Origin of the sequence: Acinetobacter sp. BY419 (assembly GCF_019038395.1) — a bacterium.
GTDB lineage: Bacteria > Pseudomonadota > Gammaproteobacteria > Pseudomonadales > Moraxellaceae > Acinetobacter.
In genome coordinates this window covers 57,672-99,444 of record NZ_JAGFXZ010000008.1, presented here as the reverse complement: position 1 = coordinate 99,444, position 41,773 = coordinate 57,672, and the positions used below count along the sequence as shown (strand labels likewise).

The window sequence follows — 41,773 nt, the reverse complement described above, 5'->3', positions numbered from 1 at the left end:
AGTATTTTGATCTAACATTGCTAACGTCTCCAGAGGAGTAAGTATTTATTTGATACAGCCATGATAAGCCAACCGATTGAATAGTTAAAACAGTTTGTATTTATCTAATCAATCGATTTTTTAGATTGCAGGAAAAATTCACTATCAATTTCAAATTCCTATATCTGGGTGAAAGGGGAATTTTCAAGTAGTTTGCCGTCATATTTGCTATTTTAGGTTAATATCCAGAATGTATTGAAGAGGTTGAAGTGATGGAATTGCAGCGCGGTATTTATCAGCATTATAAGGGGCAGCTTTACCAGGTTTTTCATGTAGCTACCCATAGCGAAACGGAAGAAAAACTTGTCGTTTATCAATGCCTCTATGGTGATTATTCAATCTGGGTGCGCCCTTTAACGATGTTCACTGAAACCATTACTACGAACGACGATCGTGAAGTGGAACGTTTTAAATTAATTCAGGCGCTTTAAGCTAGAAAGGCTCAGGGAGGAGCTATGCTGAATCTAGGTGAATTTGAAAATTCATGCAAAAATTATAGAAAAATTTCATATGCATGATCTCAAGCAGACAGATCGACTGCAACGATATCGCCATATAGAACCAGAATCAGGTCGATTCTTATTCATTTTAATTCGTGCACAGCAAGCGAAGCATATTCTGGAAATTGGAACCTCTACCGGCTATTCCACTTTATGGCTGGCGGAAGCAGCTCGGCATACTCAAGCCATGATTACGACCCTTGAGCTGGATGCAGAACGGGTTACTCAGGCAAAACAAAATGCGATAGAAATAAATCTTGCAGATTTAATCAATTTTAAAGTGATTAATGTTCAAGTTTATCTGCAAGAAACGCAGGAAGTATTTGATTTTATTTTGTTAGATGCGGAACGAGATGCTTAGGTCAATTACTGGCCACATTTGACTCGACTCCTTAAAGCAAAAGGTGGATTACTGGTAGTCGATAATGTCATTTCACACGCATCGGAAGTGGAAAAGTTTATTGCCTTAATTCAGCAAGACCCGCGTTTTATCATGAGTACTGTACCCATAGGCGCAGGTTTGCTGATGGTGGAATTCCGTTAATCTGATTCGCTTTAATCCATGCAAATTTTATTAAAATGTAGATTGTATTCGAGATACTTTTCTACGAATGCGGCTTTATCTTGGCGTCTTAAGAGGTTGTCATAAATAAATTCGGGTACAGGATGATAGAGCGCTGTATAGCCGTTGCTATAAACGATTTTCAGATGGCGGCTCGAAGGATTATATTTCCAAGAAATCACGGTAAGCAGTTTTTGCATATGCGTTCCTCCGCTGAGTATTTATTCTCTTATTATTCGAACTTATGCCATGTGGCTCTGCAGATGTATAGCTGAATTGTAAGAATGATAAGAACGAGAAGCAAAAGATATGCCTGAATTTTTATATAATTGATAAAGAAAAAAATGGGGCTGTGTTTATTAAAGAGATAATAGGACAACTTTAGAATAAAAGTTGGCTATTACACCGACATAAAAGTTTCGACGATAAAAAACCACGCTTTTTAGCGTGGTTTTTTGAGTCAGTTTAATCTAATTAAAATTAGATTTTACCCACTAGGTCGATTGAAGGAGCAAGTGTTGCATCGCCTTCTTTCCATTTAGCTGGGCAAACTTCACCTGGGTGAGCATGTACATATTGAGCTGCTTTAACTTTACGAAGAAGTTCCTGAGCATCACGGCCAATACCACCAGCGTTGAGTTCAACGATTTGGATTTTACCTTCTGGATCGATCACGAAAGTACCACGATCAGCAAGGCCGTCAGCTTCGATTAATACGTCAAAGTTTTTAGCAAGCGTCCAGTTTGCATCACCAACCATTACATATTGGATTTTTTTGATTTCTTCTGAAGAATCGTGCCAAGCTTTGTGAGTGAAATGCGTGTCAGTAGAAACTGAGTAGATTTCAACGCCTAGTTTTTGAAATTCAGCGTAGTTGTCAGCAAGGTCACCAAGTTCAGTTGGGCAAACGAAAGTGAAGTCAGCTGGGTAGAAGAATACAACAGACCATTTGCCTTTAAGGTCAGCTTCAGTAACTTCAATGAATTTGCCGTTTTGGAATGCAGTGGCTTTAAATGGTTTAACTTCAGTATTAATTAAGCTCATCATTGTCTCCATGATTGAGGTAGTCTTTGATTTTGAATAAGAGTATCGAAATTCTGGTTAATGCTAAAATGGTATTTTTACATTATAAACATCGGAAAAACCGAATTAAGTAAAAATGTCCACTTTGGCAAAATCACTTTGTTCATTGAGCAGCATCAAGAAGATGGCCTGATGACAAAATTATCTCTTTCCCCTCGTTCTAGCAAACATGATGTTGAAACCAAAAAATTCAAGGGCTAATCAGCAAAAAAAGCACGATTTACACAAAATAATTTAAATATCAATTCGAAACTTGGACGTATGCTTAATTCTAATCAGGTGGACAGATATGGGTAGTGTAGTGGTTTTGCCAGATTTATTACCCTGAAATAAGGGAAATGAAGCGAGTAAAGCCAATTTGTCCGGCACTTAACAGAACTACGACTATCTGAAATCTAATGAACCAAGTAAAATAAACTTTTCCGGTTTTTTGATGTGGGTGTTTTCTCTGTGCAGAGTCATTTAAATGTAGATCAATGGATAATGGCGCGTGACCGTCACCGTTTAAATCGACTAAAAAAGGGGAAAGACGCGGATGCCAAGCAGTATCAGGAATTATTTGAAAAATCCAATCTGAAAGTACGACAACGGCTTGAGCGTCTTCCGGATATCAAGCTGAATCAGGATTTGCCTGTTACCCGGTATGCTGACAAGCTGATTGCCGCGATTCAAAAACATCAGGTGATTATTGTGGCCGGCGAAACCGGTTCTGGTAAAACTACCCAGTTACCACAAATTGCGATGCTGGCTGGACGTGGCCTGACCGGAATGATCGGGCATACCCAGCCGCGTCGGCTGGCAGCTCGAAGCGTATCACAGCGTATTGCTGAAGAAGTTGGTGAAAAACTCGGTGAATCGATTTCCTTTAAAGTCCGTTTTACTGAACAAGGTTCACAAGATTCAATTGTACGTTTGATGACTGACGGTATTTTACTTGCCGAACTGACGCATGACCGATACCTGACCAAATATGACACGATTATTATTGATGAAGCGCATGAACGTTCGCTGAATATCGACTTCATTATGGGCTATCTGAAGCAGCTGTTGCCGCGTCGTCCTGATCTGAAAGTCATCATTACTTCTGCAACCCTGGATGTAAACCGCTTTAGCAGTTACTTTAATGGTGCGCCAATTTTTGAAGTAGAAGGCCGCAGTTTTCCCGTGGAATTGCGTTATCGCCCGATCTCAGAAATGCGCATTGGCGGTAGTGATGATGACGAGTTTGATGACTTTGAAGAAAACCTGCCGCGCGCTGTAGTCAAAGCAGTTGAAGAATGCTTTCAGGATGCGCAGGAAAAAGGTCATCCCGAACATGCCGACATCCTGATTTTTGCCAGTACAGAACAGGAAATTCGTGAGTTAGAGGAAACCTTGATTAAGCACGGGCCGCGCCATACCGAAGTATTAACTTTATATGCGCGTCTGGCGCTGGCTGAACAGCAAAAAATCTTTAATCCCTCTGGCGGTGGCCGGCGCATTATTATTGCCACCAACGTGGCAGAAACGGCTCTAACCGTACCCAATATCCGTTATGTGATTGACAGTGGTTTTGCGCGTATTTCACGTTATAACTATCGTTCACGGGTGCAACGTCTACCCATTGAAGCCGTTTCTCAGGCAGCAGCCAATCAGCGTAAAGGCCGTTGTGGCCGTATTGCGCCGGGTGTCTGTATCCGTCTGTATTCTGAAGATGATTTCCTGAGCCGTCCTGAATTTACCGAACCGGAAATTAAGCGGACCAACCTGGCATCGGTTATTTTACAGATGCAGAGTCTGGGGCTGGGGTCGCTGGAAGATTTTGATTTTATCGAACCGCCTGATCACCGCTTGATCAATGACGGCCGCAAGCTGCTGATTGAACTGGGGGCGATGAGTGAGAAAAAAGCTTCTCATTCTAAAGATAATTCCCCTGAAGTTGCAGGTGAAAAGCAATCTGCAACTTCTTCCCCCTTTAAAAAAGGGGGGGAGATTAAGGTCGAAGATACCCTGACCAAAATTGGCCAGCAAATGGCAAAAATGCCGATTGATCCGCGTCTGGCCCGTATGATTTTGGGTGGTGCACATTTTGGGGCACTTAATGAAGTGTTGGTGATTGTGGCGGCACTTGCAGTTCAGGATCCGCGTGAGCGTCCTGCGGACAAGCAGATGCAGGCCGACCAGAAACATGCGTTATTCCGTGAAGCCGATTCCGATTTCCTGTTCTATATCAAGCTCTGGGAGACACTCCACGGTAATCGTGAAAGCATGAGTGAGAGTAAGCGCCGCACATTTGCACGAAATCACTTCTTGAGCTGGTTGCGTTTACGTGAATGGAAAAAGACCCATGAACAACTGGTAGATTTGGCTCGAGGTCTGAAATTGTCATTTAATGACAAGCCCGCCAGTTATGAAAACCTGCATCGTGCTTTATTAACCGGTTTATTGTCTTTTATTGCCAACAAGACCGATGAACGTAATGTGTTTATGGCGGTACGTCAGCAGAAAGCCCGGATTTTCCCGGCATCGACTTTGCACAAGACCAATACGCCGTGGGTCATGGCTTTTGAGATGGTGGAAACCTCTCAGGTGTATTTGCGTACTCTTGCAAAGATTGAGCCGGAATGGATTCTGCTGGCCGCGCGTGATCTGCTCAAGCATCATTATTTTGAACCGCACTGGTCGAAAAAAGCCGGCATAGTGAATGCCTATGATCAGATTTCACTCTTTGGTCTGATCATTGAGCCAAAGCGCCCGATCAATTATGAAAAAGTAGATCAGGCGGCTGCACATGAAATTTTCTTGCGAGATGCTTTAACTACTGGTCATCTCGGCATTAATCCACCATTTTTAAAGCATAACTTGCTCAAACTGGAAGAAGTCGAGCGGGTTGAGGATAAATTACGTCGTCGTGACCTGGTGGTGGATGAAGAAACCATTTACCAGTTCTATGCCTCTAAAGTGCCACCTGAGATTGCCAGCCGTCGTACTTTTGAAGATTGGCGTGCCACGGTTGAACCTCAGCAGCCCCGTTATTTATTTGTCGATGACGATGCATTGTGGCTGAATGACCGTCCGACCACGCAGCAATTTCCGGACTATTTAAAAAATGGTGAGCTGCGTCTGGCTGCGACCTATCGCTTTGACCCGAGTCATGATGAAGATGGCGCGACGGTTAAAATTCCACTGCAAGCCTTGGCTCAGGTAGATGAAGCAATCTGGTCATGGGGAATTCCAGGCTGGCGTCTGGACCTGATTGAAGCACTGCTAAAAGGTTTGCCGAAGGACAAGCGCCGTAATCTGGTGCCGATTCCAGACACTGCACGAAAACTCATGGCAAAAGTCGATGCGCAGGATCTACAGAAACATATTTTTAGTTTCTTGGCGTTCCAGTTGCGTGGTGATCAAATTACTGAGAAAGATTTCAGTTTTGACCGGGTAGATCAATATCTGTTGCCTTTTATCAAAGTCACTGATGAAAAAGGCCGTGTCATTGAACAGGGGCGTGATTTGGCGGAGCTGAAAGCACGTTGCCGGGCTGAAACACATAGCCCTGTCAAACAGCTCAAAGGCGAATTTAAAACTTTCCCGGAAAGCTTTGTATTTGAAACCTCGCAAAAAGTAACGGGTGTTGTGGTCAGGCAGTATCAGGCGCTGGTACCGACCAAAGCCTTTGCTGCGCTGGAGCAAAAAGATGAATCTGGGGTAGTGATTCAGACCTTTAACGATCAAGCTGAAGCGATCAAAAAACATCGTGAAGGGGTGATCCGACTGGTATATATGCAACTGGGAGACCTGATTCGCCAGTTAAAGAAACAGATCTCCAAACCTTTGGCACTGGCTTATTCACCACTCGGTGATAAGGCACAACTGGAACAAATGTTAGTTTATGCCACACTACAAATGTCCATTAGTGAGTTGCCTGTCAATGCGAAAGAATTCCAAAAGCTGGTTGAAGATGTAAAAAAATCTTTCTTAAGTCATGGGCAAGCTGCCCTGAAAGAGATCACAGATATTTATATCCAGTGGCAGGAAATCCGCCGGAAATTATTGGTATTAGACCATTCTGTGTTTGAGAAAAATATCAATGATATTGAAGATCAGCTTGATTTAATGAGCCTTTCCGACTTTGTATATCGCAAACCTTCCGATGTATGGCTCGAATTTCCACGTTATTTGAAAGCCTTGATCTTGCGTTTAGACCGCTTGCCCAATAATCTACAAAGGGACAATTCCGCCATTGACCAAATTGATCAATGGATGGAAAAATTATTCAAATTTAAAGATGACCCTCGTCTGAAAGAATTGTATTTCATGGTCGAGGAGTTAAGAATCTCATTGTTTTCACAACCGATGAAAACAAAAGCACCCGTGTCTCCAACTCGCTTGCAAAAAGTATGGGATCGTCTTGGAATCAGTTAAGATATAGGTAATTCAGAGAAGGAGTTTTACATGGGCATCCGCATTACGGGTACTGGCTTATTCCATCCGGAAAATGTCATCACCAATGAAGAATTAGTTGAAAGTTTAAATGCTTATGTGGAACTGTTTAATCACGAAAATGCTGACAAAATCGCTGCAGGCGAAGTTGAAGCGCGTCGTGGTTCTAGCGCAGAGTTTATTGAAAAAGCGTCTGGCGTACAACGCCGGTATGTTGTAGAAAAATCAGGTATTCTTGATCCAAAACGCTTACGTCCAAATTTACGTGAACGTGCAGATGACGAAATTTCACTGCAAGCAGAATGGGGTGTAATCGCAGCCAAGCAGGCGATGGAAAATGCCGGTGTAACTGCCGAAGATATTGATATCGTGATTTTGTCATGTTCGAATTTGCAACGTGCTTATCCGGCTGTGGCTATCGAGATTCAAACCGCTTTAGGGATCAAAGGCTATGCCTATGACATGAACGTAGCCTGCTCAGCAGCAACATTTGGTCTGAAACAGGCCTATGATGCGATCAAGGCTGGTGCGCGTCGTGTGTTGTTGGTCAATGTAGAAATTACCTCTGCACATACCGATTTCCGTTCCCGTGACTGTCACTTTATTTTTGGTGATGTGGCAACAGCTTCAATTATTGAAAACACTGAAACCAAAACCGGTTTTGAAATTCTGGACTCCGCGTTGTTTACCCAGTTCTCGAATAACATCCGCAATAACTTTGGTTTCTTGAACACATCTGAAAATGCCGACATTGATGACAAGCGTTTCCGTCAGGATGGTCGTAAAGTATTTAAAGAAGTCTGTCCGCTGGTTGCGAAAATGATTACTGCGCAATTAGAGAAGAATCATATTGAGCCAACCGCTATTAAACGCTTCTGGTTACATCAGGCCAATGCCAGCATGAATGAGCTGATCCTGAAACTGGTAGTCGGCAAAGAAAATGCCAAACCTGGTCTGGTGCCCATCATTTTGAATGAGTTTGCCAATACTTCTTCTGCAGGCGTGATCATTGCTTTGCACCGCACTGCACACGAAGTAGAAGACGGTGAATACGGCATATTGTGTTCATTCGGTGCCGGTTATTCAGTAGGTTCGATTCTGGTTCAAAAACGTGTGGCATGATCCGGAGTAAATAAATAGGGAGCAGACAGATTGCAGGTCAAACATGACGGAGCATGGATTCGGCGTTTAAGCGCTTTATCCAAACTGTATTTCACGCCTACTTTTCTGGGGGCGGAACATATTGATGCCAGTCGACCTGCAATGTATGTCGGTAATCATTCCATGTATGGCATCTTTGATGCCCCGGTGCTGATTGATTACCTCTACAACGAACATAAGGTGGCGGTGGTCAGTATTGCAGATCATAGCCATTTTTATGTGCCGCTGTGGCGTGAAGCTGTGAAAAGGTTTGGTGCCATTGATGGGACACAACACTATGTGCGTGCTGCGATGCAGCAGGGCTATTCCATTCTGGTCTTTCCGGGTGGTGGTCGTGAAGTATTAAAGCGAGAAGGTGAGCAATATCAGCTGATCTGGAAGCAACGTTATGGCTTTTTAAAGCTCGCTCAGGAATTTAATTATGATATTGTTCCTTTTGCTGCCCTCGGTGCGGATGAAGTCTATGAAATTGGCTTTGATGCCAATAAGATCGTCCAGCATAAATATTTCCAAAAACTACTCAAAGTACCGCAACTCAATAAATTACTACGTCAGGGCGATGTGATTCCTTCTTTGCCCAAGCGCCTGTTTCCCAAACGCCTGCCATTTTATTTTCAGTTTATGCCGCGACAATCGATTGCTCAAGTTCAGACTCAGGAAGAGCTGATTGAATTTCGACACAGCTTGCAGCAACATATTTACACCTGCTTGAACGAGCTTGGTGTGCTACGTGGGCAAGACCAAAAAAACAAAAATTCTTTTGATTAAATCTAGGCTAATGATGACCTATCTGGATGCTTTATTTTGAGCCATGTGAATGCATTGACTGCTTTATGGTGCAAGTGATGCCATAATGTATTTTTAGGTGTTCATTGATTGGCTAACAATGCTTCAATATGATCCACTCTAAAAAATAAGATGACTGGGGTTGCGCGTATGGAACAGGATAGCTTGGTAGCGCCTTTAAAGTTGCTGGCACAACAATGTTTGCGGATTTCTCCGGAGTTGAACCAGCTTTATCTTGACCAGATGGCGATTATTGGTCATCTGAATGCACAAAACCTGTTAAAAATTCAGCAGGACCAGCATCGGATTGAATTGCTGAATGGCCTGTTTTATATCCAGTTTCATACGCCTCAGGCGCTCGATTCAGGGGTTGCACCTGCTTTGGTCGAAAGTCATTTTTCTTTCCAAGAGTTCAAGGCAGAAGCGCTAGAAGAATTCTTTTTTCAGGATCTCTATTTTTTGACTGGAGATTTGAAACCTCAACATTCTCTGTACTTGCGTGACAAAGCCAAGCAGCTGCGTAAGCTTATCCTGCATCAGGTCTATGCATGGGTAAATGGTCCAGAGCGAGTGTCAGCATTTTTACAGCACATGTCGATTGTTCAGGCAGATATTATTGACCATCAGCTCATGAAGGCCGGGTTAAATACAACACCGGTCATGCAACATTTTATCCTGGATAGACAGGACATCCCGCAACAGCTGCTTCATAGTCTGCAACAGGTATTTTCTTTAGAGTTTTTACAGCAGGATGAGTTTCTGTCCATTCAGTCGTTAATGGATAGTCTGGATGAATTCTGCTTTAGTGCTGCGCAATTTTTGCATCCGGCCACCTTCCGGATTATATCGCTGTCTTTTGAAGAGCGGTTTAATCTGCATGAACTAAATGACCATACAGATGATATCCGGCTGCTGTATCGACATGCCGAGGAGCAGAGCAACCTGCTTGGTTTCGTGCGTTTGATGAATCGTGAAGTCTGGCATCGGGATGATTTATTATCCAAGCGTAATTTTCTGGAAAATTATCCGTATTTATGGCAAAAAAAGGTGGCCCGATTGCCACTGTTTGACTGTAATCGCGCAGTGAACTGGCTATTCAAGCAACCGGCCGAAGTGTTGGACTGGATCAGCAATAATATTCAGCATAGCAGTGTGCGGGTCGCGGTAACGGCCTTAAGTTTTGTAGACAGCCATCATATTCATCCGCAGATTATTCTGGCGACCTTGCAATATTTTCAATATGTTTCGGCACGATTGTTTATTCATAGCCTGCATGAATATGCGATCCAGCACGACTGGTTTCAGCACAAGCATAATCAGGCGGTGGTATTGAAAGGTACACGCCAAGCGATTGATGATCAGCGGATTGCCATCACTCCCTCGATTCTGTATCTGGACGAATGGATGGAGTTGCTGCGCAACGTGGTCAAAATGGATGATCAATTAACCAAGAAAGTCTATCTGGGGTTGAGTCGGGTAATGCAGGCCTATATACAGCATTTATATAAAATTACCGTACATCTTCCAGTAGAAGTTTTGGCCTATATTCAGCCTAACAGTCAGCAGGATCGTGACTTTTATAATGTTTTGCAGCGTTACCGGATTCCCTTTACTGAGTTCAGGCAGCTATTTTATTTGCACAGCGGTCATGTGCGTGAGTCTGTATTTGACAGTTATGTACGCGACTATTTAGTGGAGTATTTTTCCAGTCATAACGAGATTCCGAAAAACCTCAGCTGGAGCGGTTTATTTGTTCAGGCGGTAACCTGGCATGATCAGAGTCAAAAACAGGAAATTATAGCCAAACTGAAAAAAGATTTTACGTTGGCGACCTGGTCACCACGTACACGAGTTTCATTTTTACTATATTTTAACTGGCGTTTTGAAGAGCTGAAAACGCTGGATCGAATTCTGGAAGAAACCAAAATTTTCAGGAACTGTCTGGCAGCCAGCTACGCGCAGCAGATTATTGAAGGTGCATATGTGGCTTTTCGCATGTCGCATCCGGATGTGCATTTGCCTTTGATTCTGGGCTGTCAGTGGGTGAATGGTCAGCTAATCTTCGATCAGCTGGAATATCCGAACAATCAAAAGGCCGAAGCTGAATATAGCAATATCGCGAGGCATTTTATCAACTGGTTAAATTTGCAGACTTAGCCGCCAGATCAAACAGTTTTGCATCACTACGCTTAACTTTTCTGCTAAAAATCGTTAGGCTATAGCCGTTCTTTTACGGTATTGCTCTTATGAAACAGGAAACTGCCCTTAAGTTACTCAAAGCAGGAGAAAATGTCTTTTTAACCGGTTCAGCAGGTGCCGGCAAAACCTATACGCTAAATCAATATATCAATTATCTCAAAGCGCGTAAGGTCGCCGTTGCGATTACTGCATCGACCGGTATTGCAGCCACCCATATGAATGGCATGACCATTCACACCTGGGCCGGCATCGGGATTAAGGACTTTTTGTCTGAAGAAGACTTAAAGCGCATGAAAGAGCGTAAATACTTAAAAGAACATCTGGAAAATGCCCAAGTCCTGATTATTGATGAAATTTCCATGCTGCATGCCAAGCAGCTGAATCTGGTCAATCAGGTACTGAAATATTTTAAAGACAGTGATGAAGCTTTTGGCGGTATTCAGGTGATTGTGGCAGGGGACTTTTTCCAGCTGCCGCCAGTCGGTAAAAATGATGAGCGCAACCGCGATAAATTCTGTTTTATGTCAGAGGCTTGGGTAGAAGCCAAGTTTCGGGTCTGTTATCTGACTGAACAGCATCGTCAGGGCAATGATTATCTGAACGATATTCTGAATGCGATTCGTGCGCAGGCGATTAGCGCTGAACACCGCACTGCGTTACAGGCAACGCGCCATCAAGAGATTGGCGATACTTATACGCGTCTATATACCCATAATATGGATGTGGATAGTCTTAACTTTAAACATCTGAATGAAATTGACAATGATCCACGCCAGTTTGATGCCCAGTGTGATGGTAATGAAAAGCTGATCGAGACCTTAAAATCTTCAGTACGCGCGCCAGAAGCACTAACTTTAAAAAAGCATGCCAAAGTCATGTTTGTAAAAAATAACTTTGATATGGGCTATATCAACGGCAGTCTGGGCGAAGTCATCAGTTTTGAAGAAGATGATGAATATGGCGTGCTGCCTAAAGTCAAACTGACTGATGGCACCACGCTGGTGGTGGAGCCTGAAACCTGGTCGGTAGACAATGAAGCCGGTAAAACCATTGCCAGTTTCCAGCAGATTCCATTGCGTCTGGCTTGGGCGATTACCATTCATAAGTCTCAAGGTATGACACTGGAAGCCGCAGAAATTGACCTGAGCCATACTTTCGAAAAAGGTCAGGGTTATGTTGCACTGTCACGTTTGAAAAGCTTAAGTGGATTACGTTTAAAGGGCTTTAATGAGCAAGCGCTAGAACTTGACAGTTTGGCCATTAAAGCTGATCGCCGTTTTCAGGAATTGTCTGCAGAAGCTGAAAATAACTTTGCAGAGATTGATCTTACTCCGCAGCATAAAGCCTTTATCCGACATTGTGGTGGAACTTTGAATGATGTTGAAATCCAGCGCAATGAGAAGAAAATTTCCAAAAATGCGGGCAAGCAGAGCTATGCCACTGCAACATTGGATGAAACGCGTGAACTGTTTGAAGAAGGTTATGAAATTGCCGATATTGCCACTGAACGCGGTTTGACTCCGGCGACCATCATTAACCATTTAGGCCGTTTGCATAAAGAGCAGGGTCTAGATATCTCGCAGGCGCATCCGGGTGAGGACGTGGTGGAGCAGGTACGCAAGATTTATAAACGGCTCACCAAGCGTCAACACTCGGAACATTTTAATGATGATGGTTCAATTAAGCTGCGGCCGATTGTCGAACTTACCACGCCGAAAATGGCTTATGACCAAGTCCGTCTTGCCTTATTGTTTGTGGAATAATCAGCGCTTTCTCCATTTCTATATGTGTCGGTAACTTAATATAGTGAAGTGATAGGAAATATGAATGTTGCTACTGTAGCTAGTCAACCTGCGACATAAGTCGCAGGTTGTGTTAGTTGGTGAAAGATTTATTCTTGCTGATGGCGTATTTTAATTTGATAGGTTGTTATTGAGTAGAAGTATTTGCAAGGCGATTATTGCGTACTAATCAATAACGATAAAATACCTGCTGCAATTAAAGGGCCTACCGGAACACCGCGTAATACTGCCACACCAGCAACTGTACCTAACAAGAGTCCGGCCACCACATCTGGCTGATTTGACATCAGCTTCACTCCACGTCCTCCTAGCCAAGCGACAAAGACACCAATGGCGATTGCCAGTAAGGACTTCCAGCTCAGGAAAGATCTTAAAATACTCTCACCTGAAATTTTGCCACTGGCAATCGGCGTCAGTACTCCAATGGTCAGAATAATAATGCCGATATTTAAACCATGTGTCTGTACATAGGGTAATAAGTTGCTAAGTGGTGTAATTTTTAAAACGATCAGCACCGCTGCAGCAATGGTGACGGCATTATTATGACTGAAAATACCGCAAGTCAGTAAAACCAAAAGAACAATTAGATTCAGATCAAGTTGTGACATAAGCGGGAGAGGAAGAGTGAAAAATAAAGCTATTGTAGAACTTTTCCGCGCGTCATACCTAGAAAACAGTTGAAGAAACCAATTTCATGGCTGTTTCAGGATAGAATGCACAGGTCTACACTCGATACAGGTATAAACAGATGCTATTGGAAAAAATGTTGCAGTCACAAGGTTTCGGCTCCCGCAAGCATTGTCAGCAACTGATTAAAAATGGTGCTGTTTCAATCCAGAATGAAGTAATTGACAATCCCAAACATAAACTGGATTTGAATGACTTAAGTTTTGAGGTTCATGGTAAGAAGTATACCTATCGGGAAAAGGTATATATCGCGCTCAATAAGCCGCAAGATTATGAATGTTCCCATCAGGCGACCCATCATTTTAGTGTATTTGATTTGTTTGATGACATTTTGCTGAATCGGGGTATTCAGTGTGTGGGACGTCTGGATCAGGATACCACCGGACTGTTATTACTCACCGATGATGGCCAGTTTCTGCAAGCATTAACCCATCCGAAAAAGCATGTGGCAAAAGTCTATCAGATGCAGACCGCAGATCCAGTCACCGATGTGCAGCTACAACAGCTTGAGCAAGGGGTGGAGTTGCGTAATGAAAAAGGCATTTATGCAGCCACCGAGGTCCTTCGTTTGGCAGAGAATCGTCTGCAAATGACCATTCATCAAGGTGTTTATCATCAGGTGAAGCGTATGCTGGCGGCAGTAGGTAATAAAGTGGAACAGCTACACCGTGCGCAAATCGGGGCTTTGGCCTTGCCAGAAATGGCAGAAGGAAAATGGATTTATTTAACTGCAGAGCAGGTGGCTCAGGCAAAATTCCGTTCAGAAGAATAATTTTTTTATTCTCTTGAAAAGTGGGTTAAACATTGCATTTCATTGCAGGAAACAATGATAGGTCTGGAATTCATCATCCCTGATAAATCCCATAGATTCATACAGCGTATGTGATTGATAATTATTTTTTTGGGTTTCCAGGGTGATTCTTAAGGCCTGTTTATGTTTGGCAAATAAAATCGCGGTATCAATCAGTTGTTTGGCTGCGCCCTGACGCCGGAAAACTGGAGTGATATAGACATCATCCAGAATATAATAAGTCGAGCAGGCCACCGAAGAAAAACCTAGATACAGGATTATAAAGCCGGTAAAGGTATCATCCTTGGTGTTGATGAAAATGACGGTTTGACCATCTTCAAAACGTTGTTTTAAAAACTGATAAGAAAGTTCAGGATTGGAGGACGTACCATAAAACTGTCGATATTCATCAAATAATACCGCCAGCTGATTCAGGTCTGCTGACTCGGCGCGCCGTACGATCATTATTACGCTCCCTGCTAATTTTATTGATTATCAGCAGCAAGCATAGCGAAGTTTGTGAGTGGAAGGCTTTCGAAATTGTTCAGAAATGCAACAATGTTAAATTTTGTCGCTTTCAGCTAAAATGGCATTCAGTTCTTCAAATAAATCAAGATGATCATCATCAAGCTGGATTTCCTGATCATCCAGCAGATTCAGGGCAGAGCTTGAAAGCGCATTTTGCTTAAGCTTGCGCAGTCGGATCAGCTGTTCCAGATTGATATTCTGGTTTTCAATGGAGAAGGGGATAGATTTGGTAATCACCACCTGTTTGAAAAAAAGACGCACGGCCTGAGCTGGCGTAATCCCCAATTGCTTAAATACTGCAAAGGCTTGTTTCTTCTCTTGCGAGTCCAAGCGAATTTGATAAACTTCAGTTTTTCTCATAATATTTTTAAAGCTTTAAATTACTTAACTTTTCGCCTTTATTCTAATCAATTTCGTTTGAAATTCAATCTTAAAGCGACCGATTTCAGAAAATAATCTGTAATGACAAGTGATTTACAGTGTCAATTCAAGTCTGGAGCTGAAATTCATGGTTTTCTGCGTGATCGGATCGATGAATTGAATATGTTTGGCCAATAAGCTTAAAGGGGCAGAAAAGTCATCTTCCGCTTTGTGCGCTACCCGTGGATAAAAGGGATCATGCTGAATCGGAATACCCAGATGATTCAAGTGCACTCGTAATTGGTGCTGTTTGCCAGTGTGTGGTTTCAGTTCATATTTGGCCCATTCTGTATTATGTTCCAGCAGGTCAATTGCGGTCTCGCTATTCGGCGTTCCATCTAACACTTGCATGGTATAAAAGGGTTGGCCCTTTTCCATTCTTAATCGGATGATCAATGGAAATTTTAAATCAGGTTTATATGCAGCAATCGCATGATAGGTTTTTTGTACCTGACGTGTAGCGAACATCTGCTGATACAAGCCACGTGATTCCACACATTTGGAAATCAGAACTACACCCGCCGTTTCACGATCCAGTCGGTGAATGGGCGTTAAATATTCATTGCCGGTTTGTTTTTTAAGCCGGACCAATAACGTTTCCTGCACATATTGTCCGGTCGGACTCATGGTCAGAAAATGCGGTTTATCTACCACCATGAAATGCTCATTTTCAAATAAAATCTGATGTTGAAAAGGAACATGCACTTCATGTGCCAAAAAGCGATAATAAAAACAATGGCTATTGGCCTGAAATGGACTTTCTGTACTTAATGGATTGCCCTGGGCATCATAAACCAGACCTCCGGCGAAACGGGATTGCCATTCATCTGCCGGAATATGCGCAAATTGTGTGCATAAATAAGCAAAAACTGTCTGAGGGGCATCCGGACTGGCGGGCAAAAATACTTTACTGGCACTGACCCCCTTCAGCATGGGCGGGTTAAATTCAACAGTCGGATGCATGGCAGGCAGATTAATCTCTCAGGAACAGATATTGTGAAAAAATACAGTTTCTCACACAGGTGAATAGGCTTTTAAAGTGTGGCGATGCTATCATATTTATTCTTTTGCATCATGTCGTGAGTAATATGCCTTATTCATTTAATGTCACTTTAAATCATGAAGACGATACCCAAAAACTGGCCAAGGTTCTGGCGGAAAATTTTCCTGCTGGGGTCGTATATCTGATTGGTGATCTGGGGGCAGGAAAAACGACTTTAACGCGTTATTATTTGCAACAGCTGGGTCATAAAGGTTCAGTGAAAAGTCCAACCTATACACTGGTCGAACCCTATCAAATCAATGGTCAGGATATTTTTCACTTTGACCTGTATCGCCTGAATGATCCCTATGAACTTGAGCTGATGGGTATTCGGGATTATCTGGAAACCCCCAATGCGCTGTTTCTATTTGAATGGCCCTCCAAAGGCGGTGATGAAATTCCGCAAGCTGACCTGATTATTGAAATTTTAAAATCTGAAGATGAGCTGACCCGTACTGCAAGTTTGATTTCATCGAATCTTGCCTTGCGAGAAGCTCTGGAGCACCAATTTTCACATGTCGAATGATTTAAGTCTGCGCCGTATTCGTGCTCTTGATCCTGCACTGGCCAACCAGATTGCCGCAGGTGAGGTGATTGAACGACCGGCATCTGTGGTCAAGGAATTACTGGAAAACTCGATTGATGCAGGTGCCACAGAGCTGATCATTCGGGTGGAACAGGGTGGCAGTACCTTAATTGAAATCATCGACAATGGGCGTGGTATTCATGCTGAGGATTTGGCTTTAGCCGTCATGCGTCATGCCACCAGCAAAATCCAGAGCGCTGACGAGCTATATGCGATTAGCAGTCTGGGCTTTCGTGGTGAAGCACTGGCGTCGATTGCAGCAGTTTCACGCCTGACCATGATCAGCAGTCAAAATGACGAGGGCATTGGTTATCAGGTAGAAGTCAATGGTACGGCTTTTGATCATCAGGAGATTCAAGCAGTCGCGGCTTCGAAAGGGACGCATATCCGGGTTCAGGATTTGTTTTTTAATGTGCCTGCACGGCGTAAATTCCTGAAAAAACCGGGTACTGAATTTGGTCATATCGAAGAAATTGTGCGCCGTATGGCACTGACGCATTTTGATATCCGTTTTGTGCTGGAACATAATGAAAGCATCAAGCTGAATTTACCCGTAGCAGATAGCGGTGCTTTACGTTTCCAGCGTGTTCAGCAGCTACTTGGCCGCCAGTTTACTGAAAATGCTTACTGGATCGATGCAGACAGTATCAACATGCGTTTATCAGGCTGGCTTGGCCATCCTTCAGATGCACGTTCACAGGCAGATTTGCAATATGTCTATGTGAATGGCCGGATCGTCAAAGACAAAACGATTTCTCATGCCTTACGGATGGCCTATGACGGTATCTTGCATGGCCATCAGCATGCAGCCTATTTACTGTTTTTAGAAGTTGATCCTGAAAATGTGGACGTCAATGTTCATCCAACCAAACATGAGATTCGCTTCCTGAATCAACGTGAAGTACATGAGTTTGTGCGTCACTATGCCAAAGAGACTTTAGCGCAATTTCAGACCGCCACTGCGGATCTGGCAGAGGCGATGAAACAGGATGAACAGCCGGGTTTTGTGGTGCCACAACCGCGTTATCAGGAACAGTTTAGCCTGCATCAGAATGCGCATTTGCAGCAGCAAGTATCTTCTAGCATGTCTGAGGCTGCTGAAAGTAAAAACGAGGCATCAGATGTGCTGACCGACTTTGAATCGTCGCGTCCGCAAACGGTACATTATGCACGAGACTACAATGCTTCTTATGCAGGCTCTCAGCAGCTGAATAATGCCTTGCAAAGTTATCTGGCACCACTACGTAATCAGACGGCGGTTGAGCCACAATCTGCAGAGCAAGCCTTTCAAGGTCATATACATACCAAGGTAGATGAGCATCCACTTGGTATAGCGATTGCCCAGTTACATGGGATTTATATTCTGGCGCAAAATACCGAAGGCTTGATTATTGTCGATATGCATGCTGCCCATGAACGGATCGTCTTGCAGCAAATGAAATCGGCTTGGGACAAACCTGAATTCTGGACTTCACAGCAACTACTGATTCCCAAAGTAGTGACGATTACCCGGATGCAGGCGATGCGAGTCGAAGAGCTTAAGGATCAACTGGCGCGTTTAGGACTTGAGATTGACCAGTATGGCGATGAACAGGTGATTGTACGCGGAGTACCGGCCATTCTGCATAAGGCAGATTTTGATGCGCTGATTCCTGAATTGTTGAACGATTTAGACCCGAATGATCAGGCACAGAGCCTATTGCAGAAGCGTGACCAGATTCTGGCAGGTATGGCCTGTCATGGTGCAGTACGTGCGCATCGCATTTTAAGCCTGTCTGAAATGAATGCCTTGTTACGTCAGATGGAACAAACCGAATTTGCCAGTCAATGTAATCATGGCCGTCCAACTTGGCGTGCCTTCCCATTGGCTCAACTAGATAAACTTTTTGCTCGAGGAGAGTAGTTTTACATGTCCAATCAATTGCCGGTCATCAATTTAATGGGGCCAACTGCAAGTGGTAAAACCGCTTTGGCATGTGAACTGTATGAGCAAGGAAATTTCGAGCTGATTTCAGTCGATTCTGCGCTGGTTTATCGGGAAATGGATATTGGTACAGCCAAGCCTTCTAAAGAGGAATTGGCGCGCTATCCGCACCATCTGATCGATATTATCAGTCCACTCGAAGTCTATTCTGCTGCAAACTTTGTTGAAGATGCTTGCCGTCTGATTGATGATATTCATGCACGTGGTAAAACCCCGATTTTGGTTGGTGGAACCATGCTGTATTTTAAAGCCTTGCTTGAAGGTCTGTCAGATAACTTACCAAGTGCAGACTATGCAATCCGTGCTGAAATTGAAGCAAAAGGGGAGCAAGAAGGTTGGGAAGCAGTATATGCGGAATTAAGAGCAGTAGACCCAGTCGCAGGTGAGAAATTTAAGGTCAGTGACAAGCAGCGCATTATCCGCGCTCTGGAAGTTTATAAACTGACTGGCGAGCCAATTACAAAACTACAGGCAGAACAACCTAAAAACTTACCATATCGGTACAGTTTCCATAATTATGCGCTTGTGCCAGATCGGTTAGAATTACATGGGCGTATTGAAAAACGTCTGGAAATTATGTGGAAAAACGGTTTTTTAAATGAAGTTGTAAGTTTGATTGAAAAATACGATTTCAATGAAAATTTACCCTCCATGCGCTCAGTAGGTTATCGTCAGGCGATAGAATTCTTAAAAAATGCTGATAAAACCGAGGAAAAGCAACAGGAAATGGAGGATAAGGCTTTATTTGCCACACGACAACTTGCAAAACGTCAATATACGTGGTTAAGGTCTTTGCAAGAAAAGCATAAATTTACAACATATTTTACGCTGCAGCAGGCTCAAGAAGACTTGCGAAACTGTCACGGATAAAGCAAAATTTAGGGACTATCTTTTTTATAATTTTTAATTGAAAAATAGAGATAGTTTTTGCGCTGATTTTTAATTTTTTTTGGAGTTATAACATGTCTAAAGGTCAAACTTTGCAAGATCCATTCTTGAATTCTCTCCGTAAGGAACGTATCCCAGTATCTATCTTCCTGGTAAACGGTATTAAATTACAAGGTCATATCGAATCTTTTGACCAATACGTGGTTTTATTAAAAAATACAGTAAGCCAAATGGTTTATAAGCATGCAATTTCAACTGTAGTACCTGCACGTAATCCACGTCCTGCTGGTGCGCCTGCTGGCCCACAAGGTGCGGGCTTCGGTGGTCCAGGTGCTGCGGGTGGCTTCGGTGGTCAAGGTGCTGCGGGTGGCTTCGGTGGTCAAGGTGGCTTCGGTGGTCAAGGTGCTGCGGGTGGCTTCGGTGGTCAAGGTGGCTTCGGTGGCGGTCAAGGCGCTGGCTTCGGTGGTCAAGGTGGCTTCGGTGGTCAAGGTGGCTTCGGTGGTCAAGGTGCTGGCTTCGGTGGTCAAGGTGCTGGCTTCGGTGGTCAAGGTGCTGGCTTTGACAACGACACTAAATTTGAAGACTCTTCAGATGATGAAAACAATCGTTAATCAAGTCTGAAAATAAAAAAACCTCTCCATGAGAGGTTTTTTATGTCTGCAAGTTTTGAGTTGCTTCATTAAAAAAAGCCCGCAATATATCGCGGGCTTTTTTAGCATTCTGGAGGGGATTAACGGTTACGTTTAGGATCCAGTTGTGGGTCTTTGATTTCCACGTAAGCATTATTACGTGTTTCACGTAACCAGCTGTCTAGCTCGGCATCAAATTGACGTTCACCCAGTAATTGACGGGCCATACGTTCCTGATATTCCTGTGTCATATCCTGTTGACGTGTTTCGCTCACTTGAAGAATATGCCAGCCAAACTGGGATTGAAACGGTTTGCTGAATTGGCCCACGGGGGTGCTTTTCATTTGCTGTTCAAACTCAGGCACCATTACTCCTGGGCTGACCCAGCCAAGACTTCCGCCATCACGGGCCGAGCCGGTATCATTGGAGAAGGTGGAAGCTAAAACAGCAAAATCTTCACCCTGTTTCAGGCGGTTATACAGACTGTCAATCATCTGTTTTGCACTTTCTGGACTTACCACTTCAGAGGGTTGAATCAGGATATGACGCGTTAAGTATTGAGGGACAAGGGCTTTCTGTTCACCGCCTTTACGTTCCAAAAGTTTTAAGACATGCACGCCATCAGCGACAGGAATCAGTTCAGAAGTCTGACCCGGTTGCAGTGTGGTGACACGTGCAGCCAGTTCGGCCGGAATTTCTGATAGACTTCTCACGCCCATATCAGCAGCTTCGACTTTAATGCCACCGCTACTGTATTTTTTGCTGATCGCCTGAATGTCATTGCTGCTGTTTAATTCCTGCTTTACCTGATTCGCAACTTGCTCAGCATTTTCACCGCTTATGCGCATATGCAGTACATGTACCTGACTGCCGAGCAGAGCCTGACCTTGTGGAGTATTTAGGAAGTTTTTAACATCTTGATCTGTGATTTGAATGCGCGAAGTCACAACTTGTTGACGTAAACGGTTCAGTGTCAGATCTTCAGCAATACGGTTACGTAAAGAAGCATAGGTATTTGGCCCCATGGCATCCAGTTTTTGCTGGAAGGCTTCCAGGCTTGGTGAGCCAGAATCCCGGGCAACTTTCAGAACGGCTTCATTTAACGATTTTTCATCTGGACGAATGTTGTAGCGTTTAACTTGTTCAAGCTGTGCCTGGCGAATAATGAGTTGTTCTAAGGCCTGTTGCTCAAGAAATTGTTGTGGTGGAACTGTCTTTTTCTGTTTTTGCAGCTGATGTGAAATTTCGGCTACACCTTGAGCCAAGTCACTACGCAGAATAATACTATTGTCGACTACAGCTACAACTTCATCTTTAGGTTGGGCAACAGCAAACGTCGTCATCGCTGAAGAAAGGCATAGCGCAAGTGCGGTTGCTTTAAAAATTTGTTTTAACTGTTTTGTCTTCATTAACGTTCTGTCCAAGTTTGATTGATATTGTTAAAACCTAGAATACGATTTTCTAGTAATGAGGCGAGTTTATTGCTTAGCCCACCTAGGCCTTTCAGGCTGACTTCGGCCATAATTGCACGTTTAGCCTTAACATCCGGATCATTTACATCATCTAAATCATTGTAGTATGAGCGGCCATATACTGACACGCCCCAACAGCATGACTCATAGTTCACACCAAGTAAATATTCCCGTGCGACACTATTATCGAGATCAAACTGCGCATGTCCGACCAGACGCCAGTTATTGGCAATCGGCTGGATAAATGAGCCGACCACCTGATCATAGCGTTCCTGACGGTCTGGAATGTCTTTGCGATAGAAATAGCCTAAGTTATACAGGTTGCCCTGGTCGCCAGTATAATAGACTTGCAGGTCACGTTCGGCATTGTCACCATTCGACATCCAGCTCGAGTTCAGATTGATATAAATATTGTTAGAGAGCTGACTGGTGAGCTGGATTACTGGGCCGGTATGGCTTTCACGGTCAAATTCATCTGCATCACGTTCCAGTGTTACACGACGGTCTTCAAAGAAGAAACTTTGTCCGATGCTGGCACGTAAACGTTCCAGACCTTCTTCATTAAACAGGCTATAGCTGAGGCCGAGGGAAGCGAAATTATTGTCTTCCAAACGGTCATTACCATAAAAGCGACGTGCACTAAATAACTGGTCGTAATTGATCGAAGCCACTACGGAATCAAAGTTAGGTTGATTCTGCTGGTTTTCATAGGGTGAATAGGCGTAGAACAAACGTGGGGTTAAGGTCTGTAGATAAGTGCCTTCTTTCTCAAAAATTAAACCGGTGTCAAGGGTGAATTGTGGAACTACAATCGAGCTGTTTTCACTAGATGCACTACGATTTTGGGTTTTTTCATCATAGAACGTATTGATATTACGTAATGATGCTTTAGGTATAAAGAAAGACCATGGAGTAAAGTGATTATAACGTACTGAGAAATCATTATAGATTCGAGCACCACTTGGCTGATACACGATCTCGTCATCTGGATCGATAATGGCGAAATTGCTCAGGTCTTTTTGGAAATAAGCCGTATCGTTTTTAAATTCATACTGTAATCCTAATGGATTACCAGTTTTATAATGCACTAAAAGCTGTGGCAAGCGGGCATAGGGACGATCTTCATCCGGAACAGAGGGATCCAGGGTCTGGAAATCCTCAACTTTAAATTGTGCTTTTAAACCGGGAATACCATTTTTATAATTGACTTCCCAGGCTCGGCGCAGGTTTAAATCACTTTTTGAGTTCGGGTTGTTATCCAAATCAGCGAAGAAATCTTTATCCGAAGCATAATTATATTCTAGGTCGGTTGAAAACTGCTCGTTGATTTGCCAGGCATGTAAAAAGTGTAAATCTTTACGGTCCCTGTTGCCATAACTTTCATCCGAAGGCAAATAGCCACCCCAGATTCGTCCCACCCCATAATTTTCGGTCAGATAGCGGAATTCACCATCCAGCATTGCACCACGATCTCCGATATAGCGCGGAGTAATGGTTGCATCATATTGTGGTGCTAAATTCAGATAAACCGGAACACCAAGTTCAACTCCGCCATCATTGGTAAAGCCAAAAGTCGGGGTCAGAATACCGGTGGTACGGCGATCATCAATCGGGAAGTTAAAATAAGGTACTGCTAATACTGGAACATCTTTAATATAGAGCTTGGTATTTTTGGTTTCACCACGTCCGGTTTCCTGGTTAAGCTTGATCTCTTTTGCCTGAATTTTCCAGGTGGGTTTTTGATCTGGCGGGCAGGTGGAGTAGGTGGCATTTTCCAGCTCAAGGGTATTGTCAGAAGTCTTGGCAATCTTTTCAGCACGACCGTGAGCATGTTGCTGTTCTGCAATGTAAAAACTGTTATATAAATCACCCTGCTGGGTTTTTAAATTATAATTTATATCATCGCTTTGCGAGATCAATCCGCCCTGAGCGAGTTGCACTTGGCCTTCTGCTTTGGCATAAGTCTGGGTTTGATCTATGGTGACTCGCTGCGCACGGATTTGACGACCTTGCTGGTCAATCACCACGTTTCCTTCCAGGAAGGAGTCACCTGTCGGATCATAGTATCCATAATCGGCGGTAATGGTCGAGGTAGCCTGATCTGGTGCAACGGTTTCTGTGGCTGGCGCAATCGGGGTGACCCAAGCACCTTTACAGTAGGCAGAGCTTAAATATTGTCCCTGACGTTGCTGTGCTTCAGCAGAGGATTTGTCGACATAATATTGCGAGAAGAATGCTTCACCTGGATAAGTCTCATTAATGCGCTGTTTGAGTTGTTCTGCATTTACATCGGACGAGACATTTGATGCAGCATAGCTGGAGGCTGAGCTGCCACATAAAAGGGTTAAGATCGCAGTCGCTAGAGGATTTATTTTAAAGTGATGCTTCATTTGTCTCATTAACCAATCATGCTTTTATCGCAATTAATTATTGTCGCATCATAGAGAAAAAGTTGATAAGTAGCTACACTTAGCACTTTAAAAACTCAGCCTGTATTAGAATTAATTGCAAATGAATACACAACGCGAACAATTGATACAATCTTGGATTGCCTCTGTACTCGGTTCAGATCAATTTGAAACTCATTTTTTAGCAGGTGATGCCAGCTTCCGTCGTTATGCACGAATCAAGCTGAATAATAAAACATTTATGCTAATGGATGCACCACCAGAAAAAGAAGATTGTGTACCTTTTGTGACGATTGATGAATTTTTTGATGCCCATGGCGTACGTGTTCCGCACATTGTGGCAAAAGATCTGGAAAATGGTTTTTTACTGCTCGAAGATTTTGGCGACGTTCTGCTCTCTAATCTTCTAAATGAACAGACGGTCGATACGTATTACGAGCAAAGTTTTAAGCAGCTGATCCAGTTGCAATCGATTGCTGGCAAAGGACATTTCCCGGCGTATTCTTATGAAAAGCTAATTTCAGAGATGGAATTGCTCACCGACTGGATGTTGCCAGCTTTAAAGATTCAGCCAACCGAATCAGAAAGTGCCCTGATCAAACGTACTTTTGCGATTTTGGCCAATGCAGCCTTGGCGCAGCCGCAAGTGATCGTACATCGGGATTTTCATAGCCGTAACCTGATGAAAATTGATAATGAAACAGAACTGGGTGTGATTGATTTTCAGGATGCAGTGATTGGTGCAGATACTTATGACCTGATCTCGATTACCCGTGATGCTTATGTGCAGTGGAATGCAGATCACGTGTATCGCTGGTTCAAGACTTTCTATGATTTGTTGCCCGCAGCATCTAAACAAGATCGTGACTTTGCCCAGTTTAAAAAAGATGCCGACATGATGGCAATTCAGCGTCATATCAAGATTCTGGGTATTTTTGTGCGCCTGTTTGAACGTGATGGCAAGTCGGGTTATCTCAAAGACTTACCACGTGTGATGTGGTACTTGTTAGAAGAATCTAAGCCTTATCCGGAATTACAGCCATTTATGCAGTTTATGCATGAACGAGTGATGCCTGCATTTGAGGCTAAATACGGTGCATACGAGGTGGCTGCGTAAATGAAAGCGATGATTTTAGCCGCAGGACTCGGCAATCGTATGCGCCCATTAACTTTGCATACCCCCAAGCCTTTGCTTGAGGTAGGTGGCAAGCCACTGATCGTCTGGCATATTGAAAAACTGGCGGCGATTGGGGTCACTGAAATTGTCATCAATACCGCATGGCTGGGAGAGAAACTGGCTCAGGCTCTAGGTGATGGTTCACAATTCGGCGTAAAAATTCTGTGGTCACATGAAGCTGAAGGTCTGGAAACTGCAGGCGGGATCATTAATGCATTAGCATTGTTAGGTGATCAGCCATTTATCCTGTTAAATGGGGATGTCTGGACCACGATGGATTTTGCACCTTTATTAGATATTGATCTAAATGGTAATTTGGCACATCTGGTTCTGGTAGAGAATCCTGAACAGCATCCAATGGGTGATTTCACGCTTGCAGAAGGGAAAGCCTATACCTTCGATCAGCAGATGGATGGTGAGAATCTGACCTTTAGCGGTGTATCAGTCATCAGTCCCAAAATGTTTGAAGGCTTAGAGGCGGGAAAGCGTCCTTTGGCCCCTTTATTAAAGGCTGCGATGTTGAATAATCAAGTTGCTGCCTCAAAATTGGCAGGTGTTTGGGTCGATGTAGGAACCCCCGAGCGTTTAACGGCACTGGATAGGGCGATCCGTGAAGGGAAGTTTGCTTAAGTGAATATTCGCTAAGCACTACCTACTGTGCCAAGATAGAGAAAACGGTATACTTCCACCTAACTTTTTCGAGCGTAGATTGTTTATGCACATGTTTTTTCAAGAACTAAAGCAGGGTAGCCAGGCTTTGGGTTTAGAGCTATCTGATGAGGCTTTAAATTTATTACTCAAATATCAGGATGCTTTGGTGCTATGGAATAAAGCATACAATTTGACTGCAATCCGCGATCCTAAAGAAATGCTGGTCAAGCATTTATTAGATAGTCTGAGCATTCTGAAAGATCTACCAGCAGGCCGTTTGCTCGATATCGGTACGGGTGGTGGTATGCCGGGCATGATCATTGCTTTATGTCAGCCTGAGCGTGAATGTGTATTACTTGATTCAAACGGTAAAAAAATTCGTTTCCTCAAGCAGTTCATTGCTGACTTAAAACTTAAAAATGTTATTGCCGTGCAGACTCGTGTAGAAAATGAAGACAGTATTAACGAGCTGGGTCAATTTGATGTGATTACCAGTCGTGCATTTGCATCTCTGACTGACTTTGTGAATGCATCTAAACCGTATATGCATGAACATACAATTATTGCCTCGATGAAAGGCTTGATTCCTGAAGATGAAGTCACTGCTTTAAAAAATGAATTTAGTTGTGAGATTATTGAACTTAAAGTTCCGCGCTTAGACGAACAGCGTCATTTACTTCTATTAAAACGTATTTAAGAATTTTAAAGGGATTGGGGGGTAACATGGCACAAATTATTGCGATTGCAAACCAAAAAGGTGGCGTTGGTAAAACTACAACCGCAGTAAATTTGGCGGCATCTTTAGCTGTGTTAAAAAAACGCGTTTTGCTGGTCGATATGGATTCTCAAGGCAATGCGACCATGGGGTCTGGCATTCAGAAGAATGATCTGCTGTATTCGGTAACCGATGTATTGCTGGGTGAAGTGCCGATTGAAACAGCGATCTCCAAGGCGGAAGTTGGCTATAAGGTTCTTGGCGCAAACCGTGATCTGGCCGGGGTTGAACTGGTGATTGCAGAGCAGGAAGGACGCGAGTTCATTTTGCGTGATGCATTGCAGGAAATTGAAGCTTCATTTGACTATATTATTGTCGACTGTGCACCAAGTCTTAGCCTGATTACGGTGAATGCTTTGGCAGCCGTGGATAGTGTACTGATTCCGATGCAGTGTGAATACTATGCACTGGAAGGTCTGGCTGATTTAACCCAGACCATTGACCGCATTCAACAGGCATTGAATCCGGATCTGCAAATAGTGGGTGTATTACGCACCATGTACGATGCACGTAATGCCTTGACCCGTGACGTATCTGAAGAATTAGAACAATATTTTGGTAAAAAGCTGTATGAAACCGTGATTCCACGGAACATTCGTCTGGCTGAGGCACCTGCACACGGTTTGCCGGTGATTTATTTTGAAAAAAGCTCAAAGGGTGCAGTTGCTTACTTAAATCTGGCAGCTGAAGTATTAAAGAAAAGCAGAGTGAAAAAAGGAAGTAAAGCATGACCGTCAAGAAACGTGGACTGGCTAAAGGTCGTGGCTTGGATGCCTTGCTAGGTTCAATTCAAAAAGAAAAATTACAGATGGAAGCGCAAGGTCTTGATCATGGTCAGCTGAAACAGATTGATGTGAACTTGCTCAAGCGTGGTGAATATCAGCCACGCCGTTATATCAACGAGCAGGATTTACAGGAACTGGCAGCATCGATTGAAAAGCATGGCATCATGCAGCCAATCGTGATCCGTCCGGTCGATGATGAGCGCTATCCTTATGAAATTATTGCGGGTGAACGTCGTTGGCGTGCTGCACAACTAGCCGGGTTGACTGAAATTCCCGCGATTGTGCGTGAACTTCAAGACCAGGTCGCGATTGCACTGGCCCTGATTGAAAACATCCAGCGTCAGGATTTGAATCCGATTGATCAGGCCATGGCTCTGCAGCGTTTCCATGAAGAGTTTGGCTTAAGCCATCAGGAAATTGCAGACACTGTGGGTAAAGCGCGTACTACAGTCAGTAACCTGCTTCGCCTGCTCAGTCTGGCTGAAGAAGTGAAAGACTTTATGCAGCAAGGTTTGCTGGACATGGGACATGCGCGTGCGATTTTAACGCTGAAACCGAAAGATCAGCTTAAAGTGGCAGATATCGTAATTGAAAAAAGTCTGTCTGTTCGTCAAACCGAGCAGTTGGTGCGTGATTTTAATGCACCTAAACAAGAAAAAGTAAAACAAGCGCTTGCACCTGATATTCAACAATTGACCCAGCGCCTTTCGGAACGTTTTAGTGCTGATGTTAAAATTGACTATAACAAGCAAGGGAAAGGGAAGCTGGTCATCAGTTATCATTCTTTAGAAGAGCTGGATGGCATTCTTTCTATTTTAGAAGATGAATAATTTATATATTTTTTTTATTGGGGAATAAATTAGATGTGGGAATTGGTTAAAGCGGGTGGCTGGCTCATGCTGCCACTGGTCTTGTGTTCTATCTTTATGCTGGCGATTTCGATCGAGCGCCTGATTCGCCTGAAAAAGAAAGCGGTGCTTCCGGCGACCCTTCTGATGGGTCCTGCGCAAAATACAGCGCAAGTCGTGCAAAAAATCAACCAAAGTGCTGACTTAAAGCACAGTACTTTGGGTCGGGTATTTGCTGCAGGCTATGCCAGCAAGCCGCAGGGCGAACAGTATGCCCGTGCACAAATGGAAGTGGTGGCATCGCAGGAACTTGGTTATCTGGAAAAAAATATTAATTTCTTGGGAACCCTGAGCGCGGTTGCACCATTGCTGGGTTTGTTAGGTACTGTACTTGGTATTATTGAATCTTTCCTGATGATTGATGTGGGTACCGGTAGTGATCCTGTACTGATGATGCCGGGTATTTCCAAAGCGTTGATTACTACAGCAGCTGGTATGCTGATCGCGATTCCTGCACTCTTTGCCCACCGTTATTTCCAGCGTCTGGTTCAGGAATATGTGGCTGAACTTGAACAGCAGGCAACCTTGTTTCATGCGGATCTTTTTTATCGCAATAATGCAGATATAGACCAAGACATGCAAAAAGCAAGCTAGGAGGCGGATGATGAAATTCAAACGCAACCAGGTAGAAGATGTACATATTAATCTGACACCGATGATTGACTGTCTGCTGTTTATTCTGGTCTTTTTGCTGTTGTCGACGACATTTAGTCAAATGAGCCGCATGAATTTGACCCTGCCTGATGCGCAGGGTGTGCCGCCTAAAAGTTATGATCAGAAAGTTGAAGTGATTGTGGATGCCAATGGTCATTACGCAGTCAATGGCCAGTCATTGGCCAGTAAGGAAGTCGCAGATTTAAATACTGCAATTAAACAGATTTCTAATGAACGCCGTGATTTAATGTTCGTGATTGCAGCTGACGCGAAAGCCAGCCATCAGGACGTGATTCGTGTCATGGATGTAGCCGGGCAGCTCGGCTTTGTAAATGTTAATATCAGTACCAAAGTACCCACCCGAGGTTATTAGTGAAGCACGATTTTAAGGTCTATCTTCGCCTTTTAAGTTATTTAAAACCGTTTTGGGGCATCGGATTGCTTGTCCTGCTCGGTTTTTCTATTAATGCCGCTACGGAAGTCTCTGTCGCTAAATTACTGGAATATATTATTGAGGCGATTCAAAATAAAGACCAGAGTTTCACTTCACTTTTCCCGTTTTTGGTGGTCATACTCATGTTCTTCCGGGGCTTGGGTTTGTTCATGGGGGGGTATTTTACTGCAGTGATTTCCCGTAATCTGGTATTCAATATCCGTCAGGAAGTTTTTGCAAAACTGCTGCGTTTACCGTCGCAGTATTATCTGGATAATACCAGTGGGCATATTACTGCCAAAATTATGTATAACGTTGAACAGTTAACAGCTGCTTCAACTGAAGCCTTGAGAACCTTGTTGCAACAAGGTTTGATCACTCTGGCACTATTAGGCTATCTGTTGTATACCAATTGGCGTCTGACCATGTGTATCCTGATTTTTGCGCCTGTGATTGGCTTTGTAATTAGTAAAGCTGCAAGACGGATGCGTAAATTATCGCAGCAAGTGCAAGACACCATGGGTGATGTGAACCATGTAGTTCAGGAAACGGTCAATGCCAACCTGATCGTCAAGGGCTTTGGTGGGCAAAACTACGAGCAGGAACGCTTTAAACAGAACTCGCTTGAAAATTTGCGTCGCGGCTTGAAAATGGTCGCTGTGCAACAGTTGAATAGTCCTGTGGTTCAGCTGATCATGTCTATTTCACTGAGTATTGTGATGTTTATTGCCTTGCGTCCACAAATTCTCGGGGATACCTCTGCGGGTGAGTTTGTCGCTTATATTACTGCTGCCGGCATGTTGGCAAGACCAATCAAAGCTTTGACCGACATCAATGAAAAAATTCAACGGGGTATGGCTGCGGCTCATTCAGTATTTGAATTGCTAGACATGCCTGAAGAAAAAAATACCGGGACTTTAACGGATAGCCTGAAAGGCGACATTGAATTTAAAGATGTCAACCTGATTTATGATGATGGCCATCATGCAATTCGTGACTTTAATTTACAGGTAAAGGCCGGTGAAACAGTGGCTCTGGTTGGGCGTTCTGGTGCAGGTAAAACCTCTTTGGTGAATCTGCTGGTGCGTTATCAGGATGCAACTTCCGGGCAGATTCTGCTGGATCAGAAACCGATTGAAGATTTTGAACTTATTGCGTTGCGTACCCAGATTGCCATGGTCAACCAGCAAGTGGTGCTGTTTAATCGTACCGTGCGTGAAAATATTGCTTATGGCCAGCTTGAAGGTGCGAGCAATGAAGATATTATTGCGGCGGCAAAGGCGGCCTATGCACATGATTTTATTATGGCATTGCCACAAGGTTATGATACGCAACTGGGTGCTCAGGGTTTGAATCTGTCTGGCGGTCAACGCCAGCGTATCGCGATTGCACGTGCGATCTTAAAAAATGCCTCTATTTTGATTCTGGATGAAGCCACCAGTGCACTCGATAACGAGTCGGAATACTTTATTCAGCGTGCCTTTGATACAGCCATGCAAAACCGTACCACCATTGTGATCGCACACCGTTTATCCACAATTGAAAATGCGGATCGTATTGTGGTCATGGATCACGGACGTATTGTTGAGCAGGGTAGTCATTCAGAACTGATTGCGTTACATGGTGCTTATTATCAGTTGCATCAGCGCAACTTTGAGGAACAGTAACTCATGGCATTGGCACAAATCATTCAGGATGCCTGGAATGCACAGGCAAAGTGGCTGGTGGTGCTACGTCCTTTATCATGGCTGTATCGCCTGGGTTTTGTCAGCAATCACTGGCTTTATCAAAAAGGGATTAAAAAAAGTTATAGTGCGCCGATTCCAGTCATGGTGATCGGGAATATCACTGTCGGTGGTAGCGGTAAAACACCTTTGCTGATTCAACTGGTTGATTACTTGACCGAGAAAAATATCCGTGTAGGCGTGATCAGTCGTGGATATGGCGGCAAAGGCCCATTTCCGGCTTATGTAGATTTTAATACCTTGCCGGACAGGGTCGGTGATGAGCCTGCTTTGATTGTGCAGGCGACGGGCGTACCAATGGCAGTCGGTCCCAACCGGCAAAAAAGTATTGAGCTGCTATTGGAAAAACATGTGCTAGATCTGATCATCTGTGATGACGGTTTACAGCACTGGGCCCTGAACCGACAGATTGAATGGATTGTATTGGACAATAATCGCGGTCTGGGCAATCAGAAACTGCTTCCAGAAGGTTATCTGCGCGAACCGGTAACACGGCTAAAAACGGGAACCGTGATTGAGCATTCGGCACACCCCAGCTCTGAACTGCATATGCATCTGGCTGCATCACAGCCTTATCTGCTTAATCAAGACAACAATAAGATTTTTAATCCTCAATCGGCTTTTTATGCAGTGGTGGGAATTGGTTTTCCACAGCGTTTTTATCAGACCTTACAAAATTTAGGCATTGAGCAATTTCAGTGTCATGAGTTTCCTGACCATCATGACTATGACATTGAAGATTTACAGTTTGATGATGACAATCCGATCATTACCACCGAAAAAGACGCGGTAAAAATTATGGCATTACTTAAACAATATCCCGATTTTAAACAGGATATCTGGGTGGTGCCAGTCGATGCAGTGTTATCGTCAGCCTGCTATACGGTCTTGCAGCAACAGTTACAACAATACGGTATTCAAATTTCTTAAGGCTCATTCACTATGAAACACATTGTCATTCCAGCGCGTTTTGCCAGTTCACGTCTGCCGGGTAAACCTTTGCTGGAAATTCATGGTCGTCCCATGATTCTGCGTGTAGTCGATCAGGCTAAAAAAGTACAAGGTTTTGATGATCTGTGTGTGGCCACGGATGATGAGCGCATTGCCGCAGTTTGCCATGCCGAAGGTATTGATGTGGTAATTACCTCAGCCGATCATCCTTCGGGCACAGACCGCCTGAGTGAAGTGGCCCGAATCAAAGGTTGGGCAAGTGATGACATTATTGTGAATGTGCAGGGCGATGAGCCTTTATTGCCGGCACAGCTGGTGAAACAGGTGGCACAGCTCTTGGAAGACCAGCCTGAATCATCGATGTCTACCTTATGTGAGCCGATTCATCAATTAGATGAGTTCAAGCGCGATAGCATTGTTAAAGTGGTTATGTCAAAACACCAGCAGGCACTGTATTTTAGCCGTGCCACCATCCCTTATGATCGTGATGGCGCGAAACTGGCTGAACCAAAATTGCATAATCAGGCGTACCGTCATTTAGGCCTATATGCCTATCGGGTAAAACTGCTGCAAGAATATGTGACTTGGGACATGGGCGCTCTGGAGAAACTGGAATCTCTAGAACAGTTACGGGTACTGGAAAATGGACACCGTATTGCAATTGCCGTGGCTGAAGCAAATTTACCGCCGGGTGTTGATACCCAGGAAGATCTGGATCGCCTGAATCGAATGGATCTTTCTTCTTTTGCCTAAGATGAGCCAACTGTATGCCCTTTGATGTCAATGCACACATTTATCCATGGCAGCAACAGGTCTGGGAAGCGCTGACTGGGCGCTTTCCCAAGCTTGGGCATGGCTTGTTGTTTTATGGGAAAAAAGGCTGTGGCAAAGAAGCATTTACCCAGCAGTTTTTGGCCTGGGTGTTATGCCTGAATCGTCAGCCTGCGGGGCCATGTGGTGAATGTAGCAGTTGCCAGTGGTTAAAAGCCGATACTCATCCCAATTATGTGCATATCAGTACCGATGAAGACAATAAAAAACAGAATGCCAAAATCAAGATCGAGAAGATTCGTGATCTTTTACCTTTTGTACAGCAAACTGTAGATGGCTGGCGGGTGATCGTGATTGAGCCGGCAGAAGCCTTGAATATTGCCTCTGCCAATGCCTTGCTCAAAACGCTGGAAGAACCCGGTGATAATACGGTTATTATTTTACTGGCGACTCATTATTTAAAATTGCCCGCGACCATACGGAGCCGCTTGCAGCACTTTGCCTTAGACCGGATTTCCGAACAACAATTTAGCGATTATGTCCAGAATCAGCTCCCGGATGCAGGCGCTAGTCAGCAACAGTTATTGATGAACCTGTCCAATCAGATGCCGCTACAAGCACTAGAGGTGGCACAAAGTGCCTGGCTGCCACTGCGTCAGGAATTCCTGCAAGACTGGCAAAAACTGGTCATGCAAAAAAATATGCCGCTTGCGATTGCGACCAAATGGAATAAAAGCCTGAGTTTTGGTGAATTTGCTCAAATGTTTGAATACTTGTTGTACGATTTAATTTGTGTCAAGCTCAATCAAATGGTGAAAAACATTGATCTTGAGTTTAATGTGCTTGCCGAACAGTATTCATTAGAAGCACTTTTTAAAATTTATGAAGATTTTCAGCGCGCCAAGCAATATCTCGAACAGAATGTCCAGAGTAATCTGGTCATCGATGAATTGTTTATCAAACTGATGAATCTTTAATTAAGGGGAAATCACATGCAACCACGTATGGGCGGTATTATTCAGGCCAATATTCCTGACATCGAAACACTATTTGCCAGCTATATGCCCTATGTGTTGGGTGGCGGGCTTTTTGTTCCTTCCAAGCAACCGGTCAAACTGGGTGAGGAAGTTTTTGTATTGACGACCCTGCCTGAACAGACCCAGAAAATTCCCTTAACCGGTAAAGTAATCTGGATATCGCAAAAGCAGAATGGCATTAAGCCACAAGGTTTTGGCATCCAGTTAAGCGGTGAAAAGGGCGTTTATTTCAAAAATGAAGCAGATCGTCTGGTTGCGGGTCTTAAATCTGAAGGACGTAAAAGTTACACTATGTAGTTCATTTAACTGTGGTAGGAACGCATTGTGTTTGTAGATACTCATTGTCATTTAACGATGCTGGATTTAACACCGTATAACGGTGATCTGGATCAGGCACTCGCACAGGCCCGTGAAGCGGGTGTATCCAGATTCATGAGTATCTCGGTCGATCTGGATGATCATATCGCGCTGGCGGAAATTGCCGCGCGTCATCCAGATGTCGGTTATACCGTGGGGGTACATCCTTGCGAAGATGCGGCAACTATGGCGCGTGCCACGACTGAATATCTGGTCGAGCTGGCACAACCGGAAAAAGTCTGGGCACTCGGTGAAACCGGTCTGGATTATTATCACAGTACAGATTTTGTCGAAGAACAGAAAGCCTGTTTTGCCCGGCATATTCATGCTTCACAAATCACCAAAAAACCCGTCGTGGTACATACCCGTTCCGCCAAGCATGATACCGTTGATATCATTCGCGCGGAAAAATCGACTCACGGGATTCTGCACTGTTTTACCGAGGACTGGGAAACGGCTAAAGCAGTACTGGATTGCGGTTATTATGTGTCATTTTCCGGGATTGTTTCCTTTAAAAATGCGCAGGATCTGCGTGATGTGGCCAAACAGGTTCCGCTGGATCGTGTGCTGATTGAAACGGATAGTCCTTATCTTGCTCCAATGCCGTATCGTGGCAAATCTAATGAGCCTAAATACGTTCCTTATGTAGCCAAAGCGCTTTGCGATGTATATGATAAGTCACTAGAAGAAATAGCTTATATCACACAGCAGAACTTTGAAAATCTTCTAAATTTAAAGTAAATAAAGTTATATAAAGTACAAGAGAGTTTATAGGGTGAAGATGGATCGTCAGGCTCAGTTTCGAGCAAGAGAAACCTTGATTTTTCAAGTCGCAGAACAGCTCCTGTTGGAAAATGGTGAAGCAGGAATGACGCTAGATGCGCTTGCTGCCGAGCTTGATCTGGCCAAAGGAACACTTTATAAGCATTTTCAGAGTAAAGATGAACTGTACATGCTGCTGATTATCCGTAATGAGCGCATGTTGCTGGAAATGATTCAGGATAGTGAAAAGGCTTTTCCTGAACATCTAGCCTTCTTTATGCTGCATCATTTACATCATCCAGAACGTACTGTGTTGTTTCACCAGATTGAAGAACGACTGTCAACGACAGGAGTCGGGATTCAGCACCTGTTCAGTGAGCTGTATCAGGTGCGTAAGCAGCGTTTGCGTCTGATTATCCGCATGACAGAAAGGTATCTGGATTCAATCAATAGCCGTATGTCGGTACGTGATTATCTGGCTTCGATCTGGTCGCTGACCCATGGTGCTGCTGCAATTCTCAATTCCAGTTTCTATCAGCGTTACTTGGGTTCACGCGATACCTTGCGTGTAGCCTATATTGATCAGGCACTGGCTTTACCCAAACAGGCGCATTCTGCCGAGCAGTTTGCCTAAGGTCGTCTTATGATCAGATCACCGCATAGCACAGTTCGTGGCTTTACCTTAATCGAATTGATGGTGGTGATTGTGATTATGGGTATCATGGCATCCCTGGTGCTGTTAAATACCAGTGGTGTTGATCATCGCAAAGCGATGCAGGCACGTGAGATTTTATTATTAGACCTGCAGCGCGTTATGCGTGAGGCCAATGACCAGTCCAGAATATTGGCCCTTGAAACTCAGCCAGCAACCGATGTTTCACCGTTTCGTTATGGGGTGGTGGAATATCGTTCTGCAGCCCAAGCTGAGCAGAACCTGCAAAATGAGAAATGGCAAAGTTATGCAGATTTCAAATTACGTAATTTGCCCGATCATGTTTCCTTCCAGATTCAGGCGCTAGAGCCGCAGCGGTATGCCAATGCACAAAATCGTGACCTGACTCAGGCCAATTCGCCTCAATTGATCTGGCTGGGTAATGGTGAGGTCAAGCCGGTACGCATTCAGTTCTTTTTAGAAGATCGCGAAATTGGCTCTGCGATTGAAATTGATCATCTGGGGAAAGTCAATGAAGGCTAGATCCTCACAGCGTAGCTCAGGCTTTACCTTGCTGGAGGTGATGGTCGCACTGGCAATTTTCGCCACCGCAGCCATGACGTTGACCAAAGTCGCAATGCAATATACTCAATCTACTTCAAATGCCATTCTGCGTACTAAAGCGCAGTTTGTCGCCCTGAATGAAGTGGCGCAAATGGAAATCAATCAGGAATGGATGGATGGCATGGCCTCCAAACAACTGACCCAGCAAGGCGAAACTTGGCAGATTGACAAGCGCAGTGAACCGACGATTAGCCCCAATGTACAGCGTATTGAACTACAGGTCAGTCTGGTCAATCAGGATACCGGCCAAGTTGCATCCGGGATCAGCAGCTTGATGTTCTTTAATCACCGCATGAACAATACCCCATGAAGCCTAAAGGATTTACCCTGGTCGAATTACTGGTTGCAATTGCGATCTTTGCCGTACTGTCTGCTTTGGGCTGGAAAGTTTTTGATTATATTGTCAAAACCAAAGATCAAAATACGATTCATGAGCAGCGTTTGGGGCAGTTGCAAAGCACTTATCAGCAAATCTTGCGGGATACGGTACAGACAGTTCCTCTAACAGCCAATATTAATGGTGATATTCAACCGGCCTTGGTTTTGCAAAATGGACGTTTTAATTTTAGTAAAACCGGGGTGACTGATCCTCTGGAACAAGGAATCTCTCCAGATGAGCGTATTGAATATCAGTATCGGGCCGATGAAAAGAGACTCTACCGACTGAAATACCGCAACCTGAATCAGACTGGACGTGATCAGCCGGAATCCAGTATTTTATTATCCGAGGTTGAGCAATTCCAGATCGTGGTGCTGAATCCGAATGAAATCACGCAATGGCCTGATGCTTCTGCAGATCTGAACCAATTAGAGCAGAAAAAGCGCTTACCCAAAGGCATTAAAATCAATTTAACCGTAAATGGTGTCAGCTATGAATGGATGTTTAGTTTACTCAATACAGACTTTCTGCTCGATAACCAGAATTCGGGGTTGACCAGTTAAAACAGAAGAATAAGAAGCAGATGAGCAATAGTGTGATGATGAAACAGCAGCAGGGAATTGCCCTGATTACCATTCTGGTGATGGTGGCATTGGCGACCATCCTTGCTGCCACGATTGCGCAGCGTCAGGCTGCAACGGCTGAAAGTACAGCCTATCTGATGCGGCAGAATCAGTCGCTGATGTATGCCAAAAGTGCTGAAGCTTTTTTTTCTGAACTATTGGTGGATGATGCTGAAAATGCCGCAGAGGTTGATCATCTGCAGGAAACCTGGGCGCAGCCAATGCCGGCTTTTCCGGTAGAAGACGGTTATGTTTCCGGAAAAATACAGGATGAATCGGGAAAGTTTAATTTAAATAGCCTGATCACTGCCGAAGATACCGTCAATGAAAATGCCAAAGCATGGTTCGAGCTGATTTTAAAGCGCGTCGGTTTGCCAGAGCAGCTCAGTGAGGCGGTGATTGACTGGCAGGATGAAAACGAGCTGGTTAGTGGCGGAATGGGTGCAGAATCTAATTATTATCAAGGCTTGCCCAATGCCGCTTTGCCACCGAATGCAAAATTTCATAGCGTAGAGGAATTAAAGCTGGTACGCGGCTTTGAGGAAAATAAGTACAAGCTGATAGCACCTTATCTGAGTGCTGCACCGATGCAGGAAAGTCCGGTCAATATCAATACAGCCTCTGCTTTTCTTCTGGCCAGCATGGATGAAAAGCTGGACGTAAATGCGGTGCAACAATTGCTGGATCAGCGTCAATCCAATCTAGAGCACTTTTCTAATGTGTCTGAACTGTGGGCAATTGAACCTTTCGCCCAGGTCGATGCTGGCAAGCGTAATCTGTTGAATAGCCTGCTGGGTGTGCAATCCAATTATTTTAAAGCCCAAATTGAAGTAGTATTAAGCGAACGCAAGCGTCAGTTTAGCAGTGATCTGGTGCGGCAGGACAAACAAGTGTATGTGGCTTATCGCAGCATGGCACCATTTTAAGCGCAGTTCATGAATTATACAGTCCGTATATATTCGAATGCCGGGCTGATCCCTTTTCCCTATGCTATTGAACAGCAAAATTAATCCTCAAAGCTTCACTTTTGCTTTATAATCAAAATTAATTCACCTATTTTTTGACGACATGACGGCATATGTTAATTCGTAAGTTATTTAAGTTTGAGAATGCTCATATTGTGCGTAACTGCACGTCAGACCGTTGTAAGCGTTCAATTCATGGTCATAGTTATAAAGTCGAGTTATTGCTGAAAGCCTCGAAGTTAGATCATGGTCAAATGGTCTATGACTTTGGTCTGCTTAAAGGTGTGATTAAGGATTTCTTTGATTCTTTCGATCATGCCATCTGTTTCTGGCAAAATGACGACCCGGAATATATTCAGGCCTGCAAGAATTTCAGTGCGCGTTGGGTATCTTTACCGGTATCACCATCGGCAGAGCAGTTTTCACGTATTTTCTTCTTTCTTGCACAACAAGTGCTGGCATCGACTGTTACTCAAAATGGCGAAGGTGATGTCGAGGTCTATTCTGTGATTGTGCATGAAACCGATACCGGTTATGCACAAAGCTTTTTAGAAGATATTCAAAATGAACAGATGGGGATTCTCAGTCTGGAACAAATTGAGTTCTCTGAACAGGTGCAAGCTGAATGGACCGATCCCGACATGTTTGCCAAGCTCAAACACGGCACGCCATTTCATAACCCTACAGTAGATTTACAGGTACAGATTTAAAGTCTGCGTGACTTTAAATCCATTGACATAGATTTAGGATTGAAGAATGTCTTTAAATGAACAGCAACTGGCCAAACTGAATAAAGTTCAGTTGGATGAAAGCTGGAAATATGGATTGAGTGAGTTTTTACTTAGTCCGAAAATGGATGAATTAAAAGCATTTCTCATTGAAGAAAAAAAAGCAGATAAAATCATTTATCCTCCCAATCATCTGATTTTTAATGCTTTAAATACCACACCGCTAGATCGGGTGAAAGTGGTGATTTTAGGGCAGGATCCTTATCATGGCCCAAATCAGGCGCATGGATTAAGCTTTTCAGTGCAAAAGGGGGTTGCATTACCTCCATCTTTGCGTAATATTTTTCATGAGTTACATGCTGATGTTGGGGTGGAAAAACCCAAGCATGGTGACTTGACGCACTGGGCAGAGCAGGGTGTGCTTTTGCTTAATGCAGTACTGACCGTGGAAGCAGGTCAGCCGACTTCGCATCAGAAGCGCGGTTGGGAAGAATTTACCGATCACGTTATTGATGTATTAAATGAGCAGCGTGAACATATTGTCTTTATTCTTTGGGGCGCATACGCACAGCGTAAAGGACAGCGCATCAATCAAGACAAGCATCTCGTGTTAAAGGCCGCACATCCATCGCCTTTAGCCGCAAACCGTGGTGGTTTTTTTGGTTGTAAAGTATTTTCAAAATCGAACAACTACCTCAAGCAACATGGCATTGAGCCTATAGATTGGCAGCTGGACGCATGAAATATTCTCCCCTTACTAAACATTATCATCCGGATCTGATTGTTGAAGAAGCGCACAATGGTTGGCGTATCGTTCGTTTAAATCGTCCGAAATCTTTGCATGCTCTCGATGAGTCGATTGCTTCCGCACTTCTGGAAGTCTTTCGGGATTTTCATCGTGATGACAGCGTAAAAGCCATCTGGCTGGATTCAACCACACCCAAAGCATTCTGTGCCGGTGGGGATGTGCGTAAGCTGCGTCAACTGGTCATTAATGATGAAGTGGCGGCTGCCAATAAGTTCTTTGAGCAGGAGTATGCGCTCGACCTGTTACTGCATAATTACGCTAAACCGGTTTTAGTCTGGGGTGAAGGTTATGTAATGGGTGGTGGTTTGGGCCTGTTTATGGCGGCGCCTTTCCGTTTAGTGACCCCATATTCGCGTTTGGCGATGCCTGAGATCAATATCGGTTTATATCCGGACGTGGGTGCAACCCGCTTCCTGGCAGATCGTGGTGCGATTGGCTTGTTTAACGGATTGACTGGTTCAATCATGACCGCTGCGGGCGCTTATGGTATTGGCTGGGCAACGCATATTTGTGATGCACAACGTGATTCGGTATTAGATAAAGTCATTAATATCGATTGGGATCATTATCCTGCGGGCGACTTCCGTGCCATTGATGACACACTCAATAGTATGCACCGTCCGGTGGGGCCGGGACCGCTGCAAAATTCTCTGGATGTGATTCAGAGTGTTTGCCGTGGTGTTAACTTCGAGCATGATTATGAATCGATTATTGGCCTGAGTGATGCACGCAGTGACTGGTTACGTCAGGCCAGTGAAAACCTGAAAAAAGGTTCACCAACCACCGCAGCCTTGACTTGGCTATTATGGCAATGGGGCAAGCAGGTACATTCCTGGAAGGAAGTTTTTGAGCTGGAAGTTCAGATCTCAGACTGGAAAATCCGTGATCATGATTTTGTGGAAGGTGTGCGAGCACGTCTGGTCGATAAAGACTTGTCACCGGAATGGAAGCAGGGTACAGATATGAGCTTAAAAGGTATTCTGTCAGGAAATCCTCCAGTTACAAGCATTGAAAGCTGGAATGAGTTGCTCAAGCATTATGGTGTGATTTAAGCCTCGATGTCCGAAACACAATTTACAGATGAATACTGGATGCAGTGTGCTTACGAGCAGGCTGCACTTGCTGCTGCACAAGGAGAAATTCCAGTAGGTGCGATTATCGTCAGCCAGAATCAGATCATTGGTCAGGGATTTAATGCACCGATCTCGTTGAATGATCCCACTGCGCATGCAGAGATTGTAGCGCTGCGTGATGCCTGTCAAAATATCCGGAATTATCGCTTGCCTGATGATGCGGTACTGTATGTGACTTTAGAACCTTGTACCATGTGTGTTGGTGCGCTGGTGCATGCACGGGTTTCAAAGGTGGTATTTGGGGCATTTGAAGCGAAAGCGGGTTCATTGGTGAGTGCGCGTCAACTATTTGAAACCGGCTACTATAATCACGTATTTCCTTTCGAAGCAGGCTGTATGCAGCAGCAATGTTCTGAACAGCTCAGTGCATTTTTCAAGCTGCGCCGTAAGCAGAAACGACAACTCAAGTTACAAGAAAAGTTATTAAATACGCAGAAATAAATCTATTTTATCCGCTAAAATTTGCTCACTTTCAAATAACTACACTCTTCAGGAACAATAATGAACAGCATTCAAGTAAAAAAAGAATTCCCGGCAGCTCTTGATGATGTCTTTGATTTAATGTCTAAGCATGCCACCTACAATATTGCTTTCGCACCGATGCAGGTTGAACGAATCAAGGATTCTGCAAATGCTGAATATCCAGATGGACTCGGTTCGGTACGTGCATTGGGAGTGGGGCCAGTAAAACCTCTAAAAGAACAGATTACTTTATTTGAGCCGAATGCTCGCATTGAATATCAGATTATTAAAAATCCCTTGATCAAGCATCATTTGGGCATTATTGAATTTGAAGCACTGGCTGATGACAAAACGCTAGTGACTTATACGATTGAATTGCAGGCACGTGCGCCTTTTGTGAGTAAATTA

At 44.0% G+C, this 41,773-nt stretch carries 42 protein-coding genes and 1 pseudogene (1 of these 43 running past the window's edge); 35 read left to right on the top strand and 8 right to left on the bottom strand.

Features of this window, described 5'->3' with window-relative positions:
- The first annotated feature begins 251 nt into the window (after positions 1–251).
- Positions 252–470, top strand: coding sequence for a DUF1653 domain-containing protein (locus KUG37_RS05130; RefSeq protein ID WP_034436473.1), 219 nt, complete (start codon positions 252–254; stop codon positions 468–470).
- 79 nt (positions 471–549) lie between these two features.
- Positions 550–1,083: pseudogene (locus KUG37_RS05125) on the top strand (O-methyltransferase).
- Positions 1,084–1,094: 11 nt separating this feature from the next.
- Here the strand turns inward: KUG37_RS05125 and KUG37_RS05120 are convergent.
- A complete protein-coding gene (locus tag KUG37_RS05120) occupies positions 1,095–1,301 on the bottom strand; it encodes a KTSC domain-containing protein (RefSeq protein WP_216935003.1) in 207 nt (68 codons plus the stop codon).
- A 280-nt stretch (positions 1,302–1,581) separates the two neighbouring features.
- Positions 1,582–2,145 (bottom strand): alkyl hydroperoxide reductase subunit C, encoded by a 564-nt coding sequence (ahpC, locus tag KUG37_RS05115; RefSeq protein WP_216935001.1) that lies wholly within the window; start codon positions 2,143–2,145, stop codon positions 1,582–1,584.
- A gap of 489 nt (positions 2,146–2,634) precedes the next feature.
- On the opposite strand from ahpC, the gene KUG37_RS05110 reads away from it, so the two are divergent.
- From KUG37_RS05110 to KUG37_RS05090, 5 genes are all read left to right on the top strand, one after another.
- Positions 2,635–6,585, top strand: coding sequence for a DUF3418 domain-containing protein (locus KUG37_RS05110; protein ID WP_216940254.1), 3,951 nt, complete (start codon positions 2,635–2,637; stop codon positions 6,583–6,585).
- 30 nt (positions 6,586–6,615) lie between these two features.
- Positions 6,616–7,725: a beta-ketoacyl-ACP synthase III gene (locus KUG37_RS05105; protein WP_216934997.1), complete on the top strand. Its 1,110-nt coding sequence runs from the start codon at positions 6,616–6,618 to the stop codon at positions 7,723–7,725.
- Positions 7,726–7,755: 30 nt separating this feature from the next.
- On the top strand, positions 7,756–8,532 hold the full coding sequence (locus tag KUG37_RS05100; RefSeq protein ID WP_216934995.1) for a lysophospholipid acyltransferase family protein: 777 nt from the start codon (positions 7,756–7,758) through the stop codon (positions 8,530–8,532).
- A gap of 168 nt (positions 8,533–8,700) precedes the next feature.
- Positions 8,701–10,707: a hypothetical protein gene (locus KUG37_RS05095; protein ID WP_216940252.1), complete on the top strand. Its 2,007-nt coding sequence runs from the start codon at positions 8,701–8,703 to the stop codon at positions 10,705–10,707.
- An 89-nt stretch (positions 10,708–10,796) separates the two neighbouring features.
- Positions 10,797–12,512, top strand: coding sequence for an AAA family ATPase (locus KUG37_RS05090; RefSeq protein ID WP_216940250.1), 1,716 nt, complete (start codon positions 10,797–10,799; stop codon positions 12,510–12,512).
- 194 nt (positions 12,513–12,706) lie between these two features.
- On the opposite strand, the gene KUG37_RS05085 is transcribed toward KUG37_RS05090, so the two are convergent.
- A complete protein-coding gene (locus KUG37_RS05085; protein WP_216934989.1) occupies positions 12,707–13,159 on the bottom strand; it encodes a DUF441 domain-containing protein in 453 nt (150 codons plus the stop codon).
- Positions 13,160–13,299: 140 nt separating this feature from the next.
- On the opposite strand from KUG37_RS05085, the gene KUG37_RS05080 reads away from it, so the two are divergent.
- Positions 13,300–14,010 (top strand): pseudouridine synthase, encoded by a 711-nt coding sequence (locus tag KUG37_RS05080; protein WP_216934988.1) that lies wholly within the window; start codon positions 13,300–13,302, stop codon positions 14,008–14,010.
- Positions 14,011–14,049: 39 nt separating this feature from the next.
- Here KUG37_RS05080 and KUG37_RS05075 read toward each other — a convergent pair whose 3' ends face one another.
- From KUG37_RS05075 to KUG37_RS05065, 3 genes are all read right to left on the bottom strand, one after another.
- Positions 14,050–14,493 (bottom strand): N-acetyltransferase, encoded by a 444-nt coding sequence (locus KUG37_RS05075; RefSeq protein ID WP_216934987.1) that lies wholly within the window; start codon positions 14,491–14,493, stop codon positions 14,050–14,052.
- Positions 14,494–14,589: 96 nt separating this feature from the next.
- A complete protein-coding gene (locus KUG37_RS05070; protein ID WP_216934986.1) occupies positions 14,590–14,916 on the bottom strand; it encodes a type II toxin-antitoxin system RelB/DinJ family antitoxin in 327 nt (108 codons plus the stop codon).
- Positions 14,917–15,030: 114 nt separating this feature from the next.
- The gene (locus KUG37_RS05065) at positions 15,031–15,939 is read right to left on the bottom strand and encodes a pseudouridine synthase (RefSeq protein ID WP_216934985.1); all 909 of its coding nucleotides are present in this window, start codon (positions 15,937–15,939) and stop codon (positions 15,031–15,033) included.
- 125 nt (positions 15,940–16,064) lie between these two features.
- On the opposite strand from KUG37_RS05065, the gene tsaE reads away from it, so the two are divergent.
- The 4 genes from tsaE to hfq all read left to right on the top strand — a co-directional run bounded on the left by tsaE (position 16,065) and on the right by hfq (position 20,087).
- Positions 16,065–16,544: a tRNA (adenosine(37)-N6)-threonylcarbamoyltransferase complex ATPase subunit type 1 TsaE gene (tsaE, locus tag KUG37_RS05060; protein ID WP_216934984.1), complete on the top strand. Its 480-nt coding sequence runs from the start codon at positions 16,065–16,067 to the stop codon at positions 16,542–16,544.
- A complete protein-coding gene (mutL, locus tag KUG37_RS05055) occupies positions 16,534–18,507 on the top strand; it encodes a DNA mismatch repair endonuclease MutL (protein ID WP_216934983.1) in 1,974 nt (657 codons plus the stop codon). The genes tsaE and mutL overlap by 11 nt, the downstream gene beginning before the upstream one ends.
- Positions 18,508–18,513: 6 nt before the next feature.
- Positions 18,514–19,458: a tRNA (adenosine(37)-N6)-dimethylallyltransferase MiaA gene (miaA, locus tag KUG37_RS05050; RefSeq protein ID WP_216934982.1), complete on the top strand. Its 945-nt coding sequence runs from the start codon at positions 18,514–18,516 to the stop codon at positions 19,456–19,458.
- Positions 19,459–19,550: 92 nt separating this feature from the next.
- A complete protein-coding gene (gene hfq, locus KUG37_RS05045) occupies positions 19,551–20,087 on the top strand; it encodes an RNA chaperone Hfq (RefSeq protein WP_216934979.1) in 537 nt (178 codons plus the stop codon).
- Between the two features lie 119 nt (positions 20,088–20,206).
- Here hfq and KUG37_RS05040 read toward each other — a convergent pair whose 3' ends face one another.
- Both KUG37_RS05040 and KUG37_RS05035 read right to left on the bottom strand, forming a co-directional pair.
- A complete protein-coding gene (locus tag KUG37_RS05040; RefSeq protein ID WP_216934977.1) occupies positions 20,207–21,514 on the bottom strand; it encodes a peptidylprolyl isomerase in 1,308 nt (435 codons plus the stop codon).
- A complete protein-coding gene (locus tag KUG37_RS05035) occupies positions 21,514–23,967 on the bottom strand; it encodes an LPS-assembly protein LptD (protein WP_216935010.1) in 2,454 nt (817 codons plus the stop codon). The genes KUG37_RS05040 and KUG37_RS05035 overlap by 1 nt, the downstream gene beginning before the upstream one ends.
- A gap of 121 nt (positions 23,968–24,088) precedes the next feature.
- Here KUG37_RS05035 and KUG37_RS05030 point away from each other — a divergent pair, with 121 nt between their 5' ends.
- From KUG37_RS05030 to KUG37_RS04920, 23 genes are all read left to right on the top strand, one after another.
- The gene (locus KUG37_RS05030) at positions 24,089–25,102 is read left to right on the top strand and encodes an aminoglycoside phosphotransferase family protein (protein ID WP_216934975.1); all 1,014 of its coding nucleotides are present in this window, start codon (positions 24,089–24,091) and stop codon (positions 25,100–25,102) included.
- Positions 25,103–25,792, top strand: a complete 690-nt coding sequence (murU, locus tag KUG37_RS05025) for an N-acetylmuramate alpha-1-phosphate uridylyltransferase MurU (protein ID WP_216934974.1) — start codon at positions 25,103–25,105, stop codon at positions 25,790–25,792. It begins immediately after the preceding gene.
- A gap of 85 nt (positions 25,793–25,877) precedes the next feature.
- Positions 25,878–26,510, top strand: coding sequence for a 16S rRNA (guanine(527)-N(7))-methyltransferase RsmG (rsmG, locus tag KUG37_RS05020; protein WP_216934972.1), 633 nt, complete (start codon positions 25,878–25,880; stop codon positions 26,508–26,510).
- A gap of 26 nt (positions 26,511–26,536) precedes the next feature.
- Positions 26,537–27,319 (top strand): ParA family protein, encoded by a 783-nt coding sequence (locus KUG37_RS05015; protein WP_216934969.1) that lies wholly within the window; start codon positions 26,537–26,539, stop codon positions 27,317–27,319.
- Positions 27,316–28,203 (top strand): ParB/RepB/Spo0J family partition protein, encoded by an 888-nt coding sequence (locus KUG37_RS05010; protein ID WP_216934968.1) that lies wholly within the window; start codon positions 27,316–27,318, stop codon positions 28,201–28,203. Before KUG37_RS05015 ends, KUG37_RS05010 begins: the two co-directional genes overlap by 4 nt.
- 33 nt (positions 28,204–28,236) lie before the next feature.
- On the top strand, positions 28,237–28,875 hold the full coding sequence (locus tag KUG37_RS05005; protein ID WP_216934966.1) for a MotA/TolQ/ExbB proton channel family protein: 639 nt from the start codon (positions 28,237–28,239) through the stop codon (positions 28,873–28,875).
- Between the two features lie 10 nt (positions 28,876–28,885).
- Complete coding sequence (locus KUG37_RS05000) at positions 28,886–29,308, top strand: biopolymer transporter ExbD (protein ID WP_216934964.1); 423 nt, start codon at positions 28,886–28,888, stop codon at positions 29,306–29,308.
- The gene (msbA, locus tag KUG37_RS04995) at positions 29,308–31,035 is read left to right on the top strand and encodes a lipid A export permease/ATP-binding protein MsbA (RefSeq protein ID WP_216934962.1); all 1,728 of its coding nucleotides are present in this window, start codon (positions 29,308–29,310) and stop codon (positions 31,033–31,035) included. The genes KUG37_RS05000 and msbA overlap by 1 nt, the downstream gene beginning before the upstream one ends.
- Before the next feature lie 3 nt (positions 31,036–31,038).
- Positions 31,039–32,043 (top strand): tetraacyldisaccharide 4'-kinase, encoded by a 1,005-nt coding sequence (gene lpxK, locus KUG37_RS04990; RefSeq protein WP_216934960.1) that lies wholly within the window; start codon positions 31,039–31,041, stop codon positions 32,041–32,043.
- A 12-nt stretch (positions 32,044–32,055) separates the two neighbouring features.
- Positions 32,056–32,817 (top strand): 3-deoxy-manno-octulosonate cytidylyltransferase, encoded by a 762-nt coding sequence (gene kdsB, locus KUG37_RS04985; protein ID WP_216934957.1) that lies wholly within the window; start codon positions 32,056–32,058, stop codon positions 32,815–32,817.
- Positions 32,818–32,831: 14 nt separating this feature from the next.
- Positions 32,832–33,812 carry a DNA polymerase III subunit delta' C-terminal domain-containing protein gene (locus KUG37_RS04980; protein WP_216940248.1) on the top strand — a complete coding sequence of 327 codons (981 nt, stop codon included), beginning with the start codon at positions 32,832–32,834 and terminating at the stop codon, positions 33,810–33,812.
- 15 nt (positions 33,813–33,827) lie between these two features.
- A complete protein-coding gene (locus KUG37_RS04975; RefSeq protein WP_216934953.1) occupies positions 33,828–34,169 on the top strand; it encodes a PilZ domain-containing protein in 342 nt (113 codons plus the stop codon).
- Between the two features lie 27 nt (positions 34,170–34,196).
- Positions 34,197–34,970, top strand: coding sequence for a TatD family hydrolase (locus KUG37_RS04970; RefSeq protein ID WP_216934951.1), 774 nt, complete (start codon positions 34,197–34,199; stop codon positions 34,968–34,970).
- Between the two features lie 40 nt (positions 34,971–35,010).
- Positions 35,011–35,625, top strand: a complete 615-nt coding sequence (locus tag KUG37_RS04965; RefSeq protein ID WP_216934949.1) for a TetR/AcrR family transcriptional regulator — start codon at positions 35,011–35,013, stop codon at positions 35,623–35,625.
- Between the two features lie 9 nt (positions 35,626–35,634).
- Positions 35,635–36,186 carry a type II secretion system protein gene (locus KUG37_RS04960; protein WP_216940246.1) on the top strand — a complete coding sequence of 184 codons (552 nt, stop codon included), beginning with the start codon at positions 35,635–35,637 and terminating at the stop codon, positions 36,184–36,186.
- On the top strand, positions 36,176–36,577 hold the full coding sequence (gene gspI, locus KUG37_RS04955; protein WP_216934944.1) for a type II secretion system minor pseudopilin GspI: 402 nt from the start codon (positions 36,176–36,178) through the stop codon (positions 36,575–36,577). The genes KUG37_RS04960 and gspI overlap by 11 nt, the downstream gene beginning before the upstream one ends.
- Positions 36,574–37,209 carry a type II secretion system minor pseudopilin GspJ gene (gspJ, locus tag KUG37_RS04950; protein WP_216934942.1) on the top strand — a complete coding sequence of 212 codons (636 nt, stop codon included), beginning with the start codon at positions 36,574–36,576 and terminating at the stop codon, positions 37,207–37,209. The genes gspI and gspJ overlap by 4 nt, the downstream gene beginning before the upstream one ends.
- Positions 37,210–37,247: 38 nt before the next feature.
- Positions 37,248–38,195 carry a type II secretion system minor pseudopilin GspK gene (gene gspK / locus KUG37_RS04945; RefSeq protein WP_216935008.1) on the top strand — a complete coding sequence of 316 codons (948 nt, stop codon included), beginning with the start codon at positions 37,248–37,250 and terminating at the stop codon, positions 38,193–38,195.
- A 152-nt stretch (positions 38,196–38,347) separates the two neighbouring features.
- Entirely contained in the window at positions 38,348–38,944 is a 597-nt protein-coding gene (locus KUG37_RS04940) for a 6-carboxytetrahydropterin synthase (protein ID WP_216934940.1), read from the top strand.
- A 46-nt stretch (positions 38,945–38,990) separates the two neighbouring features.
- Positions 38,991–39,704, top strand: coding sequence for a uracil-DNA glycosylase (gene ung / locus KUG37_RS04935; RefSeq protein WP_216934938.1), 714 nt, complete (start codon positions 38,991–38,993; stop codon positions 39,702–39,704).
- The gene (locus KUG37_RS04930; RefSeq protein ID WP_216934936.1) at positions 39,701–40,822 is read left to right on the top strand and encodes an enoyl-CoA hydratase/isomerase family protein; all 1,122 of its coding nucleotides are present in this window, start codon (positions 39,701–39,703) and stop codon (positions 40,820–40,822) included. The genes ung and KUG37_RS04930 overlap by 4 nt, the downstream gene beginning before the upstream one ends.
- Positions 40,823–40,828: 6 nt before the next feature.
- On the top strand, positions 40,829–41,344 hold the full coding sequence (gene tadA, locus KUG37_RS04925; protein WP_216934935.1) for a tRNA adenosine(34) deaminase TadA: 516 nt from the start codon (positions 40,829–40,831) through the stop codon (positions 41,342–41,344).
- A 60-nt stretch (positions 41,345–41,404) separates the two neighbouring features.
- Positions 41,405–41,773, top strand: partial view of an SRPBCC family protein gene (locus tag KUG37_RS04920; protein WP_216934934.1) — the 5' portion only. It continues 63 nt past the right edge of the window; 369 of the gene's 432 nt are visible here — the first part of the coding sequence; its start codon is at positions 41,405–41,407; its stop codon lies off the right edge, out of view.

Bases quoted from the DNA above. Each gene is read 5' to 3' on its own strand.
- KUG37_RS05090 (WP_216940250.1), top strand. From the start codon at position 10,797: ATGAAACAGGAAACTGCCCTTAAGTTACTCAAAGCAGGAGAAAATGTC.
- rsmG (WP_216934972.1), top strand. From the start codon at position 25,878: ATGCACATGTTTTTTCAAGAACTAAAGCAGGGTAGCCAGGCTTTGGGT.
- KUG37_RS05120 (WP_216935003.1), bottom strand. From the start codon at position 1,301: ATGCAAAAACTGCTTACCGTGATTTCTTGGAAATATAATCCTTCGAGC.
- KUG37_RS05065 (WP_216934985.1), bottom strand. From the start codon at position 15,939: ATGCATCCGACTGTTGAATTTAACCCGCCCATGCTGAAGGGGGTCAGT.
- kdsB (WP_216934957.1), top strand. From the start codon at position 32,056: ATGAAACACATTGTCATTCCAGCGCGTTTTGCCAGTTCACGTCTGCCG.
- KUG37_RS05130 (WP_034436473.1), top strand. From the start codon at position 252: ATGGAATTGCAGCGCGGTATTTATCAGCATTATAAGGGGCAGCTTTAC.
- gspI (WP_216934944.1), top strand. From the start codon at position 36,176: ATGAAGGCTAGATCCTCACAGCGTAGCTCAGGCTTTACCTTGCTGGAG.
- KUG37_RS05070 (WP_216934986.1), bottom strand. From the start codon at position 14,916: ATGAGAAAAACTGAAGTTTATCAAATTCGCTTGGACTCGCAAGAGAAG.
- KUG37_RS05105 (WP_216934997.1), top strand. From the start codon at position 6,616: ATGGGCATCCGCATTACGGGTACTGGCTTATTCCATCCGGAAAATGTC.
- lpxK (WP_216934960.1), top strand. From the start codon at position 31,039: ATGGCATTGGCACAAATCATTCAGGATGCCTGGAATGCACAGGCAAAG.
- tadA (WP_216934935.1), top strand. From the start codon at position 40,829: ATGTCCGAAACACAATTTACAGATGAATACTGGATGCAGTGTGCTTAC.
- KUG37_RS05005 (WP_216934966.1), top strand. From the start codon at position 28,237: ATGTGGGAATTGGTTAAAGCGGGTGGCTGGCTCATGCTGCCACTGGTC.
- murU (WP_216934974.1), top strand. From the start codon at position 25,103: ATGAAAGCGATGATTTTAGCCGCAGGACTCGGCAATCGTATGCGCCCA.
- KUG37_RS05035 (WP_216935010.1), bottom strand. From the start codon at position 23,967: ATGAAGCATCACTTTAAAATAAATCCTCTAGCGACTGCGATCTTAACC.
- ung (WP_216934938.1), top strand. From the start codon at position 38,991: ATGTCTTTAAATGAACAGCAACTGGCCAAACTGAATAAAGTTCAGTTG.
- gspJ (WP_216934942.1), top strand. From the start codon at position 36,574: ATGAAGCCTAAAGGATTTACCCTGGTCGAATTACTGGTTGCAATTGCG.
- KUG37_RS05030 (WP_216934975.1), top strand. From the start codon at position 24,089: ATGAATACACAACGCGAACAATTGATACAATCTTGGATTGCCTCTGTA.
- KUG37_RS05095 (WP_216940252.1), top strand. From the start codon at position 8,701: ATGGAACAGGATAGCTTGGTAGCGCCTTTAAAGTTGCTGGCACAACAA.
- KUG37_RS05080 (WP_216934988.1), top strand. From the start codon at position 13,300: ATGCTATTGGAAAAAATGTTGCAGTCACAAGGTTTCGGCTCCCGCAAG.
- KUG37_RS04930 (WP_216934936.1), top strand. From the start codon at position 39,701: ATGAAATATTCTCCCCTTACTAAACATTATCATCCGGATCTGATTGTT.
- gspK (WP_216935008.1), top strand. From the start codon at position 37,248: ATGAAACAGCAGCAGGGAATTGCCCTGATTACCATTCTGGTGATGGTG.
- KUG37_RS05085 (WP_216934989.1), bottom strand. From the start codon at position 13,159: ATGTCACAACTTGATCTGAATCTAATTGTTCTTTTGGTTTTACTGACT.
- KUG37_RS05000 (WP_216934964.1), top strand. From the start codon at position 28,886: ATGAAATTCAAACGCAACCAGGTAGAAGATGTACATATTAATCTGACA.
- KUG37_RS04980 (WP_216940248.1), top strand. From the start codon at position 32,832: ATGCCCTTTGATGTCAATGCACACATTTATCCATGGCAGCAACAGGTC.
- KUG37_RS04965 (WP_216934949.1), top strand. From the start codon at position 35,011: ATGGATCGTCAGGCTCAGTTTCGAGCAAGAGAAACCTTGATTTTTCAA.
- KUG37_RS05015 (WP_216934969.1), top strand. From the start codon at position 26,537: ATGGCACAAATTATTGCGATTGCAAACCAAAAAGGTGGCGTTGGTAAA.
- ahpC (WP_216935001.1), bottom strand. From the start codon at position 2,145: ATGAGCTTAATTAATACTGAAGTTAAACCATTTAAAGCCACTGCATTC.
- miaA (WP_216934982.1), top strand. From the start codon at position 18,514: ATGTCCAATCAATTGCCGGTCATCAATTTAATGGGGCCAACTGCAAGT.
- KUG37_RS05075 (WP_216934987.1), bottom strand. From the start codon at position 14,493: ATGATCGTACGGCGCGCCGAGTCAGCAGACCTGAATCAGCTGGCGGTA.
- mutL (WP_216934983.1), top strand. From the start codon at position 16,534: ATGTCGAATGATTTAAGTCTGCGCCGTATTCGTGCTCTTGATCCTGCA.
- KUG37_RS04975 (WP_216934953.1), top strand. From the start codon at position 33,828: ATGCAACCACGTATGGGCGGTATTATTCAGGCCAATATTCCTGACATC.
- KUG37_RS04940 (WP_216934940.1), top strand. From the start codon at position 38,348: ATGTTAATTCGTAAGTTATTTAAGTTTGAGAATGCTCATATTGTGCGT.
- KUG37_RS05040 (WP_216934977.1), bottom strand. From the start codon at position 21,514: ATGAAGACAAAACAGTTAAAACAAATTTTTAAAGCAACCGCACTTGCG.
- hfq (WP_216934979.1), top strand. From the start codon at position 19,551: ATGTCTAAAGGTCAAACTTTGCAAGATCCATTCTTGAATTCTCTCCGT.
- tsaE (WP_216934984.1), top strand. From the start codon at position 16,065: ATGCCTTATTCATTTAATGTCACTTTAAATCATGAAGACGATACCCAA.
- KUG37_RS05010 (WP_216934968.1), top strand. From the start codon at position 27,316: ATGACCGTCAAGAAACGTGGACTGGCTAAAGGTCGTGGCTTGGATGCC.
- KUG37_RS04960 (WP_216940246.1), top strand. From the start codon at position 35,635: ATGATCAGATCACCGCATAGCACAGTTCGTGGCTTTACCTTAATCGAA.